This is a genomic window from Flavobacterium palustre (assembly GCF_014639535.1).
Lineage (GTDB): Bacteria > Bacteroidota > Bacteroidia > Flavobacteriales > Flavobacteriaceae > Flavobacterium > Flavobacterium palustre.
Genome location: NZ_BMGA01000010.1, coordinates 57672 through 115342 on the forward strand (window position 1 = coordinate 57672; position 57671 = coordinate 115342).

A 57671-nucleotide genomic window follows, 5' to 3' on the forward strand; every position below is an offset into this window, starting at 1 on the left:
TTATCGAAGGGCATAACCCATCCCGATAGCTATCGGGACTCATAACCCACAACCCACAACCCACAACCCACAACTCATAACTCATAACTCATAACTCATAACTCATAACTCACATGACCTACTACGACACCTACCATATCGCCAACAATACCAAAATTTTTGAACCACGAAAATGTTTTCAATTCCTGGAACAACAAGGAAAAGAAATGTTCAATTCCAATTTCAAAATCCATAGTTACGACTATCCAACTATTTACAAGCTACTGATTTATGCTATTAGAGACCAAAAGGTTGCTCTAGAGTTAGGAATTGACCTCAACAAAGGAATTATGCTTTCGGGACCAATTGGATGCGGAAAAACCTCATTAATGCACCTGATAAAACCTTTTATCCATCAAAAAAATGAATACAAAATCAAAACCACCAGACAAATTTCCTTCGAATTTGCTAAATCCGGTTACGAAATCCTTAGTCAGTACACCTATAAAAACCCGAACCAAAACCGTTTGACCGGCTATTGTTTTGACGACCTTGGTGCCGAACAACAAATCAAACATTTCGGTAATGACTGTAACGTTATGGCCGAAATCCTAATCACACGCTATGAAGAATTCATCGCCAATGGTTCGATTACTCACATAACAACCAATCTTTCTGCTTCTGAAATTGAAAAAGCTTATGGAAATCGGGTTCGTTCAAGATTGAGACAAATGTTTAATTTGATAGCTTTTGACAAAGAAGCAAAAGATAAACGATAAGGTTGAACATTTATGAACTCCGAAAAAAAACAATATAAAACAGTGAATAAATGTTCAATTTGAAACCTTCCATCTGATCACTGGAAAATGAGAATTTTAAAGCAGATGCCTTTTTATAAACATAAAGAGGCTTTTGATAAACTGTACAATATTCTATATTCAAACCAACAACTCTAACACTGACTTTAAGTGGGTGAATAATTTATCCGAAAAACAAATTATAATTATCAAAGCCATTCATGGTGACAGTAAAATAAAAAAATCTGTTTTAATGCAAATGACTGATTTCAGTGCAACTGCATTGGATAATAATTTGGAAATCCTTAAAAAAAAGAAGGGTTCTTGGAGCTTGAAGGAACTAAGGACAGTGTTTGGATTTTGCATTACATAAATCTAAAAGTGGGTAAATAATCCATTTTTTTAATTATCTGTCCCGTTCTAAAATAACAATCTTTTTAGCTATCATTATTTTAAAACGGGATATTTCTTTCTATACCAAAGGAACATTATAAAAATGCTTATTCATAAAAAAATCTCTTAAAATATGATTTAATTTTGTAGCGGCTTCTCTTTAGAATAAAACTCTTTCAGCACAAACCACGCTTTTTTCTTTTCTCCCTTATCAGAGAGTAACCCCTTACGATTCCATCCTTTTTGGAAAGTGGGATGCAAGCGAAGTGGCGATTGAAAATCGGCTAAAATCCACGGACAGGTACCACGTAAAAATGGAATGCGTTTCAGCATCGTAATCTGATCTTTATAAAATTGTTCCATGTATTCTTCACTCCACGAACTGGCCACATCTGCAGCACCATGATTTTCATACAAGGCTTCACAGCCAAATTCACTCATAATAACCGGTTTCTCGTATTTAGATACCCATTCAATTTCGGACGGTGATTTAAACCAAGGTTTGTACCAACCTATGTATTCATTGATACCAATCACATCTAGTGAATTAATCAGATCATCTTCAATGACAACTTTGTTTCCAACATATTTTATATTATTGAAAGCTGCCGAAATAAGACGAGTATTATCTATACTTCGACAAAGCATAGCCATATTAGAAATCGCCTGAGTACGATTTTTAGATCCTTGTGGAGTTTCGTTCGCCATACTCCAGGTTATTATTCCACAACGGTTTTTATCGCGTCTTAAAATTTCTTTCAGTTGCAAATTCATCAGCTGTTGTGTAGGTTCTTTGTCAAAACTAATTGACTGGAAAACGGGAACTTCTTCCCAAATCATAAAGCCCATACGTTCGGCCATGCGTACCATATTCTCGTTATGAGGATAATGAGAGGTTCGTATAAAGTTACACCCCAATTCTTTTGCCCAAGTGAGTAACATAAGTGCATCCTCCTCGGAATAAGCACGACCTTTACGTTGTGGCACTTCTTCGTGAATGTTTACCCCTTTTAAAAATACTGACTCTCCGTTTAGTAAAATGTCGGTTCCTTTAGTTTCAATGCTTCGAAATCCTATTGCTTCTGACACAGCATCACTTTCACAACTAATTTTTACCTGATACAATTTCGGATTTTTTGGATTCCAAAGCGATAATTTAGCGGGAAATTTTATTGCTGCATAGCCTTCAGCATTGGTTTTCAAAACCAAATTGATTTTTGCTTCTGGGATTTGTACTTTAACTTGCTGGGCTGATGTTACTCCTGCTAACTTTATATATCCTGACACTATGTTTTTCGAACCTTTCTCCAGTTGAATAAAATAATCATCAATATAAACCGAAGGCGTTTCTACTAACCTTACATCACGTGTGATTCCACCATAATTCAACCAATCGTAACCTGTAGCTGGCACACCATCTTTTTGTCGCTCATTGTTAACGCGTACAATAATCGAATTTTCACCGTCTTTTATCTTATCAGTAATTTCAAATTGAAAAGGAGTAAAACCTCCTTCATGACTACCAATTTTTTCCGAATTCAAAAAAACATCAGTGATATAGTTGGCAGCATCAAAATACAGGAACAAACGTTTACCAGCCTGTTTTTGAGCAACAAAAGTTTTCTTGTACCAAACTGTCGATTCGTAGTTTTTAAGTTCCGGCAATTGCGAATTGATATCTCCCGGCACATTAAAAACGGGTCCACCATCAAATGAATATTCATAAAAATCTGATTTTTCAACAGGCTTCTTGTCTTTATATAGAGCCTTCCATGATTTAATTCCAACGTCGTAAGGATCTATGATGACTTGCCATTTACCGTTAAGGCTTGTTTGCTTTCGAGCGGGAATATTAGTCATAAAATCCTGTGCAGAAAGAAACGTGCATTTAAATAAAATTAAAAGTAATAAAAGCCTACAGCTATATTTTTTCATGGGAAAATAGATTTATTATATTATAGATTTTATATAAGAAAAGACAGCAGTATGTTATTTAACGACTCACTATTAATTTATTTTTACTGTTGTCTCAGCTAACTTTAGAACAAATAAGAATCTTACAAATTAAGACTAATTTTCAAATAGATTTGATAGAACATATCACTATTTAGATGGATTATATTACTATAATCTCCAACTTCATAACAGCCAATAAAGTCCTTATTTTACCCAAAGTAGAAACCTTTAACACTAAAACTAAAAGAATCTCAGTTAAAAGGCTACGCTTTTAATTGAGTTTCTTTATCAAAACGAGTAACGTTTTTTTCAGAACCAGACAATCATTAATCCTTCCTTAAAATGCTTGTCTCTCCGGTTTTTACATTAATTTTCCATGGTTTCGGCTCTGGCAACCAAAGCTTCCCCCCTCCAATTTCCAAAGGCATCCACAGGTAACGTGAATCCCATTGTGTGTCCGGTTTCCAAATATCACCCGTAAATAGTACTGTAGTTTTCTTGGAGCCAACCACTTTTATCAGCATAGACGATTGTGAGTCGTAGGTCTTTGTTTCTACAGGAGCTATATCTTTAAATTCTGTCCAAGGTCCTTCAAGCGAAGTAGCAGTTGCATATTTATTTGGATTTGGTTTCCAACCAGTAAGACCTGAACCTAAGCAATAATACAAACCTTTGTAATTTACAATAGCTCCACCTTCTATTCGGGCTTTTATAAGTGACATGTTCTTTTCAACGTCCATATAATCATCTGAAAGTCGGGCTATACGAAAACCACCACTCGGACGATCTTCAAAAATGATATAGGCTGTGCCATCATCGTCAATAAATTGACCAATATCCCTGCTTTCAAATCCCAGTGGTCGAAAACGTCTCACATATTGAAACGGCCCGGTTGGTTTATCGCTTACCGCTATTCCCATATTTGCCAGTTTATAATTGACATCAATATGTAAGTACATCACATATTTCTTCGTCTTTTTGTTAAAATAAACCTTTGGTCTTTCCAACACCCAATTGGAAGAAAGCGAATCGGGAGCAGCCATTTTCAAGACATTACCTTTAAATTTCCAGTTAGTTAAGTCTTTAGATGAATAACAACTTACATAGCGATACTGAGGATCTAGATCTTTTGCCCTACTTTCACCATACCAATAATAAGTGTTTTTAATTTTGGTAATTCCACCACCATGAGCTTGTATGTGATTCCCATCGGTATCTGGCCAAATTTCACCAGGATGAATACTCTTTTGTTTTTGTGCCATTACACTTGTACAAAAAGTGACTATAAAAAGCGCAAGAAAGAAATGTGTGTTTTTTAATAAAATATTCTTCATGTTTTATTTTTTGTATAATTGCAAAATAATTTTTATTACTACTATTTTTATTTAGCTCGATATTAAAAAGATACTCATCAAAGAACGGATATATTATCCGACACATAATACCCTTTTCCCAAAACGGGAAAAATTAAATTTCGTTCTCGTAAAATTTTATAAGCTTTTCCAACAGTATCTTTAGATATAGAACAAGAGCTACTAAGTTCTGTAATGGAAGGTATTCGTTGCCCTTCTTTTATTTTTCCATTTATAATATCATTCGAAATACTTTGTTCAATCTGATTATATTTGGGAACACTAGAATCATTGTTAATATTAACAATAATATTTGTGACTCTTTTTGTCATTTTTTTTTTCATTATCTTTTTATTATTATTTACAAGACTATATTTATTACTTCTAAAAAATCAAATATCGCTGATAAAACAAAACGTCTACTTTATTCGCTGAACAATCAATACCTTATCCATGATTCCAGAAGGGACTAAACGATCTTTGGGCGAAGCAATTTCAGGATAAGCATAGGTAAATCGTTCCAATTGTAGTAGTGATGCGTCACCTATCATTCGGTTGGTCAATGAATTTGCCACCTGAATTTCAAGAGTGTTTTCGCCATTTTTTATGTAAGGCGTTATATCAGATTCCCACGGACTACACCATACAGTCGATACCTCTTTTCCGTTAATCAAAACCCGTGCAATGGAACCCAATTGTGGAAAACGAAGTAATAATTGTTTATCCAAAAGAGATTTATCCAATTGAATAGTCTTGCGATACACTGCTGTTCCGGAATAATACTTAATTCGCTTATCTTCATTTTCAGTCCAATCTTTTAAATTAGTAAAAGTAACTTCGCCTGGACCTCCCCTTTTTGGGTCAAAAAACACTTTCCAATCTCCATCAATCGATGTTACTTTTTCTTCGATGTTCATCGATTTTGTTGGGAGATTTGATGAATTTTGATTAGATGTAACAATAAATCCTGATTCATTAGGCTGTAAAACAACATCTAATAAAAGACCATCTTTACCCGAAGCTGTAACAGGAAGAACATATTGTTTTCCAGTTGTCGGATCCCAATATTCGGCGTTTGTTGCCGTGGTGCGTAAACGAATACTATCTTTAAAAACGTTTTTGCTGTGGTTGTTTAGAAAATAAACATCCGTGTCTCCTAAACTACGATGTGCAAAATAAACCTTGTCAGTAACGGTATTGCCGCTTTTAAAGGCAGCATCGGGTTTGATATTTTGCTTTGCCAATACTTCGTCAAGGGTCATCCCCCAATACACTTTTCCTTTACCAAATACTTTAGTTCCTGATGGTTTTGTATCCCACAATTGGTTAACCAAATCCTGATATTCTTTTGCGAAAGCAGCTTCTTTTAAAGAGCCTAAACTCGTTGGACGTGAGCCATAAATTGGCACTCCTTCTTTTACTAATTGTACAATTTGGCGCAATGCTTCCAGCGAAATATCTCCATTGTTTGGAAGTAATAATATTTGGTAACTAACACCGTCAGGAAGTACAATGCGTCCTTCTTTGGCAGACATTCTACTCACCAAAGCATCTTTGGTACAAACATCAAAATCATATCCTTCCGGAATTACTGGCAAGCGATTTGCTAATAGTTTTACAGGAGCATTTTCGCCCAAATAAATACATAAATCAGCCACCGATTTTCCATTACGCATCAATCCCGCACATCTTGCCTGATAATCCCAAAATGGACGACTGTAGTTCCAAAAAGTATTGTTTCTGTTCAATACATATTGCCTTCCTCCACCTGTACTTCCTGGTATTTTGTCTAACCAGGGTTGGTATGCCGAGGCACAAACCACAAATTCCTGCGCACCAAAAGCATAAGCATAATCGGCAACATTTTTGGCTTCCGCCAAGGATTGACTAAATTTTAAATCGGTAAAGGCTTCAGCTGAAGCAATTAGTTTTCCATAAACATGTGCAGCAGAAGAAGTTTCTTTCACATCGTAACTTCCATGAGTTTGGTACGCCCAAAATTCACCTTGAGGTTTTTCGACACGACCTTTGGCTTTAAAATTATCGGCTACCATAGTAAGTCCGTTACCTACTGCCTGTCCAGTAAAAACTACTCCTGCTTGTCGGCACAAACTGTCTAGCGTACCAAAATATTCGTCAGAAACGAGGTCGGAAAGCGTCAAGCGCATATCATAAAGAAATCCATCCGTTTCTTCTTTTGAACCCACAATATAACCTGCCAAAGCTGGGAGATATTTATGGATATCGTAGCCACGTAATTGTTTGAATTTATTCTCATATCCTGCTGTCCAGTTTTGGGAACCGGCTTCGTGGCTGTCCATGTGCAAACCCGTTAACGGAATCCCCATTTTTTTCAAGGAATCTGACATCACTTTAAAATAACTGTTCCATTGCAATTTGGTGGCTTCAGCCGAAAGCTTGTCACTCTCTAATCCCATCAAATTAGGACGTCCGTGTTTTGTTTTCACTCCAATAGGCACTCGCACAAAACGCATAATTACCCATTTGCCAGCAGGTACATTCCACACCAACTTGCCATTTTTGTCCATTTGAGTCGTTAAATCCACCATCTTTTTAGGGTCTATACAAGCAGATTTGGAATAATTAGGTGTTAAATCTTTTTCTATATATTCTGAATTTAACGCAGCTTTTTCTTCCCATTGATCCATTTTGGCTTGTGCTGAAAGTACCACATTGCCAAAAGGCATATCCTGTCCTGCATCTTTTGGATTGTTCCAGTCGTGCAAATTAAGACGGAAATATTTTCCTTTAACCGCTGGGAAAGAAATTGTTCTTTGGTTCCAAGTTGGCGATTCATACATTGGTTTTAAATCGCAAACTTTAGTATACGTTATCCCATCATTTGAAACTTCCAACTGCCCTAAATCTGGTTGTTTTACATAACCATAACCATAGAAATCTTCAGAAGAAGGACCAGGCATATTCATGGCGCCTGTTCTTGATTTACCTCTTGCACGAACACGGTACGTAATGCTGCGTGCCGTAAAAGAGTTGTTGAATTCCAAATTAATAAATACTGAAGCTCCTGGTTTTTGAGAAGGAATATTTATGAGTTTATTATCTTTTGGAAAAAGGATTAGACTAGCATTCAATTCGTTTATATTGCTAGATACTTTAGGCAATTGATTCAGACTTGTTTGCCAATTTCCTTCGGGAACCGGAAATGCTACAACAGCTACATCACGCACAATTCCCGATTTATTTTTTAGGATAGGAACAGGAAGTTTGGCATTAAAACGCTTCCCTCCATTTACCACTGTATCAGTGGCATCAAGGCGCTGCATACTCAACTCTTCCGTAATCCATGGGCCACCGGAAACATATCCATTAGACAAATGCGTTTCAAATGTTAGCCCCAGTCGTTTAGCTTCAGAAGCGGCAAAGCGAAACATATCCCACCAAGTAGGAGAAAAAGCAGCTAAAGCATTTTCTCCTTTTCCATGTTGTTGGTCGTAATAAACTACACCTCCAACTCCTTCGCGTTTGAATGCCTCTAAATCGGCAGTAATTCCTTCTTTAGTTGTTTCTGTTTCTCCGTGAAACCACCAGAGTTTTGTTCTAGCAGCATCCGAACCAATAGAAAATTCACTCCTGATTTTTTCCAGCGAAGTTTTGCTTGTTTGGGCAAAACTAGGTAAAGTATAAAAAGCAGTAATACAGCTTAACCCAATAGTATAAAATTGTTTTTTCATTTGTTTATTTTTTTAGGATCTGTGGGTCTATGTTGTAATTGCACCAAAACCTAAATTAATTTTCTTTAATACCTTTTCGAATTATAGTCTCGCCAGTAACATCCGTAATGATTAAGCCCGAAAGATCTACATTATTGGCATACCGAATATTGAATCCTTTTTTGGCTTTGATATTACAATTTTTAAATTGCACTCCCTGAATAGGACTGGCTTCCAATCCACTCATATTACCCACAACATCAGCTGTCCCCGAAACATTAATGATTTTAACATTACGAACTATGGGCAAAGCCCTAGTAGCCGGCTTGGAATCAATCATGCGCCAGGCCATATCAAATTCAAACGCTTTACGTGTATTATCCAATTTGATATTTCGGTAGGTGATATTTTCGACCACACCTCCACGGCTGGGTTGCGTTTTAAATCTGATGGGAGCCCAGTTTTGGGAGTCAACCAAACAGTCCCTGATTTCCACATTGCGAATGCCTCCCGACATTTCGCTACCGATGGCAACTCCACCATGACCATAAGCAAAATGACATTTTTCAATTAAAATATCTTCTGCTGGGCGGTTAACACGCCAACCATCCTCATCCCTGCCAGATTTGATAGAAATACAATCATCGTTTACATCTATAAATGTACCCATAACATGAATCTTGTTACTGGAGTCTATATCAATACCATCTGAACTTGGAATACCATGGTCTGCTGTAATCTTTAAATTGGCTATATCCACATCGGTACTGTACAATACAAAAAGCCCCCAAGAAGCTTGGTTGTTTAGACTTAAACCTTCAATTTTTATATCCTTGCAATTTTGAATACTCATTAAACGGGGTCTTGGTAAAAGTGCCGTTGGACTTATTCGATGTCCTCCTGTGGGTTGTTGCTTAACCAATTCCAGACCACGCTGTGTCCACACCATACCTGAACCATCAATAGTTCCCTCGCCGCTGATTTCAATATTTTGTAAATCAATAGCATTCACTAAGGCTGCTATCCATGTCCGTTCTACTCCTTCCCAACGTGTGGCAATATGGGGATAGTCGGCTGATATAGTAGATCCTTTTAACTTTCCATTCTTTTCAACAAGCAGGCTTACTCCTTTTTTCAAGAAAATAGCACCGCTACTAAATACACCTTCAGGAATTACGACAGTACCTCCACCATTGGCACTACATTGATCAATACAAGCCTGTATAGCCTTTGTATTTAGGCTAATGCTATCGCCTTTAGCTCCAAAATCGGTAATCAAATATTGTTTTCCATAAACTGGATTTTGGGCTGTTGCGGTTAAAGTGATAGCTATTACAGCTACTGACAATAGGGTCAGGATTTTTTTCATAGCAATTATAATCGGTGTTTTGTGTTTATAATCAATTCTAAATTTATGTTATTTTCTGTTCCTCATTCTAAAATTGTGTATTATTTATTGGTCAATAAATTAAGTTTAAAAGAATACGCTTTAGAACATTTCATTTTAGCTTCTAAAATTTGAACATGCAGACTTTAAGTTTAACAACCAAATCTATCGACTTTCAGTCCATAGATTTGGTTATTCATTCTAAATTATATATAAAATACTGATTTAATTATCTTTTGGAGCATCTTCTCTATTTACTAATCCTCCTGCTCCAGCTAAACCTGCTTTAAATTTAGGCCATATCTGATCCATGTCTACAGGACGGAATTCAACGATATCAAACCAAGCTTCACCGCCATCAAGATCTGAATGTAAAGTAAATTTATGCCTTCCTGTAGTTTCTACTTCAACTATACCCAGCAATCTAGAATTTATCGCTGTACTCGCAAAAGGATACATCGGGCGTTTATATCCTTGAGATTCTAATACTCTGTCTGGAACATAAGAAGTACCGCTAATAGGATTTGCAGCTTCTCTAAGATTGATTAATCGGGATAATTGAACCCCATTAAAAAATGCTTTTACTTGAGTCGAGGCACTTCCATTGGTACGATAAGAAACCCAAATTTTATAACGCCCCTTAATAATTACTGGAGTAGTAAAGGTAACATTTTGTAATCCACCTGATCCCGGACGAAGACGGAAAATAGACAATTGATCTCCATTCCAGCCTAAGGGTTGAGGCTGCCAGGACACATTATATGTTTGATTACCTGTCCATGTTATTTCACTAAAACCTGCTGCTCCATATCCGAATGCTACACCACCAGCTTTTCTATAATTACTTGTATTAGCAGCAAACTCTGGCTGATTACACAAATCCCAATATACTGGTAAAGGAACACGTTTTTTTATTGCAAAGTGACCATCTACATAATGTAATACTCCATTAGAGCAAGTTATATCACTAGCATCTCTCACTATGGAGACTCCTTCTTCAAGAACTCCTGCAAACACATCACGATTTAAATAAATCATTTGCCCAATTAATTTAGAACTAATAACTTCGAGAGGTGCTTGGGTTTCAAACACTGGTGTTGTTACTAAATCGGCTAAATAATTTAAATTAGGTAATACATGATATTGTACAAATAAATTTAATCCATTAGTTGGTTCCATAGGATCGCCTGATAAACTATATTTTGCTTTTAAATCATCTAATGTGGTAAAACCAGCTTGAGCAAATACTTCATTAGATTGTGCTAATACTGTTAAATAACTTCCTATATTATTTTCATCAAAAGTTATAGGTTGATTTAATTTTTCATACCATCCAGTAGCTTTCATAACTTCAGTGAATAAAGAAAGGTTGGGATCTGCTTCAATTGTTTGTGCCAAGGTTTTATCGGCAACACGCAAGACTTTATCAATAACATGAATAATACCATTTCCTACTTCTACATTAGAAGCCAGAATACTTGATGATTTATTAATTGTATTATAAGTAACACCATTGATATTAGCTGCTCCAGTTATCAAATATTGTCCCTGCATACTTGGTGTTACTATCTTACCATCAGTGAAATCGGTAGTATTTATTTTTTTATCTAAAATATGCAGTTTAGCTATATTTTGTAAATCTACTAACGGTACTTGACTTAATGAAGTAGCCCCTACATCTTTTAAATATTGTTTCACAGCTTCATTAGTTGGAAGAAACATGGTATACGTACCGTATGTATTCATGAATGAAGCATATTTAGTGATATTCAGAATTTCTAAAAACATAGAATAATCTGGATTTGCTCTTATATAATCGGTCATATTAAGCGTTTCATCAGTAGTTTGTTTAATATTTTCTTGGGCGCAATTTTGAAACACTAGAGCTGTTAAAACAGCTAAAGTAAGTCTCAAAAACTGAGGGAGTTTAAATAATTTCTTCATTGGTTAGTTAGTTTAATTTATATTGTTTTTTGTAGAAATAGTTAATTATTGTAAGCGAAGTAGCTTATTAATTCAGATTGCAGTGGTTTGAGATAGTCAATTTATTTCAATTAACTTTTTAAACTACAACTAGTGTTATCATTAACAGCAACACTGTTGTAGCCGCTAAAGCCGTTGTAGTTACTTTGTAATTTTTATTTTACTATGAATGTCTTACTAAGACCTTTCAGTCCTGTAGCTGAAACTTTCAGCTTTACAGTTCCTACTTTTTGTGCTGAACGCAAAATAGCCATTGCAAAACCGTTGTGAAATATCTTTTTATTGCCAGCAAACAAATCATCACTAGAATGATTTCCATTATCTACCGCGATTATAGTTGCAGGGCCGCTAACATCAAAAGTTACTTCTCCTGCAACAGTTGGCACTTTATTTCCATTACTATCCACGGCATATACTTTAACATATTGAAGATCCATACCATCTGCTTTCCAATTTGGATTTTCTGTTTCTAATTTTATAGCAACTGCTTTTCCAGTTGTTTGCATTTCGTGACGAGCAACTTCTTTTCCTCCTTTTCGGGCAATTGCAGTAATTTTACCTGCTGAATAAGGAACATCTTTCCAGTAAATAGTATTGCGTTTTGTTACCTCAGTACTATTTTTTTGTACACCAATAGATTTTCCATTCACTAATAATTCTACCTCATCGGCATTGGTATAGGTGTACAAATTGTATTTATTCCCTTCTACACGATTCCAATGCGCCGAAATCACTTTTTGTCCCACAACTTGATCGTTCCACATTTTCGATTCTCCTTCATTATCTACCACTCCGATATAAACTAGAGGTTCATCCGTAAAAATACTTTTGGTTAACCAAGCTTGTGGAAAAGGTTCCATTGAATGATTGAAAAACGAATAGTTCCAACCTTTTCTAGGCCAACCTTGGGATTCACCCCAATATTCGATTCCGCCCCAATAAGCCAGTCCTACCATTTTTTCTCTATCCATTCCAAAGTAAGGTGCCGCCAACTCATTGGTTACCGCCTCACTCTGATAAACAATCATATTGGGTGCATGTTTTAGATATTCCTGATAATCTTCCCAAGTGTAATTAAAGCTTGCGATATCTGTTACTGTTGACAATTCAGGTGGAACAATATTTTCTTTGATACGGAAATCCGGGTTGGCTCTAATAATCCCTCCAGCACGAGCGGGATACATGGCAACAGTAGTTTTACGGGTTGGATCGTAGCGTTTAGCCACTACATCCATAATTTTATAGGTAGTTACACCCCAATCGGTTGTTGGCCAATTCCAACGCTCTTCCTGAAACTGTAATTCATTTCCAAAACTCCACATGACAACCGAAGGATGATTGCGGTCACGTTTAATCCATTCCTTGATATTATCGTACCAGATGTCATTCCATTTCTCACTTCCAGCCCAAGCCTGAATACTTCCCCATTTATCGTATAATTCATCAACCACTAAAATTCCTTTTTCATCAGCAAGTCTAAAAAAGGACTCTGAATATGGGTTATGAGAAGTTCGAATGTGATTAAAACCAAAAGCTTTTAATTGATCCATCATTCTGGCAATGGCTGTTTCATGAGCAGCTGCACCTACTGCACCCAAATCATGATGATTAGCAACCCCTTTAAGAAAGACCTTTTTACCATTTAGTTTTAATCCAAATTCTTTCGAAAACTCAATGGTGCGGATTCCAAACTTTTCAGTCAGCTTATCAAGCACTTTACCATCTAATACCAATGATACTTCTGCTGAATACAAATTAGGTGTTTCGCAAGACCAAAGCTGTGGATTTGCGATGTTAACCTTTGGCAAAGCAACTTCTACTTCAACAAGATTTGATTTTTTAGGAGCGAAAGCTTTTGTTTCGGCTACTTGTTTTCCTTCTGGAGAGAATATTTTTGTAATAATTTCCAGTTGGTAATCTTTATTTTTAATTCCTGCTACTTCTACCTGTACGCTCACTTCGGCATTCTGATTAGTGATTTTTGGAGTAGTGATAAAAATACCATGACGAGCAATAGATACAGGATCTTTTACAACCAAATGCACATCGCGAAACAGTCCGCCACCGGTGTACCAACGGGATCCGCCCTCTGTAGAAGAACGAACAGCGACTACATTGTCAGCATCATATTTAATTAAATCAGACACATTAGATTCGAAACCAAGATAACCGTAACCAGTTCCCCCAATTTTCGTTCCGTTTAGCCAAACTTCACCATGCAGCATAATGCCTTCAAAATCAAGAAACACTTGTCTCCCAACCCAACTCGCATCGGCTTTGAATGTTTTTCGGTACCAACCTACACCCAAATCTTTAAATCCACGTCCACGGTTTGCTTCTTTGTTCCAAGGTTGTTCAAACTGAAAATCATGTGGTAAATCCAGCTTGCGCCAGTCACTATCATCGAAAATCAAATTTTGACCATTCGTGATTTCTCCAGTTTTGAATTTCCAACCAAAATTAAAAAGTTGGTTTATTCTAACATTCTCATTACTGTTCTGAGCAAAAAGAAATGTTGTGCAACAAAAGGCGATAATAATTGATAAAATTCTCCCGTTCTTCATGTTATAGTATTAAATAATTTAATAGAAAAAATTATTGATTATTCGATTCAATAATTCATTTACAAATCTATTTCCATGGGCTGTAAAAGGACTATTCAAAACAATTCAAAACAATTCATTTTGAAGCATAATACCAGTAATAATCACTGTTTCCCTACTCTAAGTCAAAAAATAGTTGCTGTCTGGGTTTCTCTAATAGCAACTTCTTCATAATGCTTCTAGAACTTTAGCTATAGTTTACAAATTGGTTTTAAAACTCCAAATCTGTCCGATAGTCTCACCTCCTTTATTGTCTTTTACAACAACTTTCCAATAGTAAGTTGTAGCGGGTAGTAAAGCACTTGTGTTTAGAGAAGTAGCCGTTATGTTGTTTCCAACTTTAGTTGTTGGCGAATTCACAGTCCCTAAAAAAACATCATAAGTAAGGGCATCATTAGTATCAACATCAGATGCTGTCCAACTCAAAGCCGCTGTCGTACCGCTAATGGTAGCATCGAATTCAGGCAAAACCAATTGTGGCATAAAAGGCAAATGATTAGTCACCGCTACAGCTTCAGTATAGAAGCTGTAGGTTGATGAATAATTGCTTGAAGCATTGTTACTATCAGTTGCTTTTACCCTCCAATAGTAGGCAATTCCTTTACTTAAGCTTGCTGTTTGGATAGGTAGCGAACTTTCGTCCGTTTTTACAATTTGTGTAAATTGATTGTCGGTAGCTATTTGTAACTGATAAGTTATTGGGTCTTTTTGAGCATCTGTTGAAGCATTCCATTCCAAACTAACCGTATTGTCAATACAAAGTTTGTTATTTATTGGAGCTACCAATGTGGGAACAGTTGGTGCTGTATTTTTAACTGTTTTTAAAGTATCATCACTTCCGCTACAAGAAAGCAACAAGAAACTTATAAAACCCGAGTATATATATTTTCTCATGTTTTTAATATTTTATAATCTTTACGCTTACAGGCGTTTCTAAATATACTTTTGCTAAATAGGCTCCTCTGGCTACTTTGTCTAAATTGAGTTGCACTTTCTGGTTGACAATAGTAAAATTGCCACTTGAAATTAATTGTCCTGCTACAGTATATAATTCAATGATTGCCTCTTTTTTAGTAGTTGGTACAGTAATTTCAACCCATCCATGAGTTGGATTTGGATAAACAGAAACATTTCCTCCCATACCTACAATGTTTTTTGCATAAATCCCTTCGCAGGCTTTGGCTGTTTTTACTTGCAATAAATCACCTTGTTTGACATCTACCGTAAATGAAGAAGCAGCTGTTTCGAATTGGGACACACCATTAACTAAAACTTCAAACGGTGCAGTTCCTTCGGTAATTTCTACAGCAACCTTATCAGAAGAAATAGTAGATTTTGCTGAAATAGTTCCTCCTTGAGCAATGACTGCTGTATAACATTGTTCAAAAGATTTGCCTGTAATAGTGATGCAAACTGAATACGTACCAGGTGTTAAATTTGAAACTGTAAGGCTGTTATTAACCAAAGGATAATTTGTACCATTTATTTTAGCTACGTAATTATAACTATTTAGTGCATTGATGATTATTTGTCCATTATTTTTATTAGCACAAGTTTCTGATTTAGATTCAATCGTGAAATTATTGTTGGCTAAAGTAAACTGTGCAATTGCAATATTAACAGTGACTACATTACTATTAGAAGTACCATCATTAGCTTTATAACTAAAACTGTCTGAGGTAGTATTAGAACCATTATGAACATAACTGAAAGTACCATTACTGTTTAAAGTTAAAGAACCATTAGTTACATTAGATACAAGAATAGCAGTAAGTACATTGTTTTCGGCATCGGTATCATTAGCCAAAACAGATGTACCATTACCAACAAGAGCTGCAGCGGTTCCTCCATTAGCTACCGAGACAGCATCAGCCAAGGCTATTGGTGCGTCATTAACAGGAGTAACTGTAATACTTACTGTAACTACATTACTATTAGAACTACCATCATTAGCTTTGTAAGTAAAACTGTCTGAAGTGGTTTCTGAACCATTATGAATATAACTGAAAGTACCGTTGCTGTTTAAGGTCAAAATACCATTAGTTACATTTGAAACAAGAGTAGCAGTAAGAGTATTGTTTTCGGCATCGCTATCATTAGCCAAAACAGTAGTACCATTTGCTGTCCCTCCTTCAGTCACTGTAATTGCATCTGCTACGGCTACTGGCGTATCGTTAACTGGAGTAACAGCAATACTTACAGTAACAATGTTACTATCCAAAGTACCGTCATTGACTTTATAGCTAAAACTGTCTGTAGTAGTTTCTGAACCATTATGAACATAACTAAAAGTTCCGTTTCCGTTAAAGGTCAGAGTACCATTGGTTACATTCGACACCAAAGTAGCGGTAAGTACATTGTTTTCTGCATCAGTATCGTTGGTAAGAACGCTTGTAGCTCCTCCAACTAAAGCACTTGAAGTGGCTCCCTCAGATAAAGAAATTTGATCTAAAACAGCTGTTGGTGCTGTGTTCATTGTAATAATTACCTGCTGTGTAGCTGTTTGAGAATTACCCGATTCATCGGTTACTGTCCAGATAACTGCAGTTGTTCCTTGAGAAAATGAAGAAGGAGCGTCATTACTTACCGTTAAATTATTAGTAGCACTACAATTGTCATCAACTGTTGGTGTACCCAGCTGAACTCCGGTAACAGGATCACTATTAGTTGTGCTAATTTGTATATTTTGTGGTGCAATTATAGTCGGCTTTGTAGAATCTGAAATGATAATATCAAAACTATGAATTGCATTCTCACAAGAATTAGTTGCTGTAATGGCTACCTGAGTTGTTCCTTTATTAAATTTACTACCAGAACCCGTCCCAGTTCCTGAGCCCGTTGTTGCTCCTGTAAAAATATAAGAATATGTTGGATTTTCAGAAGCTACTGCATTATAATTAACTACAGCATCACAGCTATTAGCAGCTGTAGTCCCGTTTGTGTTTGTTGGACTAGAAGTAAATGTTGGTTTCAAACAAACTGGTATATCAGCTTCAAGTCTTATATAATCATACATTACTTCTCCGCTAGTTGCACTACCTGTAACTCTTAGGGTAAAAGTAATTTGGTTGGCACCAGCTTTAAGATAACTGGCAGGAAAAGTAAAACGAGTGTCCGCAAAAGCACCATGAATCCCTTTACGAATCATGGCATTGCTATTATTACTTGGTGCAAAACCAGTTGCAGGCACGGTTACATTTGTACCATTTACGGTAAGAATTAATGCCGAACTAAAATTGGCAGCCAAGGCTACATATACTGATGCACTAGATCCTGTAACTGGTGCACTATCTAAATTGAAATTAACATTCCATTTAGGCGATTCGCTATGAATAGTTTTATTATAAGGATGTACAAAGTTCCAGTCGGTGGCAATATTGCTTTGTCCAATGGTAAAGTTCACTCCATTTGGAAATTCATCCGGGTAATTCATAAAGATTCCCCAACGTGCATCAGGATAGGTATTACTGGTCCACCAATCGTTACCATGTTTGAATTCCATGGCATTTCTATCAGATTTACCAATTTCCCAAACTGTTTTTGCTACTCGTGTAGGAGTCCAATTTACGTTCCCTAAAGCTGTTGTGCTACCAGCAGTTACAGTTGCATAATTAGACAACGAAAGCTGTCCATTGGCACCAGGACCAAAAGCAAACAAACTGTAAGTACCCGGTAAAACATCTGGAATACTAAAGTTACCATTCGCATCGGTTTTTACCCAGAACTGATAATTTTTACTCCAATCTTCAAAATCAGTTGAACTACTGCTTCCTGTAGGTGGAATTCCAAGTCCTACCCAGGTATCAGCAGCTGAAGCTGAAGCATTGCCTGAGTCATTTATCACTAACTTACCCGTTACTGTACCACGACCACTTTGTTTCACATAAGAAGGATTGTTGTGCCAGCTGTACGGCCATGCTGCCTGTTCGGTCTTGGCTTGTGTTTTAGCATTTTCCCATAAGGCTATTGGTGCATTAGCTGTACCAGCATCAACTTTGTTACAATAAATCAAGAATGGACCATAGTTTTTTTGCCATTCTTCACCAGCAGCAACGGAAGTTTCACTACCTTGTTCATAATGAGTTCCTCCAAGCATATTAAGTAAAACAGGATTAACATGTCCTGTAAGTTCACGCTTCATAGGTCCTCCTGGATAGTATTCTTTACTTGGTGCAGTAATCCACAAACCTACTTTATCGGTGGTACTACTCCACCCCCAGGTATCAATAGCTCCAAAATCGGCACTATAATCATATTTACATTCGTATTTATCTTTGTAAATACCTGTAGTTAAGCGGGTAATTTCTGGTGGTGCACCTGTTACCGCCGCAGCATTTAAAAGATCAGAACTACTTGGCATCAATCGGTTTCTCAAAGCATCTACACTCAACCAATCTAACCTTGGATTTGGATAACTGGCCATTCGCCATTCACCTCCAGGGAGAGCGGGATAAGTTGCCGGATGTGAAAGTGTTGCAGCGGCATACAATCCGGAAACATTTCTTTGAAGCGAATAATAAATATCTACATCCATCGCAGCTGAATTAGCCGTACCGTCCCAGGTCATGTGCATTTTGATTTCAGCTGAATCAAAATTGTTGGCACTTGGATCTGTAATTAAGGAATAGGTACAACCGGATGGATTTTGATAATTAGGCATGTTCCAACTCCAATAGATAGAGCCTCCACCATATCCCCCTTGAACCATTTCAAGTCCGTTGTAAATAAGACTCGTAACCGTTCCGCTGGTTTTGCTGATAGTAACTTTCACAATTCCGTTGTCCATAACAACAGTACTAGTATTATCTATAACTTTAACATCAGTTGGATCACCCGGATCAAAAAGACGAACTACAGGTGTAACTACGCCACTTCCATTTGTTTTGGCATAAACAATATATGGTTTAGAAGCATCACTTCCCAAAGCAATTGTAGCGTTTACAATTGATTTAGTTGCAGCTGTTGTAACATTTGGTCCTGCCGCATCAATACCAACTCCTGATTCCGAAGTTATTGGGTAATTTTGCACTTCAGTAAAAGTGGAAGTACCGCTTGCTTTTTTAAACACACGAACCGTAGCCGATGTTCCACTACCTATTAAGGCATCTTGGAATATAGTATATAAATTTCCTGCACTATCATTAATCAGCATATTACGGTTTGCATCTCTTGTGCTGATGTCTCCCAGCCAAGTCCATGTTTTAGCAACTTTATCAGTAAGACGGATGGCTGTACCTTTTGCACTTGTTGTATTAAAATAAGTTACAACAGGGCTATTAGTATCATCTATCGCAATACTGGTGTGACGAACAGAAGTCGTTGCACCTGTTGTAGTAGTTCCTGGAGCAACTGGGCTAACTGGCGAAATATCTTCCCAAATGTTATTTGTTAAACGAAAAACTTTAATCGCACCCGTACCTGAATTCGATGCTGATTGTTGGATATAAACTGCATAAGGGATATTGTTGGAATCAAAAGCAATGCCGTTTCCAGCAGCAAAAGTATCGGCAGAAACAGCAGCTCCTCCAACTGTTTCCCATGCTCCGTTGACAAAACGTTTTACATACGCATTACCTGAAGTGGTACCAACACGTTCTGAATACGCAATATAAGGCACATTATTATTGTCAAATGCTAAATCACCTCTCGCATCAGACGCAGCAAATGTAGCTGTACCTGCCGCAGTTGAAACAAAGTCATTTCCTATACTTAATGGTACCCATGCCCCTGATACAAGTTTTTTAACAGCTAATTTATAACTGTTATTTCTGTCTATGTAAGTAACATAGAGGTCCCCTATTTTGTCTTTATATAGTCTAGGAAAACCTGTAAGAGCAGATAAAGTTGTTCCCACTTGTTCCCATACACCAGTAGAAGGATTTTTCATTTTTACTTTACCCGGACCTGTAGCACCAGCACTATATGTGGCCTCAACATAGGCAACATAAGGTACGTTTCCTAACACAGCAATTGAGGTATAGCAAGAGTTTACCGAAGATATGTCGTTATCTTGGGCTATAACATTCCATTTCTGAGCAAAAGAAGTTTGTACAGTCAAAAAAGTAAGAACTGTAAAAGCAGTCATTCTGAAAGTCAACTTTCGAAAAAGAAACTGCACAAATTCAAAAAGTAGTTGTTTTTTCATGTAATAATTGGTTGGTTAGTGGTTAAATAATAATTCCAAATTTTATTATTTTGATAGTGTCAAAAATTATAATGGTTAGTCATATTTTTAATTCTTATCATGGTTTTAAACAATTAGAAAGAACGTAATGGTAAAATAAATTGGATTTCAAAATAATTTAGACCAGAGAACAAATTTAAATTTGAAGACAGTAAAAAGACTATTCAAAACAAATCAAAACCATTCATTTTGAAGCACAAAGTCATATATCACAGCTATTTCCCAAACTTTTAATCAAAAAAAAAGTTGCTACCCGAATTTCTCGAATAGCAACTTTTTTCATGTTGCAACAAACTATGTTGAATCTTTTATTTCTTAATTGACTCTAAATATTTGGATGGACTTACTCCAAAATGGCGGGTGAAAGTTCTGGTAAAATTACTGGACATACTATAGCCAACCTTATAGGCTGTTTCTGAAATATTATATTCACCACTTAACAAATACTCCAATGCTTTGTTCATACGAATTGTTGTAACAAAATCCAACAATGATTGATTAGTAAGTGCTTTTATCTTGCGATAGAACTGCGAACGACTCATATTAAGTAGTTCGGAAAGTGTATTAATATTAAATTCTTCGTCTTCCAAATTCTCATGTATATGTTGGACTACTTTATTAAGAAAAGCTTCGTCGGTAACGTTTATTGCAATTTTCTTAATTTCGATAGCAGAACCTTTCGAAAATAGTTCACGTAAACGTTGACGTTGCTCAAGAAGATTTCTTATTTGAACCTTAAGAACATTGGAATTGAAAGGTTTAGTAACATAAGCATCGGCACCAGTTTCGTAGCCTTCTAATTTCGACTCGTCTGACTGGCGTGCAGTAAGTAAAATTACCGGAATATGACTGGTACGTTCATCGGATTTCAATTTTCGACACAATTCTAATCCATTCATATCAGGCATCATCACATCACTTACCACAATATCCGGGATTGTCTCTATGGCTTGTAGTAAACCTTCCGAGCCATTGGTAGCTAAAATAATGCGATACTCGTTACTAAAGTTCAGGGCTATATAATTACGAATATCTGCATTATCATCGACAATTAAAAGTAATGGCAACTCATCAGAGGAATCCGTTGTTTGTACAGTATTGGCTAATAAACTTTCTTCTCCAATAATAAATTCTTGCTGAGAAAATTCCATTTTCGATTCTTCTTCTTCCTCTGAAATGGGAAGAAAAACCGAAAAAGTAGCACCTTGACCTAATTTACTTTCCAATACAATTTTCCCACCATGCAACTCTACCAATTCTTTAGTTAATGCTAATCCCACTCCGGAACCTTCTTGTTGTATATTCGAATTATCCGATTGATAAAAAATATCAAAAACTTTTTCCTGCTCTTCTTCTGATATCCCCTCCCCTGTATTGTGTACTTTTATCACAAGCATTCTATTTTCTTCATCTGGAACAGCAATATTTACAGAAACCTCACCTCCTTTAGGTGTAAATTTAAAAGCGTTGGATAACAAATTATTCAAGACCATATTCATTTTAGCAGCATCAAAATAGGTATTCAAATTGCTTACTGATGATTTTATTGAAAAATGTATTCCCTTGTCTTTTGCTCTTGATTCGAATGCAGCTGCTGCCGTTTTTACAAAAACAACAATATCCGACTGCTGCTTGTTTAAGGTCAAATGTCCAGATTCCAGTTTTCGAAAATCCAGTAATTGATTAATCAGTAAAAGTAACTGTTTAGCATTGCGGTACATCAAGCTATGATACTTGTTTACGGTTTCTTTATCCAGTTTTTCTGAAAGTATTTTTTCCAACGGATCAATAATCAGCGTAAGGGGCGTGCGGAATTCATGTGAAATCCCTGTGAAGAATTGAAGTTTAGATTGATGAATTTCTTCATTTTTGCTGATTTCAATTCGAGACATAATATATTTATGAATAAACACAATAATAGTACCTCCGATAATGGTATATATTACAAGTGCCCACCAGGAAAGCCACCATGGAGGGAGTATTTTTATTCTAAGAGAAGCCGGCGCATCACTCCAGATACCGTCACTATTGGATCCATAAACTTTGAATGTATAAGTTCCTGATGGAAGCTGTGAATAGGAAGCAGTTCGCATAGAAGCATCGGTAAAAGTCCATTCGTTATCTACACCTTCCAGTTTGTATTTGTATTTATTTCCTTCTGGGTTAGCATAATGTAAAGCAGCAAATTCTATACTGAATGTTTTATCCCACCATGTCAGTATAATTTCTTTAGTACAAAGAAGTGATTTTTCCAGTATAACTCGATCATTAACTTTTATTCCTGGCTGCACCACCTGATTCATCACATTTAACCGTGTGAAAACAACTTGGGGTTTGTATTTATTAATTTTTATATTTTCAGGAAAAAAAGAATTCAAACCATTTTGCCCACCAAAAAACATTTCACCTGATGTATTATCTCTAAAACAAGCATTTTGATTGAATTCATTACTTTGTAACCCATCGTTTACATTAAAGTTTTGGAGTTCAAATGTTTTGGTATTCATTCGGGTCAATCCTTTTTTATGACTTATCCAAATAGACTCTTTACCATCAAATAAAAGTCCCATTATGATTTCATCTGGCAGACCGTCTTTAATAAAAAAATTCTTAACCGTATTATCTTTTGGATTTAAGCGACTTAAGCCTAGATTTGTTGCAATCCATATCATCCCAGCATTATCTTCAGCTAGTGAATACAGTCTGTTAGAAATAAGAGAATCGTCCTTTCCCTCGATATGTACATATCTAATTGATTTAAAACTACCTAATTTATCAGATCTTCGAATTAACTTCGTCAACCCCTTATCTTCCGTAGCAATCCAAAGATTTTTTTTACGATCTTCCATGATAACTCGGATTTGTACACCTCCTGTAATCGATGGAGACAAATACACGAATTTATCATTTATCCTGTCGTATCTTGCTAATCCACTATAAGTACCAACCCAAAGCGTACCTTGACTGTCTTCCATGACCGAAAAAATAATCGGATTCGTGATACTTCCGGGTTTCTTTTTATCGGCTGCGTAATGTTTGAAAGTTTTGGTTCGAGGATCATATTTATCAAGACCTCCTTTAGTTCCTATCCAGACAAATCCGTACCTATCGCAATAAAGAGAGCGAACTCTTCTATTATCAATAAAATTTCTGTTATTAAAATAGGAGTATTTATTACCCTGAGGACTGGTTTCTATAATTGTTCCCCCCATTTCTTCTGTCCCTACCCAAAGTCTACCACTTTTATCTTTACAAATAGCTCTTACTTCATTACTAATTAGTCCTTTTCCCGGACTATCAGCATAATAATAATTAAAAGCTTTAATGTTTAGACTGGCATGATTTACCCCACCTCTTCGGGTACCTATCCACAAATTTTCAAAATTATCTATATAAGTGGTATAAATTGATGCGTCGTTAATTGAAAATGGATCATTATAATTTACTTTATAAGACTTTTCTTTTCCGGTAATTTTATTTAATTGCAGTAAACCAGATTCACTAGAAGTAAATTTATATTTATCGTTTTCCGCTACTTTAGGTTGAGCAATACGTTTTAGAATGTAAGGCGCTACATTTTTGGTAGGAAAGCGTTTAAAATTCTCATACTCGTAACTGTATTTATATAAATAATCTGGTTCTCCTGTTTTTATCCAGATGTTTTGTAATGAATCGTTAACTATAGCTTCTATCATATTATCTCCAAAAGCAGTAGAATCGTTATCATTCGCTCTAAAAACTTTAAATGAATATCCGTCGTATCGGCATGCACCACACCATGTTCCAAACCACATAAAACCATACTTATCTCTAGCTATAGTATGTATTGAGTTTTGAGGTAATCCATCATTTACTGTTAGATGATTAAATTTTAAAATATTAACCTGAGCTTCCAGTTGAAATACCGAAACTTGAAGTAATAAAAGGAATGCTGTTATAGTTTTGATTTTTTTATTTAAGATAGGCATTGGTTAGATGTTAATTCTTAATTCGATGGTTGGTAAATGCTAACACACAACAATATAATTGTATGAACAATAACAATTAATAAATTATCAATTTTTTATTATTGCAAACAAAGATACTAAACAAGGTTTAAAATTTTATTTTAAAAATTTGTCCGCTCTCTTTTAGTTTTTACTTAAAAAATGCTCCCTTACCATATTCATAATTCAATAAATATATCAATTCAAAATCACGGGCAATCAAGCGGTCTCTCTCCGGTCGTTCGCTTTGTTCCGTTCGGCTGTTCCAGTCGGTCGTACCTCCCTCCGTTCCACAGTACGGTCGTCAGCAACCATAAAGGCAGCTTGAAAATAAGCCGCCTTTATTTTTGCTTCCTCCCCCTCATCTTCACACGCTCTCTCCCTGCGTTCGTCGGGGCTACTGCAGCCACAATACAGCCTCATTTCGTTTCGCTTCCCTTGTCTGCGCAAGAAATATCTTTTCCATTTGAACTTCATTTTCATTAGTGCATAAAACCCGTCACCCTGAGCGCAGCCGAAGGATGCTCCACTACATTCCGGCAGTATTTGTGTCTGCCGCCCCTTGTTAATTGGGCGGTTGCTCTTTCGCCCAGCCATCGGGCTTGGCTCCGTTCGGTAAAAACCTCACTTTGCCCTAAATCAAGGTAACCGCCAAAAGGCGGTGTGCTTATTGTTAGCCCGCCGTTACACGCTGCTATCCCTACATTCCACTCCACTATCGTTACGTTTCATTCCCGGTCTAGCGTGGCTGCTCGATTGCCGCAACACCGCCACGGCGCTCCTCGTCCGCAAAAAAAAGTTCCTTGCCCCGAAAAAGGGGCACCACTTTTTTTGCTTCCTGCGGTGCTTGGGGGTGTTTAATTCACGTACCTTAAAAACACCGTTCACAAGTACGTACTGCATTTTCTCAAAAAGAAAAGAGAAAAAAGGCAGCAAGTTTAGCATCCATTCCTCACTTCCAGTCGGTCGTACCTCCCTCCGTTCTCGTTCGTCATTCCTGCTGTTTTCAGGGCTTTCTTTTTTTCCTTTTTCTTTTTGAAAAAATATTGTCGGATTTTTTAGTACTAATGAGCCATGCCAAACTTCATCATCAAAACCCACCAAAAACACACTGCCTACAGTGGAAACCGAATATTTATCCTCAACAAAGGAATGAATAGCGGAAAGCCATCCAAAGAACCATTTACCAACAGTTTTGTAATCATATTTGACTCTAACGAAGATTGTGAAAATATGTATTGGATAGCATACAGCTTGTGGAAATCGAAATTTTGGCATCAACATTTAGTAGGGTCTGTTATTTCGTTTTTACGCCTTCCTGATTTCAAAAAAGAGTTTTTCTCGAAATCAAAATTATTAATGCAAGAACACGAGGAACATCTAAAGTACGTGGCTGCTTTAAAACTCCTGGAATTAAAAGAAAAGCAATTTCACGAAAATATGGATCTCATAAACGATATGCGTAGAGTGATTTCACATCGCTACTGCAATAGATAATTTATTTACTAACCTTTAAAATTACTCCTATGAGCATTTTTTTATTATTCCAAACAGATAATTGGAAATCAAGAGCATCAAGAGTTTTTTTTGGTGCTTTTGACAGCAGAAACAAAGCAATTGATTTTGCTAAATACAACGATTTATACTGCCATAATTCCGAAGTAGTGGTCGTTGAGGTTTTACTCAATCAATTTGGTGAAATCTAAAAGCAAAAAGCCTGATCTCACGACCAGGCTTCCATATGTTTAACCCAAACCCCGAAGCTTCGGGGCACAACTAGGGCTAAACTTATTTTTTGTGCTTCTTATTTAGGCTTTTAAGTAGTAACGAAATCGTAAAACTGACAATTGCTCCAACAGTAGCTAAGACCGCTGTTTTTAGAATGTCCTCAGATTGAATGTTAGGTATCATACTTAAAAATGTGCCTCCGGCAGTTCCCATTAAAGTGTGGTTATTGGCTGTCATCAGTAGTACTAAGCTGACTTGAAGCAGACAAAACACCTCCGGCTACTGCAACATAACCTCCAATAGTCGTTACTATTACAGGTAGTGTAATCGGAGCAGCTAAAATTGTTCCGCCTATTGCAGCTAATGCCAGACCAACATTTCGAAGCACTTTAAAAAATTTTGGTGTGGGAGCTGATGCTCTTTTTATAATTTTTTTCATAAATCTATTATTAAGATTGAATCAATATTTCAACACTTTCTTTATTATCCAAAGCTTTATAAACAATGTCTTTTAACTTTGTAAAAGCTTTTCGGGACATCAAACCTAAACCAGATCCAGAAAGTTTAGTTACCGGAGCAATACAGCCTTGCAATTCCTTTTGAGCATTATTAGCTGGATGAAAAAGAATATATTTTCTATTGGGTACATCTACCAATTCCAAATGCCATTTGTATTTGGCACTGTATCGCTTTCTAATAAAATATTTCCCTTCCGGAACACAGGAAACCTTCGTTTCGTTCCTCTTCCACGGCAATTCAATGGTATTACAAATCAGTTTACCTTCGCATTCGAGTTTACCATTGGTTCCTTCAGGGAAATAAGTTCTAGTTAAAAACAAAACCATACTTCTAACTTCAGATTACACACCTCCGTCAACTTGGATAAGCGCTAAAGGGTTGTAAGCACCGTTTTTCAAGGAATACATACTTCCGTTTACCTCTTGGTAAAACTCCAGTCCTAAAGCCAAAAACAACGGTTTAGTACTGTTTGCAGTAACAGTATTTACTTGGTTGATTGCAGCTGTTGCCGTAACATCCCATGGCAAAATCGCTGTTTCTGCATGTTGTTCCACAAAAGTTTCATTTTCAAAATCAATTTCAACCCCGGCTGAAATAATTTTGAAATGAGTAGTTCCCCCAGGAGCCGCAATCATATTCGATGGAATAAACGATGGAATATCCACTGTGATTTCGCCACTCACCCTGTTAATACCTCCTGTATACGGAGCAAACAAACTAGTACCTAGCTTTCCTCGAATATTAAATTCGAATCCGGCTAACAATTCCGCTTCACCATCAATTACGTTTCTTAATCCACGTTCGTTAGTAGAATCAGCCTGAATCACCTTAACCATAGATTGCGTCAAACGACTCACCATTCGGCTATCTGCCGAGTTTAACAACAGTACACGCAGTGCAGTTCTTAAAACCTTACCCGCCTTCCCTGCTCTACCAAACTCAGAACCATTTTCACGGGTTCTTTGAAACGCAGGATCAGTCGCGATTCTGTTAGCGTCAATTCCGCCTTTTTCTCTCGCTAAATGCCCATCCTGCGTTTTATAAAAAGTAATATCCCCGATAGTACCTTTTAATTTAATTATGCCTTTTTGCCTTGCCATTTCATTTGATTTTTAAAAATTTAACTTTAATTATTTTAATCGTTGCTGCAACATTTAGATTGATTATGCAGCAAATTAAAACCATGAATTGAAGTGAAATTTTCTTCTGTATCCGATATGGCACAAACAAAACCAAATGGCAGCTTTTTATACTTTTGTCACCAAATTTTCAATTGAATATTTTAATAATTTTATAATTCTAATAGCTATCAATTACTAACTAAAGTCCTATCAAAGCCATATATAAAGTATGAAGAATCAAACCAAAAGGTTGTGTATCTATCCAAAGGACATACAACGCATTACAGGAAAGAGTTACCGTCAAAGCATAAGATTACATCACAAAATTAGAACAGCCCTATTCAAGCAAGAAAACGAGCTGCTGTCAATTACTGAATTCTGTGAATATACCAGTTTAGATTTCGAACAAGTTTTAGAACTAATTGTAGATTAATTTTAAACTTAATATAGTTCAAATATTATACTGGTTATGAGTGAAATAAAGAAACAAAATGGGGATATTACGACTATTATTTTGTAATTTTGCTAAACCGAAATTAATCACAAAATCATATAATTCTAAAGGGGTAGAATTAGGGGTACATAGAAAAACAACTATTGTAATTCATTGTAAAACAAACGAATAACAAAGCAAAACAAATCCCTCTTTCTCCGCTGGAAACGAAACCCCCTGTGTTTACAAGGGGTTTCAGCGTTTTTAGCACTTACTAAAAAGTATTTGAACCTATATTTTACCAAACAGATATTCTTTCCTAACCCCTATAAAACCTGAGATTATAAAATTTCACTTTTTTTAGATTTTCAATAGTAAGTACATTTAGTCAAAGTTTTGTGCACCTATTAGTACACCCATTTACTCGCCTTTTTCTACTCCTTAAGCAATCTTATCTTTTAATAAAAACAACCACAAAACACTAATTACCATCACTTTATAAATATGGAAATTCACAAATAAACTAGCAATTTAAAGCGCATAAAACAATCAAGAATAACTCAAGGGTTAACTATATCTCAATTTATAAAATAGTATTCAATTCTGCCGTTAAATCCGGTTTGATTGATAAAACCCCTTTTAATTTTTACAATAGAAGTCTGCGCAGAAAAAAGGCCTCTATTCAAACCTAAAAATATCAGAAGGCATTTTGTTCTTGTATTAGGAAATATTTCCTGCTGACCTCTACTACATCTGTAAAAATCTTCTTTTTTATCCCTGACCGTTCCTTTTTACGTATATAATAAAAAGGATAGGTCATGCTTAAAGTCTATTTTTATTTAAAATCCAGAAAAGATCAAGAAGAAAAAGAATCACTTATCTGCGCTCGTTTAAGTTATCAGCAGCAGACTACAGCACTATCGACCGGAAAATATATTTCAAAGGAAAGATGGAATTTTACTAATAAACTCAGAAATGTACTTAAACTGGAAAAAGAAAAAATAATCCGCCAAAGTTTAGACCTGCTTCATCTAAGCATTGACAAAAAATTTAATAAGATAATCTTAAGCGGTAATCCTGTCTCATTAAAAAATCTGAAAAAGGATTTAAAAGGTATAAAAACACCAACGGCAATTTCAATTATTGACATCATGGAAACTTATATAAACTACTTCAAAAAAAAAGTCTCTATTTCAGAAAGATCAAAACCATCACTTCAAAAGTATTCACGTTCTAGAGATTTGATAAGAGTGTTTATACAAAACGAATACAATAAGACCGATATTGCTTCCAGCAAAATTTCAAGCTCATTTATTTACAAATTAGAATCTTTCTTAAAATTTGAAAGCAGTTTTAAAAACAGAACAGGAATTAAAAACAATTCTGTAGTAAAATATATAAGGATGTACAAAACAGCCTGCAATTTCGCACTTAAAATGGATTTAATAAATAAAAATCCTTTCAATGTTTATGATGGAAAAATAATTGAGAAAGATGCAGTCTATCTTTCCCAGAGAGAATTAAACGCGATACAGTTAAAAAAAATCAAATTGAAACGGCTTCAAAAAATTAGAGACATCTTTATTTTCTGCTGCTATACAGGATATGCTCCTATCGATGCTTTATCTCTAACTGCTGACAATCTTATTACTGACAACAACAATTTTTCATGGATTATGACTACCAGAGCCAAGACATCAACCAGTTCAAATGTTCCCATCCTTCCTCCAGTACAGGAGATAATTGACAGATATAAAGGCATGCAGACTGGTCTGATACCAAGTATATCAAATCAAAAAATGAATCAATACCTTAAGGAACTTGCTCTAATGTGTAAAATCAATAAAAAACTAACCTGGTATACGGCCAGACATACATTTGCTACAACTGTTACATTAGGAAATGGAGTAAGAATAGAAAATGTATCTTCCATGATGGGACACAGTAACATTTTACAAACCCAGCATTATGCAAAAATATTAGATCGCAATGTAAAAAAAGACATGCTTAAATTGATAAAGAAATACAGAGATTTCTAAATTTCTTACTTTACATTTCTTTGCTTTTAATTATGCAAACTTTGTAATCAAATTTAACATTCCAAAGATTTGAACTTGATATTATTTCTGCCATAAAAAGTTCATGCAAATTTAAAAAACCAACAACTACTCTAAAATGAGATTTAATAAAAATCAATCACTTTTTAAGAATAGTTAACCAATTTCGAAATAATTCTGATAGAAATTGAAAGCCTGTTTTCCTAATCACATCTAACTTCGCTTTATCAAAATATTGAAAATAAACAAACTATAAACGTAAAGATGAAGATTATGAAAAAAACCTTTAGCTTATTTTTAGCTATCTCGGCCATTACTTTTAGCTCGTTTGCTCAACCCAATCAAAATGATGAATCATTTAAATGGTTTAAAAAAGCGTCTGAAGTAATTAATTACCAATTAAACCAAGCCACAAAGACATACCTTCCCGGTAAAAACCCGCGTTCAATAAATCCTGATGGAACGGTAAGACTAGCTGGACTGACGGATTGGACTACCGGATTTTTCCCCGGAAGTTTATGGTATGGGTACGAACTTACCGGTGATAAAAAATTAGCTCAGGAAGCTAAAAAATTTACACTTGCGCTGGACTCTATCCGAAATATAAAAACCACACATGACCTTGGTTTTATGCTCTTTTGCTCTTATGGTAATGCGTACAGAATTACAAATGACTCCATCTACCTTCCTGCATTGCGTGATGGAGCTCAAAATTTAGCCAATAGATTTAATTCAAAAATTGGTGTAATCAAATCCTGGGATTTCTCGTGGTGGCATTATCCTGTTATTATTGACAACATGATGAATCTGGAGTATCTGTATTGGGCAGCAAAGGAATTTAACCAGCCAGATTATGCCAATGCAGCCAATACACACGCATTAACTACAATGAAAAACCACTTTAGAAAAGATTACAGTTCCTATCATGTGGTTGATTATGATCCTTTAACCGGTAAGGTGTTACGAAAAGCTACTCATCAGGGATTAACTGATGAATCCTCCTGGGCTCGCGGACAAGGATGGGGTTTATATGGATATACCTTATGTTATAAAAACAGTAAAAATCCAAAATTCTTAAAGCAAGCCGAAAATATTGCTTCTTTTATAATGAATCATCCCCGAATGCCAAAAGACAAAGTTCCTGTTTGGGATTTTGATGTACACAATGCAATGGATACCGCTGAACGTGCGCCAAGAGATGCTTCGGCTGCCGCCGTTATAGCATCTGCCTTATTGGATTTGAGTACTCAAGTAAAAGATGGGAAAAAGTATGTTGACTATGCCGAAGACATCTTACAATCATTGTCTTCAGACGCTTATTTGGCTAAGCCTGATGAAAATAGTTATTTCCTGCTTAAACATAGTGTAGGTGCCTTTCTTTACAATTCTGAAATTGATACTCCATTGGATTATGCAGATTATTATTATCTGGAAGCATTAAATAGATATGCCGATATCAAAAAGATTGATTCATCAATAACCATCCGATAACAATCATTTACAGTTACCGAATGAAAATGTACTCCGGAATTACAATCTAAAAATTGTAACCATGCTGATTTTTATATGGTAAACCAAGATTTAAAGCAAACCACCATTAGTAAATACGGATACATTTCAAAATAATAATTGGCTAATCTAAGAGACAGACTTAAAAAACCCAACTCTAAAAATTAGCCTTATTTGATTAACCCTAAAACCAAACTATTATGAAAAAAAGTTTACTTGTCTTGATTTGTGTATTTGCCCTGTTAGGAGCAAAAGCACAAAACTCTGCCTGGCTGTATGACTTTGGTACTGCCGCAGCAGCTCCTTACACATCCACAACCTATAGTAGCAGTTATTTACCCACACCACTGGAAGGAGGCGGTAATGCTGCTGTAAGAGCTTCATCAACTACTGAAGGATCAATAGAATTAACTTCCTCCAATTGGGCAGGTGGTAACGGAGCCGAGCTAAAAATAACCGGAGGAACAACTGCTTCAGGAGCCAAATTTGGTTTAGCTCCATTTAGCGGTACAACAGTTGCTGCTTTTCAATGTAAAATAAATATCCAATCAGGAAGCAATGGACGGTTTTTGCTGTATTTTGGCAATGGAAGTAATTTTACCTCCGGAAGCAGCATCAGCGTAGCACAAACCTTCGCTTCATTGCGTTTCACTCTCAATGCAACAGCTGTCAATCTGGATTGGCTTTCATCATCTACCAGCCCTAACTATAATACAACAGGACTTTCTCAAACAACAATCAACAAAAATCAGTCCTACACTTTGAAGTTTTATATGAACAACAGTAATACCTCAGCATCATATATTACTGAAAATGGAAGTACTCCAACCACACACAATCTGGCTGCCGGAACTTTTGATATCTGGATTGATAATACGAAAGTACTAATCAATGCTGATCCCGGAACTGGTTTACTGCCACAGGGAACTACAATTAATGGAGTTAATTTATTAAATGTGGGTGCAGGTTCATCGGCTCCTGTAATGTATATTGATGATATCAGTTATTCCAATTTTTTAATACCTACACCTCCTGTACCACCAGCAACGGTTACCAATAGCCTTGTTAGTGTTGATTACGAAAGTGGAACCGAAAACTCTGGAATTTCAGATTTAAATACTACCAATGCCACTGCTGCTGATGCCGAATACATAGTGAGTCCTGGTCGTACCGGAAATTATGCTATAGCACATCGTGTAACCATTGGAGACTCTGGTTATTTTTCCGATAATCATTGGCGCAGTGAAGCTGCTACTGCTCAAATGTTTGATACCGGGAAGTATTATCCCGGAGATGAACGTCGTTTTGAAACGAGTCTTTTACTGAAAGACTGGGAGCCTTATACACCGGGTATGGCTCAAAATGGTGATATTATTTTTCAAGGTAAACAAAGCGGCGGTGAAAACCCTGCCTGGTATCTGAGTGCCAAGCGCAATAGTATTACTTTTCGTATTCCAAATGATAATATCGAGCCAACAATTATAGAGGATTTTCGTCCGTACATCAATCAATGGATTGATTTCAGAGTGGATGCTAAAATGACAACGGATGCCACTGGGTATTACAAGGTTTATTATAGATTACCGGGGCAAACTAAATATGCTTTGGCTTATGAGATTAGTAATCATAGAACTTTCAATCAGGATATTCCTGAAGAAAATCCTTCAGGATATCTAAAATGGGGATTGTACCGCCCAGGACAATCAATCACTACCGATCCACCCAACGTTGCAACGCGTATTATTTACCATGATGACATACGAATTTTTGAACTTAATAATAACAGTGCTCCGGTACAAATATGGGGAAATACACTCAACGGTACTATTGACTTTAGTTCCCCTGTTATCATAGGAAATATTTCTAATTCCAATATTGTAAATGACGGAAGCACAACTCCTAGTTTCTTTTATGCCACAGAAAGCGGGCTTAACACCGCCGGCGTATTTAGCAACAGAGTTTTACTAAATGGATGGACTAATAAAGTATTGGCATCAGACCCCGCTACTCCATTTAATCCTAGTCATTATTTTGAATTCAAATTGCAACCGGCAAATGGTTACAAAATCGATTTTTCTAATCTTAAATTCACAGCGAGAAAAGGAAACACCACTGACCCTAGTATGTTTGTAATGCGATCCAGTCTGGATGGTTTTACTAATGATATTACAACTCCTCAAAACTTTGCCGGAACAACTGCTACGGCACTTACCTACAACCTGTCTTCATTGTCTAACGTTCAAACACCTATCACTTTTCGTCTGTATTGGTATAGTTCTAACAGAACAGGCGGAACTCCTCTGGTAGGTATCGACGATTTTTCATTCAATGGTCGGGTTAAACCTGTTTTTAATATTCCTGAAAAATCGGATATAACTAAAAGCACAGACCCCGGTTATAGCACCTATACTGTAAAAGCTAATGAATTTGACGTAATTGCAGTAAACAACTGCAGTAAAACCACTTACAACTATACACTTAGCGGAGCTACTACAGGTAGCGGTAACGGCTCACTGGCTGATCAAATTTTTAACAAAGGAGAAACCCTCGTTAAGTGGGTAGCCACCGATGAATGCAGCAACAGTTCTTCTGTTTCATTTATAATAAAAATTAATGATACTGAAAAGCCTATTTTCACCGCACCTTCTGCAATAATCGTAAACAATGATGAAAATCAATGTAATGCAAGCATAATATTAGTTCAGTCTACTGTTACCGATAACTGTGCCGTGGCTACTATTACTAACGATGCGCCAGCCTTATTTCCTATTGGTATCACAACAATAACCTGGAAAGCAACCGACACCAGTGGTAACACAGCAACAACAACGCAAACAGTAACCGTAACTGATACACAGGCTCCGAAAATAAACGTCACTCCTATAATTAACCTTTGTTATGAAGCAAGCGGTAATTATACAATTCCCACAGCAGTATCTACCGATAATTGTACTGTAAACACTGTGACGTATCAAATTAACGGTGCTACTGTAAGAAATGGAAATGGCTTAGATGCCAGTGGGAATTTCAATGTAGGCATTTCAACAATAACATGGATTGTTACTGACAATGCCGGCAATAGCAGTACAGCTACAACTACCGTTACAATTAACAGCAAATTAACGGCAGACATTGCTGATATTTATGCAGTTAGTCCAGGAGGTCAGGCTAATACAATTTACTTGGGTTATGGTCCTTCTTCGCTAACCTTATCTGCAACACCTACTAATGGTACAGCACCTTATAGCTATTCGTGGAGTAATGGTGCTACAACTGAAAGTATTACAGTAAGTCCTTCAACGCCGGGAGTACACAGTTATACAGCTACAATTACAGATGCACTAGGTTGTTCTTTTGCTGTAACCAAAGAAATAACCGTAATCGATATTCTTTGTGCAGACGGTAAAGTAAAACTATGCCACAGCTGCAATCCTAACCATGATAAAAGTCTTTGCATCTCAACAATTGGTGTTGCTGATCATTTGGCGCACGGCTGTTACTTGGGAAATTGCAATACGCTGAGTAGTAAAAAAAATATTGAACTTGCAAAAGAAGTAACAAACGAGTTTTCTGTAATGGTTGCTCCTAATCCTACAGATACAGAATTTCACATTACTATTAGCAGTAATTCTGCAGAAACTGTTGCTATAAATGTGTTTGATATTTCAGGAAGAAGAATCAACTTATTAAAAGTAAATCCTAATCAATTCATAAGCTTTGGAAACAATTTAAAATCAGGAATATACCTGACCGAGATAACTCAAGGTAAGAATAAAAAAACAGTTAAGTTAATCAAACAATAATTTGTTTTTTTACTTAACTTAATAAGTAAATAAAATTATAAAAGGCTATTATTTTTTGATCAAAAACAACCAATTTATAGTAGCTTCTTATTGATTTTAAAAGAATTTAATTGACAATAATCAATTTACAACACGATGATAAATTTTAAAAAAACAATAGCCCTTAGCTTTTTATTTATAGCAATATCTTTTGTCAAAGCTCAGGAATTGCCAATATCTAAGGATAGTTTCGATAATATCAATCTGGCTTATCACGGCTTAGAAAAAGTGAACGCACTTTATACAGCAGCTAAATATGATGAAGCTGCCAAAGAACTTCTTTCCTATTATCGCAACCGAAAAAACATCAAACATCCCGATTTTAATATTGGCGATGAAACTCGATTTAGAGGAAAAGACATTGGTAAAGCCAATCAGTTAAAAGCAGATAATGCCTTGGTACACCAATTTCAACCTCAAAAAGGCTATGGCTATTATGATTATGGTAAAGATATTAACTGGGAATACTGGCCGGTTAAAGACAACGAAGTGCGCTGGCAATTACACCGTGTTACCTGGTGGCAACCTATGGGAATGGCATATCGCAGTAGTGGAGATGAAAAATATGCCAAAGAATGGATTTTTCAATTCAGAGATTGGGCTAAAAAAAATGCTTTAGGTTTATCTCCGGAAAACGATCGTTATGCCTGGCGACCTTTGGAAGTGTCGGATCGTACACAAAGTTTGCCCGGAACTTTTAATTTATTTATAAACTCCCCTCATTTCACAGCTAATTTTTTATTAAAGTTTTTAAACCTGTTTCACCAACAAGCCAATTATATTACTAAACATTATAGCGCAGAAGGCAATCATTTACTATTTGAAGCCCAAAGAGTTTTAGGAGCAGGCAGTATCTTCCCGGAACTTAAAGATGCCGAAGCTTGGCGCAAAAGCGGTATTGAGATATTAAACCGTGAAATAAAATTACAGGTTTTAAATGATGGAATGCAATGGGAACTTTCGCCAACGTATCATGTAGCCAGTATTGAAATTTTCCTGAAAGCCTATAACTCGGCTAAAATGGCCGGTGTGGCACAGGAATTTCCAGAAAGCTATGTAAAAACAATCGAAAATATGGCCGTGGCAACAGCAAAAATTTCCTTTCCTGATTATAACAATCCTATGTTTGGAGATTCTTGGCTTACTACTAAAGATGTCCGAATGAAACAATTTCAATCTTGGTCAAAACTATTTCCCAAAAATAATTTGCTACAATACTTTGCTACCGACGGCAAAGAAGGTACTATCGATTTTCTATCATCAGCATTAGAAAATTCCGGATTTTATACCTTCAGAAACGGTTGGAATAACAAATCGACAGTAATGATTGTAAAGGCTGGTCCTGAAGGAAAATTTCATGCACAACCTGACAATGGAACTTTCGAACTTTGGGTAAAAGGGCGCAATTTCACACCTGATGCAGGTTGTTATATCTACAGCGGAGATGCTGAAATCACAAAAATGAGAAACTGGTATCGTCAAACAAGAGTACACTCGACCCTTACACTCGACAACCAAAACATGGTAATTACAAAGGCGGAACAAAACAAATGGGAAACGAGTAAAAAGCTGGACATCTTAACCTACACCAACCCTAGTTACACCGATTTGAATCATCAACGCAGTATCCTTTTTATAGACCAAAAGTATTTTTTAATTATTGATAAAGCCATTGGTAATGCTACTGGAAATTTAGGAGTTCATTTCCAATTAAAAGAAGATAGTAATCCTGTTTTTGATAAAATAAAAAATAACGTTACTACTACTTATTCTGATGGAAATAACCTTTTAATTCAATCATTAAATCTGGATAAAGTTACGCTTAACGAAGAAGAAGGAAAAGTTTCGTATGCCTATGCAAAAGAAATTACAAGACCTGCTTTTGCTTTCGAAAAAACTAAAAATGATGATAAAACAGCATATTTTATAACTATAGTTTATCCCTACGACGGTACTAAAACTCCTGAAATTGAAATTAAGGAAAATAAAGGAAATGATTTTGAAAAAGGAAACATTAATCTTTCTTTAAATATCAATGGAAAGAAAACCAATTTAAACGCTAAGATTCACTAGCAAAAAAATACCATCACTATTTTCCAAACAGTACTAATCTAATTTTAGAAAAATTATTTTAAAATGCTTTTGCAAACTAATTAAATTCAGCAAATACAGGTTTTTAATGAGTTTTTTACTGAGTTTTAAGGATTTAAAAGTAGTATTCATCAAATTCAATAGTATTTTGGACATTTTCAAAACTAAACTGAACAACTGATTTATAACTTTACAAATGTTAATTAACTGTAACAAATTAAAAATCAATACATAATTGATTAATCCATTTTAAAAACATCATAACTAAACAAATCCTAAAACCAAACTTTATGAAAAAATCAATTTGGGAGTATCCTTGATACGATACAAAAAGTAAACTGATATTTAAAGAAAAGAAAATCTCGAGAAAATAAATTAACAAATATCAAAACTATAATTTTAACTAACTCATTACCAATTTTAGAAAAGGTTTTATCCCTTATTCTATATTAATAACAAAATTATGAAAAGGACTCTATTTTTATTTTTGTTGCTTACAAATTGCATCCTCGTATTTGGGCAAGATAATGTTACCGTAAATGGTATGGTAAGCGACGGGCAAAATATGCCAATGCCAGGGGCTACTGTTATAGAAAAAGGAACAAAAAACAGTACTGTAACCTCAATAGATGGTTTCTATCAAATCAAAGTAAAAGCAAATGCTACATTAGTATTCTCTTTTATAGGGACAAAAACAGTTGAAGAAAAACTTAACGGTCGAACAACCATAAACACAAAATTAGCCGATGAAACAAACAGTCTTAATGAGGTTGTAGTTGTAGGTTACGGAACCAAATCAAGAAAAGATCTTACCGGAGCTATTTCTTCTGTTAAAGGAGAAGAGCTAGCTAAAGTACCGGTACAAAACGTAGCTCAGGCATTGCAAGGACGCATTGCTGGTATGGAAGTTACTATGAGTGACGGAACACCAGGATCTGATCCTTCTATTAAAATACGCGGCGGAATGTCCATTACTCAAAGTAATGAACCTTTGTATGTAATTGATGGTGTGCCTCAAACTGGAGGATTAGGTTTTTTAGACCCTATGGATATTGAATCAATAGATATACTAAAAGATGCTTCATCAACTTCAATTTATGGAGCACAAGGTGGAAACGGAGTAATTTTAGTAACCACCAAACAAACAAAATCCGGAAAAATAACAGTTAATTACGATACCTACGCAGGTATAAAACAGGTAACTTCTGAAATTCCTGTAATGAACCCATATCAATTTGCTCTATTAACTTATGAAAGAGTAGTAACTGACCCTATAAAACTGACCGCATTTACAAATAATTATGGTGCTTTTGATCAACTGGAATCACTTTATGCAAACAGAGCTGGTAAAAACTGGCAAAAAGAAATCTTTGGAAGCCCGGTAATGAGTCAATATCATAAATTGAGCATCAGCGGCGGACAAAACGAAACTAAATTCAATATTTTCTATTCTCTAAATGATGATGAAGGTGTAATGAGAGAAAGTGCTTCGAGAAAAAATATTGCTAAAATATCGATAAATCATAATGTAAGTAAAAAGTTTTCGATTAATGGTATTGTGAATTATTCCAATCAAAAAATTACTGGATTAGGTACCGGCGAAGGTGGAAATCCAAGATTAAGTATGTTGCAAAATGTATTGCGGTACCGTCCTGTAAATGGACTATTAGGCACAGATGATGAACTTGAAGATTTATTGTTAGATCCATTAGATACCAGTCTTGCATTACAAAGCCCACTGGTTTCCATAGCCAGCCAACAAAGAGAATCAGTTAAGAAAGGATTAAATGCAAGTGTACAATTACAATACAACCTTACTCCTAACTTAGTTTACAGAGGATTAGCGAGTTTAACTGATAACAATACTACAAGCAAGTATTTCAATGACAGTTCAGGTATTCTGGCTATCAGAAGTGGTGGTGCCTTTGGTGGAATTTCCGAATTTCATTCAAGCCGTTTTAATTATAATAACACCCTTACATACAGTAAAACATTTGCTAAGAGTCATAAGTTTGATATTACTGCCGGTCAGGAATATATTTATAATTATTCTGAAGCCTTTTCTGTAAGTGCTTCTGCCTTTCCGGAAGTAAATTCAGGCTGGGATAGATTAGATCTGGGAACTGTTCCCGGAATTCCAACATCACTTACTGAAGATGATAAAATAATGTCTTTTTTCGCCAGATCAAATTACTCATACAAAAACAGATACTTATTATCGGCAAGTTTACGAACTGATGGTTCTTCTAAATTTGGAGCAAACAACCGATGGGGATATTTTCCAGCAGTCTCTGCCGCATGGAGAGTTATTAACGAAGATTTCATGAAAAACGCAACTGCTATTTCTGATTTAAAACTTCGCGCAAGTTACGGTCAGGCTGGAAATAACAGAATAGCTAATTATGCAGCATTGGGAATTTTTGATTCAGGATCTTATCCTTTAAACAACACAACCGTTACTACTGCATTCCAGAAAAATCTTCCGAACCCAAATTTGAAATGGGAATCAACTCAATCTACTAACTTGGGGTTAGATTTAGGTTTTTTCAACCAAAGAATCACTCTTACAACTGAATTGTACGATAATCGCTCTAAAGATTTACTGTATAACACTCGTATTCCTGCCAATGCTGGTTTTACAAATCAGTTTCAAAATATTGGATCTACCTCTAGCCGTGGTCTTGAGTTTACTTTAAATACAGCAAATATTAAAAAGACTGATTTCTCTTGGAATACCAGTTTTAACATCGCTTTCAACAAAACCAAAGTACTTAGTTTGAGTGAAGGTGAAACCTCATTGTTAACCAGTAGTTATTTTCCTAATGTAAACGACTACATATTAGAAGTAGGAAAGCCGGTAGGTATCATGTACGGTTATGTTAGAGATGGTTTGTACCAAGTAGGTGATTTTGATTACAATACAACAAATGGAACTTATGCTTTAAAATCAGACGTAGTCAAGGACAATGGTGCAGCAGCACAACCGGGATTCATTAAATTTAAGGATGTCAATGGAGATGGAGTAATAAACGATTTGGACCGAACTGCAATAGGAAATGCTAACCCTAAATTTTCTGGAGGTTTGAATAATACCTTTAGTTATAAAGGAATCGATTTGAGTATATTTTTAAACTTTACTGTAGGTAATGATATTTTTAATGCCAATGTATTAAACAACGCAAGTCTTAATACAGAGAACTTAAATTCATTAGCAGTATTTGCAGACAGATGGACAACTATTAATGCCGTCGGACAACGAGTAACTGATCCTACCGAGTTAGCAGCTTTAAATGCAGGAAAAACAAATCCTGTTTACAACGGAAATGCTACAGGTCGTTTGTATAGCGATATTATCGAAGATGGTTCTTTCTTGCGTATCAACAACATCAGCTTAGGATATACTTTACCTAAAAAATGGTTGAATTCAATGAGAATTTCAAGTATGAGATTTTATGTAACTGCTTATAATTTGTATGTATTTACCAAATATTCAGGTTATGATCCTGAAGTTAGTGTAATTAATAATGCCTTAACTCCTGGTGTTGATTTTAGTGCTTATCCAAAATCAAAATCTTTTATTACAGGTTTAAATATTTCACTATAATTTAAAATTTAAAGAAAATGAAAAATAAAATATTTTCCCTAAAAACAATTTTAGTAGCTGGTGCAGCTTCTTTATTACTGCCCCTTACTTCTTGTGATAATCAGATAGAAACCACTCCATACTCTTATTTCACATCTGATAATTTTTTCTCCAATGAAAACGAAGCCTATATGGCAACATTAGGAGTATATGAAATCATGTCATCTCAAGAGACCTACGGTTGGAATATTCCTCAAGTTTTTGATACGGATACTGATCTTATCCAAATTAGTGGAGACACCGATGTTGACTGGAGAACAATACCACACTACAAAGGCATTTCAAAAACAGTAACTTTTTATACTGTATGGAGTAAATTGTACAATGGTATAGACCGAGCAAACGTGGTAATTGAAAAAATACCCGAAATGGATTTATATAAAAACGGTACTGAAAGTCAAAAAACGCAATTGAACCGCATGTTAGGTGAAGCTAAATTTTTACGTGGTTTTTATTATTCTGAGTTAGTACGCCTTTGGGGAGATGTTCCTTTTAAAACCAAAAGCTCGCAAACAGGAGATAACTTTAGAGCAGGTCTTGTGGATCGTTATGAAATCTATACGCAAATTATAAAAGACATGCAGGAAGCTGCTGCCGTATTGCCTGAAGCAACACCTACAGATGAACGTATTAATAAATGGGGAGCCAAAGCTATGCTTGCCAGAGTGGCATTATTTGCCGGAGGATATTCATTAAGAGCAGATGGAACTATCAAACGTCCAGACAATTATAAGGATTATTACCGATTGGCACAACAAGAAATTAATGATATTATGGCTAACAATCCCTATAAGTTAAATCCATCTTATTCTAAAGTATTTAAAAACCAGTGCCAACATGTTTTAGAACCTACTGAAAACATTTTTCAGGTTGCTTTTTACAATCCTGCAATAGGAACTATATTAGCCAATACTTCTTGGTCAGGTTATTTCAATGCTCCAGCTGCACCTACTGCTACTAACAGTTTTTATGGCGGTACAGCAGCCAGATGTTTAGTACCTAAACCATTCTATACTAGTTTTGCAGCAGGAGATCAACGCAGAGATTTTTCAATTGCTACTTATATCTTTGATGCTCTTGGAAACAAGCTCGCTCGTATAACTACTAACCAAGATCAATCATGGACAACAGCCAAATGGAGCAGAGAATATCAAACTAACGCTCCTCAGGAAAGAATTAGTACTTATATCAACTGGGTAATTATGCGTTATTCTGATTTGTTATTAATGCGTGCTGAAGTTGAAAATGAATTAAATGAAGGCCCTAATGCAATTGCGTATGAAGCCATCAATGAAGTGAGAAGAAGAGGTTTTGGTTTGGATGTGCCAGGAAGCAGAATTAGTGTTGCTTTAGGAAGCCAAGGTACAGGATACACATCAGCAGCTACTGTAGTAATTAATATCACAGGAGGAGGCGGTACTGATGCAGCCGCAGCCGCAGTAACAATGGCCAGTGGAGGTCGTATTGCTACAATTACAACACTACGTTCTGGTGACGGTTATACTTCTGCTCCAACAGTAACAATTACTAGTACTGATGGAAAAGGTACCGGAGCAACTGCCACAGCTACACTTTTAACAAAACCAACAGCTGCACAAATTAATCTTGCTGGCTTAGACAAAGCTAATTTTCTTAAAGCAATACAACAAGAAAGAGCCTGGGAACTTTCTGGTGAAGGAATGCGTAGAGCCGATTTAATCCGTTGGGGAATTTTAGCTGAAAAAATAGCCGAAACAAAAACAGCTGTTCAGGCAATCAGAGCTACTTATCCATACCCAGCATTTGACAACTTTACAAAATTCAAACACGAATTGTATCCTTTTCCAACTAATGAAACGGATGTAAACAAAAGTATTACTCGCCAAAATCCTAATTATTAATATCATATAAACTGCAATCATGAAGAAGATAATTCTATTATTCAGTTTAATATTAATGAGCAGCTTATCTTTTGGACAAAACAAACCAAAAAGCATGAAAGATCGAAGAGACTCTTTTTTTACAGTAATGAAATTAAGCGATACCAATAGATTAAAAATGCACGATTTAATTGCAGAAAACGGCAAAACCCAAAAAGCGATTAAAGAAGATCCAACACTTAGTGAAGCTCAAAAAAAAGAAAAATTGCAAGCCTGGAAACAAGAGGTTTCTATGAAACAGAAATCAATTCTCAGTCCTGAAGAATTTCAAATTTGGAGGGATTTTGGAAAATCCTCAAAACAAAAATAATAAACATTAATCCAATGCAGAGCCTCAAAAGCTCTGCATTTCTTTTTTAAATAAATACCACTCCTGAATATTTTGCCATTTAATACCAACTTATAATTAATTAAGAAATGTCCCCATATAGTATAAAATCATAAGTAATTACAACTATAATTACACATAAAATACAGGCTTTAACTAAATTTAATAGCATTTTGAACAAAATCAAAACCGCTTTCAGATGCAGATAGCTAAATTCGTAATATCATTTAAAAGTTATTCAATAAAATTAGCATAGATTATGAAAATCAAAAAACACCTATTGTTTCTATGTCTGCTAGGCTTAAATATGCCTTGGGTTAGTGTTGCTCAAACAAGCAATCGTCCCAATATTCTCATCATTATGACTGACCAACAAAAAGCCGATGCGATGAGTATAGCCGGAAACAAAAATTTACATACTCCGGCAATGGATAAACTGGCTCAAAACGGAGTTCGTTTTACTAAAGCTTATTGCGCTCAACCTTTATGCAGTCCGTCCCGTGCGGCAATAATGAGTGGAAAAATGCCTTTTGAAAATGGTTTTATAGGGAATGCCCCTGAAAAAGATGGACAATGGCCTGAAGATTTATTAATGATGGGTAAAATTTTTCAAAATGGAAATTACAAAACGGGCTATGTAGGGAAATGGCATTTACCTGTACCAACCACTAAAAAAAACCAACATGGTTTTGAATACATTGAGAACACAAACTTTTTAGATTATAATGATGCGGCAACACCTTCTTTTTGTGCTCGTTTTATCAAAGAAAATAAGAACAATCCTTTCTTACTCGTGGCTTCTTTTTTGAACCCTCATGATATTTGTGAATGGGCAAGAGATGAAGATTTAAAAATGGATGTTTTAGAAGATGCTCCTCCGGCTGATCAGTGTCCGCCATTACCGGCAAACTGGCAAATACCTGCTCACGAACCCAAAATTGTTCGTGATCAACAAAAAATAGTCGGTTTACGCACCTACCCTTCTGTCAATTATACACCCGAAAAATGGCGTCAATACCGATGGGCTTACAACCGATTAGTCGAAAAAGTTGATAATTATATCGAAATGGTATTAGCATCGTTAAAAAAATATGGTGTCGAAAAAAATACCATTATCATTTTCACCGCCGATCATGGCGATGGCAATGCAGGACACAGTTGGAACCAAAAACAAATTTTATATGAAGAAGCGGCTAAAATTCCTTTTATCATCTCCAAAATGGATGGTTCGATAACTCCCCGAACGGATGATATGTTAGTTTGCAACGGTATCGATATTATCCCAACAATATGTGGTTTCACAGGAGTGCCGAAACCAACTTACTTAAAAGGAATAGACTTAAGCAAAAAAATAGCCAATCCCGAACTACAACTACGCGATACACTGGTTATTGAAACTGATTTTGCCGATAATGAAGATTTATTAGGCATTAGTGGCCGAGCTGTGATTACTAAAGATTTTAAATACATTGTTTACAACAAAGGAGAAATTAAAGAACAATTATTTGATTTAACCAACGATCCCGGAGAAATCAACAATTTAGCGGTAAATAAAACATACAAAAAACAGCTTATTGCCATGCGAAACTATTTAAAGCAATGGTGCAAAAAAAACGGAGACACATTTGATTCAGGATTATAAATCCGATTAAAAAAATAAAGATATGATACCTAAAAAAATAGCTGTAGTAGCACTATCAATATTTGCAATCCATGTTTTCGGTCAACAAAAGTCCGCATTCATTAAACTAACAGCAGAAAAATTGCATTCCAGAGTTCGCGAATGGCCTTATCCGGTCAATGGGATAACGGTGCCAACCAATGCACCTGCTCTGCTGTGGCCTGGAACAAATGGAAAAGAAATGGTCAAACCCATGGAAAGCGGCAGTACTGTTACTGAAGATCCAAACATTGGGAATGTGCGTTACAAAGTAATGTTAGCCAGCGATAAAAATTTCAACAACGATTTACTTAGCAGTTCTGAGCAACGTTGGGCGGTTTATCCGCTACATCAGGCTTTAAAACCGGGAAAATGGTACTGGAAATACGGTTATGCTTTAAAAGGCAGCAATCAATGGGCCTGGTCTGCTGTTTATGATTTTGTGGTGGATGCCAAATATGCTAATGAAAAAGTATCTCCTCCAATTAGTGAAGTATTGAAAAGAAATGAAGGCTCCCACCCTCTTTTATGGGGTATGAACCGCATTGGAGAAGATTTTTATCGCAATAATCTGGACAATCCAGAAGCTAAAAAATTCATTGTATTTGCAGAAAAACTAATGTTGGCTCCGCTTCCTACTGAGAAACCACAAAGAATCATAGATACTACTGGAAAAACTCCATTGGAGAAAAAAATTATTATCGAAAGAATGTATCACGGTTTTGGTGATGCCGTGGGAAATCCGGTTCGTAATTTGTGTATTGCTTATCAACTGACAAAAGACAAACGCTTTATTCTGGATGCCAAACGCAGAGCATTAAATATTGCCAATATGAATCCTGATGGCCTGGCTACAGGAGATGATTTTACCAGTGGTGCTGTTTTAGAAGCCTTAGGTTGGTTCTATGATGCCGGATATGATTTTTTAACTCTTCAAGAAAAAGAACAATTCAAAAATAGTATTACAATTAGAGCAAAAAGAATTTATAATCATTTGCCTAATCGTTTTGAGTTGCATGTAAGCGACAATCACGTTTGGCAAATTACCCTGCGCAACCTAGCTATTGCAACAGTAGCGGTAATCAATGATGTTCCGGAAGCCAAAGAATGGCTTACTTACATGTATGAAGTCTGGTCGGCACGTTTTCCTGTGTTAGGTACAACCGATGGAGGCTGGCATGAAGGCAATGGTTATTTCAGGGTAAATTTTAAATCTATCATTTATTTATCACAAATGTTTGGTGACTTTAGCGGAGTCGATTATTTTAAATTGCCATGGATGCAAAACCTGCCTTATTATATGTTGTACACCCATCCTAACGGTGCTGCTACTACCGCTATAGGCGATATGTGGGAAAACGTTCCCTACATTGTAAAAGGTGAAGCCTGGTTTGCAGATGCGCTAACTTACCGAATGAATAATCCTTACTTAAATGACTATGTCAATGGAATAAAAAGAGATCACCCTGATTATTTTCATGGTACAGATGATTACCTTTTCTTTCGATTATTGAATTATAAACCTAAAAGAGAACTACCCGTTTCCTCGCCTAATCAATTGCCTAAAACCAGAAAATTTGCAGATGTGGGTGTGGTAGCTATACACGAAAATTTGGCGGAAGCCAATAAAAGTATAAGCAGTTATCTGTTCAGTAGTCCGTTTGGATCTTCGGGGCACGGTCACGCTTCACAAAACGCTTTTACAATTAATTTTAAAGGCGAAGTTCTCTTTGGTGGAACGGGTTATTACAGTAATTTTAGTGATAAACATAACCTCTTATATTACCGAACTTCTAAGGCTTACAACACCATTTTAGCCGATAGTCTTAACCAAAAAATTGGAGAAGAAGGTTACGGTTGGATTCCAAGAGCTATTTCAGGACAACGTATTCAATATGCTTTGGGCGATGCCAGCAATGCTTACGGCGAAATTAAAAGCGACTTTTGGTTAAACCGATTCCAACAAATCAATCTAACACCTAATAAAGCGAATGGTTACGGCGAATCGGGTGTTACTTTATACCGCAGACATCTATTGCAGCTGGATGGTGGTTATATTATTCTTTATGATGAATTAGAAGCCAATAAGCCTGTAAAATGGACCACACAATTTCATTGTCCGTATTATACCATCGAAGGAACAAACGCTGCAAACGCCAACCAACAAAATTTTACGGTAAAAACTGATTTAGGGAATGTGAAAGCAAGTGTTTTTGCGAATACTTCTTTGAAAATGAATATTCACAACAAATTTTTTGAACCAGCAGTCAATTGGAATAAAGTGACCAATGACGAAGGTCAGATTAAAGATTTTAAAGATCAATGGCATGCAGGCATTACTTCGGAAGCCAAACAAAAATTCCGATATTTAACCATTATCCAAGTCAAAAATGGAAAAACCGAAGTGATTAAAACGCTATCAAATAAAAAAGGGTTAACTCATATACAAGTTGGCGATTGGGATATTCAGGCACAATTAGATGGTGAAAAAACGGCTGCATTACAGGTTTTGGGTAAAGAGGCAAAATCCCTGTTTAACTATGGAAATCTGCCTATTCTATTTCAAGGCAAAGCCTATAAATCTAAAATTGCAGGAAGTTCTCTATTATTAGAAATGGAAGGAAGTAAATTGAACAAACAAGAAGCCATAGATGAATTACCGGATGTTGCCAAATATGACCAAAATTAAAATAGCCCTATTCTTTTAAATTATAACAACATTACTTTTTTGCCCCAAATTGCCTAACTTGTTGTTCTCTTTTAACGAGAAAAATAAATATTATTTAAAAGAAAATAAGCGTAGAAAAACAACTATAATCCACACTGTCATGAGAAAAAAGATTGCTTGTATCGCACTGTTTTGCATTACTCTTTTAGCCACTAAGAGTCATGCTCAAATGCAGGATCGCTATTTTCGTAATATTTCGGTCGATAAAGGCTTGTCGCAAAGTACTGTTTTTGCCATTAGACAAGACGCTCTGGGTTTTATCTGGATTGGTACACAGGATGGCTTAAACCGTTATGACAGTAAGGGATTTAAAGTATATCGACCAATAAAAAACGTTAAAAACAGCTTACAGTCGTACTATATTCGAAGCTTATTTACGGATCACAAAGGACAATTATGGATTGGAGGGAATAAAGGAATCAGTGTTTATAACTATGACACCGACAGTTTTACAAACTATCAGCTGCCTCGTAGTCTGGGCGAATGGTATATTTCTTCAATTACAGAAGACAATGCCCATCAAATTTGGGCAACCTCCATTGCTGGTGATGTTTTTGTGCTTTCACCAAAAGCCGATCATTTTATCCCAGTTAAATTCAATGCTTCATCCCATGAGATTAAAAAAATCGCTTATATCGGACTTTGGCAAAAACAAATAATTTTAGGTACAGATGTTGGTCTTTTCAAATTAAATCCTAAGAGTTCTCAATTGAAAAAAATTAATATTGGTGTTAAAAAAACTTATATCAATGATGTCTATATCGAAAATAAAAACATATGGGTAGCAACCGAAGGTAACGGAATTATTAATTACGACACAAAAAATAATAAGCTTACTGTATTACTGCATAAAACAACCACAAACAGTATTGCTGATAACAACATCCGATGTGTAGGAAAAGATACTGAAGGAAATCTTTGGATTGGCACATTCAAAGGCCTTTCCATCTTTAATCCAAAAGAAAATTCGTTTACTAACTATTACCATCAAATAGCACAACCTTATACTATCAGTCAAAATTCAGTGCGTTGCTTTTTTAAAGACAAACAGAACGGAATTTGGTTAGGCACTTATTATGGAGGTATTAATTATTACCATAAAAATGATATTAAGTTCAATTTATTGAGCCAAAACTCAGGTAAACCTTCGTTAAATGACGAAGTTATTGGTGTAATAAAACAAGATGCAAAAGGTAATTTTTGGATAGGAAGTAATGATAAGGGTTTAAATTATTGGAACAAAAACGCCAATACCATTAGCTATTATTCGAATAGCGAAAATAATCCAAACAGTATAAGTTCTAACAACATCAAAGCCATTGAATTTGATAACAATGCTAATATCCTGATTGGAACTCACAACGGAGGACTTAATTTACTAAATCCTAACAATGGCGTAGTACAGCGGTTTCTTCATGATGATAATAATCCAAGTTCCATAGCCGGAAACCTGGTTTATAGTATCTTAAAAGATTCCAAAAACCGTATTTGGGTGGGCACAAGATCCGGTTTAGATCAGTTTCATCCGGAAACCAAATCGTTCACTCATGTGCATTTAGACAAGGCCGGAAAACGTCCTTCTTCTGATGATATTACCTATCTTTTTGAGGATAGCAAACATCGTATCTGGATTGGGACAACTAACGGTGTAACCTTATTTTATCCTGATAATCTTTTGTTTGGAGACATCGGACACGGAAAACGAAGCGATGATATTGTAAATTGTATTACCGAAGATCAAAAACATCGCATTTGGATTGGAACCCGAGAAGGACTACGCCTGTATGATGAAACTCAGGAAACATTTATTAGTTTTAAAGAAACCATCGATTTTGTCAAAGAAACGATTTATGGTATCATCCCTGACGAAGATGGAAACCTATGGATTTCAACCAACAGAGGTTTGATAAAATTCAATCCGGATAAAGGTTCGGTTCAAACATTTGACGAAAGCGACGGTTTGCAAAACAATCAATTTAACGAATACTCATTTTATAAAGCTAAAGATGGAATGTTGCTTTTTGGAGGAATCAAAGGACTCTCCTATTTCTATCCGTCTATGATAAAACAGCAGGCACTTCCGTTAAAATTAAATTTTACAGCACTCGAAGCATTAAACAAAACCGTTGCTGTTAATGACGAAACCAACATTCTGGAACAGCATATTGACCAGACAGAAAGCATCGAAATTGGACCTGAATACAAACAGTTTAGTATCTTTTTTAATACCTTCAATTATATATCCTCTAATCGTACCCACTATTATTACAAACTGGACGGAATTGACAAAGATTGGCAACTTACAGATGAACTAAAGATTAGTTACAGCAATTTACCGGTTGGAAAATACAATTTGCAGATTAAAGCAATGGGACCAAATGGTGAAATGAGTGCCATTAGAAATTTAGAAATTAAAATCCTGCCGCCTTGGTACAAAACTAGCTGGTTTATTCTACTGTTACTCATAGTAATCGGTACGGCTACCTATATTGGTTTCCGAATGATTACCGAACGAATTAAAGCCTTACAACAGCTCAAACAAGAACGCATCGATAAAGAAAGAGTACGCGATATCAATCAGGTAAAAATGGATTTCTTTACCAATGTTTCGCACGAACTTCGAACTCCGTTGACGTTAATTTTAGCTCCTCTAGAAGAATTATTGAAATTACCTTTTACAGATAGAGCAACCAAAAAGAAACATGAGCTGATGTTTCTTAATGCTAAAAGACTGTATAACCTGGTGGATCAATTATTTGAATTCAGAAAAACCGAAATGGGAACACAACAGCTCAAAGTGAGTAAAAATGATATTGTGCGTTTTGTTCAGGAAGTTTACGAATCTTTCAAACCACTTTCAGATAAAAAACAAATCCATTTTACAAACCATTCGTCAGAAACAGCGCTTTCGTTTTATTTTGATAAGGATGCTATGGAAAAAATACTATTCAACCTGCTTTCCAATGCCTTTAAATACACCGAAGCAGGACATAATATCAGTATTGAATTATTGAAAAAAGAAAATGAAATCGTTATAAAAGTTAGCGATACGGGTGTTGGAATCAGCGAAGAAGATTTAGCCAAAGTTTTTGATCGTTTTTATCAGGTAAGCAATAAAGAAATGAATTTAGGTTCAGGTGTCGGACTGGCATTTACCAAGCGTTTGGTCGAATTGCATCATGGAACTATTACTGCCGAAAGTACTAAAGAAGAAGGCAGTACTTTTACGGTGACCCTTCCTATTTCAGACGAAATTTATAAAAATGATTTACACCTTGAAAATACCATTCAGGAAGTTGCTATAGTAACTGAAAAAGAAATTGATGAAGAAAATTATTTGCAATTAGATCAAAATGAAGCGATAATCAATGAAATTACCGAAGGTGTACAAGCTATGAAATTGCTTATTGTTGATGATAACAAAGAAATTTTAGCTTATCTACAGGATTATTTCTCTAAAATGTATGAAGTAACGGTGGCCTATGATGGTCAAATGGCTTTGGATTTATTAGAAGTACAGCCTTTTGATATTATTATCAGCGATGTAATGATGCCTGAACTCGACGGTTTGCATTTTTGCAAACGGGTAAAACAAAACATCAATACTTCCCACATTCCTTTTATGCTGTTAACTGCCAAAACAGAAACAAGCCAACAAATAAAAGGACTGGAAATGGGAGCTGACGATTATATTACCAAGCCTTTTTCTACTCAATTGTTAGCACTTAAAATTTCAAACCTGTTGCGCTCCCGTAAACGCCTTAAAGAATATTATTCTGCATCACAAGAACTAATACCCGAAAATATTGCTTTTAATACTCTTGATGAAGAATTTTTAAAAGAGGCTATTAACATTGTTGAAGAACACTTGGCTGATTCTGAATTTACAGTAGATGTTTTCAGTAAAAAAATCGGGATGAGTCGTTCCAATCTTTATTTGAAATTAAAAGCAATTACTGGCGAATCAGCAATGGATTTTATAAAAAGAATCCGATTTAAAAAAGCCGTTGAACTGATGCAAAGCAAACGCTACACGATTGCACAAATCACCTATATGTGTGGATTTAATTCGCCTTCTTATTTTTCAACGGCATTTAAACAACATTATGGTTGTATGCCAAGCGAATATTTAGATAAAACCGACAACTCTAAAGAAGAATCATAATCTTAATTTTAAAAGACTAAAAAAAAACTCACTCATGAAATTTATGAAATTATTTTCGGGAATTGCTTTTATATTGCCTTTGGCTCTTTTAGCACAAACAAAAGCGATTGTAAGCATCCAAAACAATTCAGCTTTAAATTACAAAGACGCTGTGGTAGCCATAAAATGGGACGCCGTTTTACTACAATATCCCCAAATTGACACTGCTAACTTTGTAGTTCTTAATTCGGTTACTAAAAAGCAAATTCCCTATCAATTAGAACACAAAGGACACTCGGCTATTCAAAATGTATTGGTACAAACGGATGTCAAACCCAAATCGTCGCTTACTCTTTTGATACAAAAAGGAAAACCGGAAATTTTTATTGCCAAAACTTATGCTCGTTATGTACCGGAACGCAAAGATGATTTTGCCTGGGAAAACGACCAAATAGCTTTTCGCACCTACGGTAAAGCACTGGAAAAAGAAAAAGACAATGCCTATGGTTTTGATGTTTGGGTAAAACGCACTAACCGAATGATTCTTAACGAACGCTATAAAAGGGCTGATTATCATACTGACCATGGCGATGGTTTAGACTATTACCATGTAGGCTTTACATTAGGCGCCGGTAATATGGCTCCCTTTGTAAATGACACCATCCGTTATTCAGGAAATTATCAGCAATGGAAAATTCTGGACAACGGTCCTTTACGCACTACATTTCAACTCATTTATGATAGTTGGAATGCTGGCGGAATAAAAGTGAGTGCTACAAAAACCATTTCTATCGATGCGGGTTCCCAACTCAATCGCATCGAAAACGTCTATACTTTTAACAGTGATAGTACCTTGCCAGTTGTAGTGGGAATCATTCGAAGACCCGAAGCCGGATACATTTCACTGAACGAACAACAAGGAATTATGGGATATTGGGAACCTACCATGAATGAAAATGGTACAACCGGAGTAGGTTCGATAATTACAACTCCTATTACAAAAATGTGGGTCAATAACGAACAATTATTAGCTAAAACTACCGTTAAAAACAACGAAACTTTTATTTACTACACAGGAGCCGCCTGGGATAAAGCAGAAAAAATTACCGATGCTAAAAAATGGTTAGACTACCTGAATGATTTTAATCAAAAACTAAAAAAACCTTTAGTTGTGAGTATCAAATAACTCTTATCCCATTTCATTAAAAGGCGATTAAATCAAAAGATTTAGTCGCCTTTTTCAATTTAATTTTACTGCTATTTGTTTGAAACATAAAAGTTTTTAAACCATTAAGTTCATGAAGAAAATTAAGATTTACAGTATTCTTAAACCTCATAATTTTCTTCATAGTTTTCAAAAAAGAATCTTCACAACATTTCCAACTGAACCTTTAATTATAATCAGCTAAAAAAACAACCAACTAGAACTTACTCAGAAACCTGTTATTCATGGATTTACAGCTATAAAACAAGCTGTTTACACAAATTCGAAAGTTAATTGGTAAATATTGAAATAGCCTTTTTGATTTCAAATATAACTTCGCAATATGAAATGGATAAAAGCCAAACTCAATTTTTAGTTTCAGCATCCAAATTTCAGGATAAACTTAAAAAGTAGCAATTTCTAAAACAAAATAAATACTAACTAAAACAATTAAAACAATGTCAATTAACTTATTTGATTTAACAGGGAAAACAGCTTTAATAACTGGAGGAGTTCATGGTTTAGGAATGGCTATGGCTAAGGGATTAGGACATGCGGGAGCAAAAATTGTAATAAACGATCTTTCGCAGGAAGCAATTGACAAAGCTGTTGCCGAATACCAGTCGGTAGGAATTGAAGCTTATGGCTATGTATTTAATGTAACCGACGAGAAAGCGGTAATTGCAGCGATAAATAAAATAGAAACAGAAGTTGCACCAATTGATATTCTAATAAACAATGCAGGAATTATCAAAAGAACTCCAATTATTGAAATGGAAGTCGAAGATTTTACGGCAGTAATAAATGTAGATTTAATTAGTCCGTTTATTGTTTCTAAAAATGTAGTCAAAGGTATGATTGCACGTGGTGGTGGAAAAATCATCAATATCTGCTCTATGATGAGCGAATTAGGAAGAGATTCTGTAAGTGCTTATGCTGCTGCAAAAGGAGGGTTGAAAATGCTGACTAAAAACATGGCGACGGAATGGGCAAAATTCAATATTCAAACAAACGGAATTGGTCCGGGTTATTTTGCAACAAGTCAAACGGCTCCAATTAGAGTAAACGGACATCCTTTTAATGAATTTATCATCAGCAGAACACCGGCAAATCGTTGGGGAGATCCGGAAGATTTACAAGGAGCAGCCATCTTTTTAAGTTCTAAGGCAAGTGATTTTGTAAACGGACATATTGTTTATGTTGACGGAGGAATATTAGCTACTATAGGAAAACCATCTAATGAATAGTACTGCTACTCTCCTATTACAAACCATTTTATTTAAAAACTATGTCAAAAATTGAAGATACAATAACTTTGAATCAAGGGAGTACTGTAATCCCAATGGTTATTTTAACCAGCTTATTTTTCATATTAGGATTCGTAACCTGGTTGAACGGACCGCTAATTCCATTCTTTGAATTGGCTTGTGAATTAACATCCTCACAGGCTTATTTTGTGACATTTGCTTTTTACATCGCCTATTTTGTTATGGCTATTCCCTCATCACGGATAATTGAAAATATAGGTTATAAAAATGGAATTTCATTTGGCTTGATTACTATTGCCTTTGGTGCTTTCATGTTTTATCCAGCTGCAGAGAGCCGTACCTTCTACTTATTCTTAATAGCACTTTTTATCATGGGAACAGGTTTGGCCATTTTACAAACTGCAGCAAATCCTTATGTGGTAGTTATTGGACCACGAGAAAGTGCCGCTGCCAGAATCAGCGTACTAGGAATTGCAAATAAATTAGCAGGCTTTATAGCTCCTCTTGTATTAACTGCTTTAGTATTATCAAATATGCAGGATTACACTGCCGAAAAAATTGCAGCTCTTGACAGTGTAGCGAAATCAGCAGCTTTGGATACACTCGCACTACAATTACAAACTCCTTATATTTATATGGGAGTTATCATCCTTATTCTGGCTGTACTTGTAAAATTCTCTCCTCTACCTGAAATTGATTTGGACAAAGATGGAAATGTGGCACACATGAGTATTTTCAAACAAATCCTAAATACGTTCCAATTTCCTCAATTGGTTTTAGGAGTAATCACTTTAATGTTATACCTATCTGCCGAAGTTTTGGCGGGAGATTCCATTGGTGGATTTGGTAAACAATTAGGCGTTTACGGTGAAGATGGCAATTTTTATTTAAAACTGACTTCATTTACCATGACCGCAATGGTAGTAGGATACATTCTGGGCATTACTCTTATTCCAAAATACATTTCTCAGGTTCAGGCATTAAAAGCTTCCGGTATTTTAGGTTTGATTCTGGTGCTGCTAATTGTAATAATTTCTCCAAGTATAATAATTCAATTGCCTGGAATTCCTACTTTACCACTGGTGATTATTTTAGTGGCTCTTATGGGACTTTCTAATGCGCTATGTTGGCCAGCCATTTGGCCTATGGCTTTACAGGATTTAGGCGGATATACTAAAATTGCCAGTGCTATATTGATTATGGGAATCATTGGAGGAGCTATTTTTCCATTAGTTTATGGTTCTTTAGTAGAAACAATCAATACAGCTAACGAAGCAAATGGTGTTGCAACAACAGCTAAGAGTGGTAATCAAATTGCCTATTTAATGTTGTTACCCACCTACCTGATGATTATTTTTTATGCCTTTAAAGGACATAAATACAGAAGCTGGTCAAGAAAATAATTCAAATTAAGAGTAAAGATTATAAAATAAAAAACAATGAAAAGTACAATAGACAAAGCGACAGGATTTGAAAAACGATTTGAAAATATCAATACGGTTGTTTTCCAAAATTCAACTGAGGCATCTAAAGCTGTGGCTCAAGAAATTGCAGCACTTATCAAATCAAAACAAGAAAATAACCAATCCTGTATATTAGGTTTAGCAACAGGTTCTTCTCCAAAAGGATTATATGCTGAATTAGTACGTCTTCACAAAGAAGAAGGATTGAGCTTTAAAAATGTAATCACTTTCAATTTAGATGAATATTATCCAATGGAACCGGATTCTATCAATAGCTATGTGCGATTTATGAAGGAATTGCTATTGGATCAGGTAGATATTTTACCTGAAAATTATCATATTCCTGATGGAACTTTGTCTAAAGAAGAAATTGCATATTATTGTGCGGATTATGAAGCCAAAATCGAAGCTTTAGGTGGAATTGATTTGCAAATTCTTGGAATTGGAGGAAACGGTCACATCGGATTTAATGAATCCGGTTCTTTGCAAAATTCAAAAACAAGATTAGTGGCGCTAGACCACATTACCAGAGTGGCCGCAAGTGGCGATTTCTCTGGATTGAGCAATACCCCAAGAACGGCTATTACCTTAGGAGTAAAAAAAATAATGGAAGCCAAACAAGTTATCCTGATGGCTTGGGGTGAAGGAAAATCAAACATCATTCAAAAATCGGTTGAAGGCGAAGTGACCAATCAAATTCCAGCTTCCTTTTTGCAAGAGCATAACAATGCTGTTTTTGTTTTAGACAAAGAAGCTTCTTCTAAACTAACCAGAATCAACAAACCATGGTTAGTTGAAAAAATTGTTTGGACGGATAAATTAATTAGAAAAGCCGTTTTAGGCTTAGCATTGGATTTAAAAAAACCAATTTTAATGCTTACCGATGCAGATTATATTGAAAATGGGATGAGTGATTTATTGGCTGATTCAGGCCCTGCTTATGACATCAATATTAAAATTTTTAATAAACTGCAAAACACCATCACAGGTTGGCCGGGCGGAAAACCTAATTCAGATGATGAAAACCGACCTGAAAGAGCCGAACCGGCTAGAAAAAGAGTGTTGCTTTTTAGTCCGCATCCTGATGATGACATTATTAGTATGGGAGGTACTTTCATGCGTTTGCAGGAACAAGGTCATGAAGTACACGTAGCCTATCAAACTTCAGGAAATATTGCCGTTGCTGATGATGAAGCTTTACGTTTTGCCAGTTTTGTAGTGGATTACAATGAAAAATTTGGAATAAAAAATAGTGAAGCCGAAGACATTTACAAAAAGGCTTCTGTCTTTTTAAAGAACAAAAAAGCCAGTGAAATTGATATTCCGGAAGTTCGTTACATCAAAGGATTGATTAGAAAAGGAGAAGCGCGTGCAACAAGCCATTTTGTTGGATTGCCGGACAGTCAAATTCATTTTATGGAACTTCCTTTCTATGAAACAGGAACTATTGAGAAGAAACCTATTGGAAAAGAAGATATCCAAATTACGATGGATTTGATTGAAAAAGTACAGCCACACCAAATCTATGCTGCCGGTGATTTAGCCGATCCACACGGAACACACAAAGTATGTCTGGATGCTATTTTTGAAGCAGTAAAAAATCTCAAGTCAAAAGATTTCATGAAAAATTGTTGGGTTTGGTTATACCGAGGAGCCTGGCAAGAATGGGGAATTGACGAAATCGAAATGGCCGTACCAATGA

The 57671-nt window shown here is 35.7% G+C and carries 30 protein-coding genes and 1 pseudogene (1 of these 31 only partly in view); 18 read left to right on the plus strand and 13 right to left on the minus strand.

What is annotated here, in order from left to right:
• The first annotated feature begins 113 nt into the window (after window positions 1–113).
• Window positions 114–758 (plus strand): P-loop NTPase family protein, encoded by a 645-nt coding sequence (locus IEV84_RS15390; protein ID WP_188495526.1) that lies wholly within the window; start codon window positions 114–116, stop codon window positions 756–758.
• Window positions 759–1307: 549 nt separating this feature from the next.
• Here IEV84_RS15390 and IEV84_RS15395 read toward each other — a convergent pair.
• The 10 genes from IEV84_RS15395 to IEV84_RS15440 form a co-directional block, all read right to left on the minus strand.
• Window positions 1308–3029, minus strand: coding sequence for a glycoside hydrolase family 2 protein (locus tag IEV84_RS15395; RefSeq protein ID WP_188495527.1), 1722 nt, complete (start codon window positions 3027–3029; stop codon window positions 1308–1310).
• A 422-nt stretch (window positions 3030–3451) separates the two neighbouring features.
• Window positions 3452–4459, minus strand: coding sequence for a family 43 glycosylhydrolase (locus IEV84_RS15400; protein WP_188495528.1), 1008 nt, complete (start codon window positions 4457–4459; stop codon window positions 3452–3454).
• A gap of 77 nt (window positions 4460–4536) precedes the next feature.
• A complete protein-coding gene (locus IEV84_RS15405) occupies window positions 4537–4821 on the minus strand; it encodes a GntR family transcriptional regulator (RefSeq protein WP_229732713.1) in 285 nt (94 codons plus the stop codon).
• A 75-nt stretch (window positions 4822–4896) separates the two neighbouring features.
• A complete protein-coding gene (locus IEV84_RS15410; RefSeq protein WP_188495529.1) occupies window positions 4897–8190 on the minus strand; it encodes a glycosyl hydrolase in 3294 nt (1097 codons plus the stop codon).
• Window positions 8191–8245: 55 nt separating this feature from the next.
• Entirely contained in the window at window positions 8246–9538 is a 1293-nt protein-coding gene (locus IEV84_RS15415) for a glycoside hydrolase family 28 protein (protein ID WP_188495531.1), read from the minus strand.
• Window positions 9539–9781: 243 nt separating this feature from the next.
• A complete protein-coding gene (locus IEV84_RS15420) occupies window positions 9782–11500 on the minus strand; it encodes a fasciclin domain-containing protein (protein ID WP_188495533.1) in 1719 nt (572 codons plus the stop codon).
• Between the two features lie 194 nt (window positions 11501–11694).
• Entirely contained in the window at window positions 11695–14103 is a 2409-nt protein-coding gene (locus IEV84_RS15425) for a glycoside hydrolase family 2 TIM barrel-domain containing protein (RefSeq protein WP_188495535.1), read from the minus strand.
• A 237-nt stretch (window positions 14104–14340) separates the two neighbouring features.
• Window positions 14341–15036, minus strand: a complete 696-nt coding sequence (locus IEV84_RS15430; protein ID WP_188495537.1) for a glycoside hydrolase family 78 protein — start codon at window positions 15034–15036, stop codon at window positions 14341–14343.
• Between the two features lie 4 nt (window positions 15037–15040).
• Window positions 15041–20287 (minus strand): cadherin-like domain-containing protein, encoded by a 5247-nt coding sequence (locus IEV84_RS15435; protein ID WP_188495539.1) that lies wholly within the window; start codon window positions 20285–20287, stop codon window positions 15041–15043.
• Between the two features lie 347 nt (window positions 20288–20634).
• The gene (locus IEV84_RS15440; protein ID WP_188495541.1) at window positions 20635–24294 is read right to left on the minus strand and encodes a hybrid sensor histidine kinase/response regulator transcription factor; all 3660 of its coding nucleotides are present in this window, start codon (window positions 24292–24294) and stop codon (window positions 20635–20637) included.
• A gap of 1092 nt (window positions 24295–25386) precedes the next feature.
• On the opposite strand from IEV84_RS15440, the gene IEV84_RS16620 reads away from it, so the two are divergent.
• Together IEV84_RS16620 and IEV84_RS15450 are read left to right on the plus strand one after the other, a co-directional pair.
• Complete coding sequence (locus tag IEV84_RS16620) at window positions 25387–25809, plus strand: DUF6943 family protein (protein WP_373282927.1); 423 nt, start codon at window positions 25387–25389, stop codon at window positions 25807–25809.
• 29 nt (window positions 25810–25838) lie between these two features.
• Entirely contained in the window at window positions 25839–26018 is a 180-nt protein-coding gene (locus tag IEV84_RS15450; protein ID WP_188495545.1) for a hypothetical protein, read from the plus strand.
• Between the two features lie 245 nt (window positions 26019–26263).
• Here IEV84_RS15450 and IEV84_RS15455 read toward each other — a convergent pair whose 3' ends face one another.
• Genes IEV84_RS15455 through IEV84_RS15465 form a run of 3 tightly spaced genes read right to left on the minus strand, consistent with a single transcriptional unit; the run spans window position 26264 to window position 27659 of the window.
• Window positions 26264–26479: a hypothetical protein gene (locus tag IEV84_RS15455; protein ID WP_188495547.1), complete on the minus strand. Its 216-nt coding sequence runs from the start codon at window positions 26477–26479 to the stop codon at window positions 26264–26266.
• Window positions 26480–26489: 10 nt separating this feature from the next.
• Window positions 26490–26885, minus strand: a complete 396-nt coding sequence (locus tag IEV84_RS15460) for a DUF5675 family protein (protein WP_188495548.1) — start codon at window positions 26883–26885, stop codon at window positions 26490–26492.
• 15 nt (window positions 26886–26900) lie between these two features.
• A complete protein-coding gene (locus tag IEV84_RS15465) occupies window positions 26901–27659 on the minus strand; it encodes a hypothetical protein (RefSeq protein ID WP_188495550.1) in 759 nt (252 codons plus the stop codon).
• 999 nt (window positions 27660–28658) lie between these two features.
• On the opposite strand from IEV84_RS15465, the pseudogene IEV84_RS16625 reads away from it, so the two are divergent.
• The 15 genes and pseudogenes from IEV84_RS16625 to nagB form a co-directional block, all read left to right on the plus strand.
• Window positions 28659–28805 (plus strand): annotated as a pseudogene (locus tag IEV84_RS16625) (site-specific integrase); the annotation flags it as partial.
• Window positions 28806–28931: 126 nt separating this feature from the next.
• Window positions 28932–30152, plus strand: a complete 1221-nt coding sequence (locus IEV84_RS15475; RefSeq protein ID WP_188495558.1) for a site-specific integrase — start codon at window positions 28932–28934, stop codon at window positions 30150–30152.
• A gap of 291 nt (window positions 30153–30443) precedes the next feature.
• Window positions 30444–31661 carry a glycoside hydrolase family 88 protein gene (locus IEV84_RS15480; RefSeq protein WP_188495565.1) on the plus strand — a complete coding sequence of 406 codons (1218 nt, stop codon included), beginning with the start codon at window positions 30444–30446 and terminating at the stop codon, window positions 31659–31661.
• A gap of 218 nt (window positions 31662–31879) precedes the next feature.
• Entirely contained in the window at window positions 31880–35482 is a 3603-nt protein-coding gene (locus IEV84_RS15485) for a heparin lyase I family protein (protein WP_188495573.1), read from the plus strand.
• A gap of 135 nt (window positions 35483–35617) precedes the next feature.
• Window positions 35618–37594 carry a heparin-sulfate lyase HepC gene (gene hepC, locus IEV84_RS15490; protein ID WP_188495575.1) on the plus strand — a complete coding sequence of 659 codons (1977 nt, stop codon included), beginning with the start codon at window positions 35618–35620 and terminating at the stop codon, window positions 37592–37594.
• 481 nt (window positions 37595–38075) lie between these two features.
• Window positions 38076–41216: a SusC/RagA family TonB-linked outer membrane protein gene (locus IEV84_RS15495; protein WP_188495578.1), complete on the plus strand. Its 3141-nt coding sequence runs from the start codon at window positions 38076–38078 to the stop codon at window positions 41214–41216.
• Between the two features lie 17 nt (window positions 41217–41233).
• Complete coding sequence (locus IEV84_RS15500; RefSeq protein ID WP_188495580.1) at window positions 41234–43135, plus strand: RagB/SusD family nutrient uptake outer membrane protein; 1902 nt, start codon at window positions 41234–41236, stop codon at window positions 43133–43135.
• A 19-nt stretch (window positions 43136–43154) separates the two neighbouring features.
• Window positions 43155–43484, plus strand: coding sequence for a hypothetical protein (locus IEV84_RS15505; RefSeq protein ID WP_188495582.1), 330 nt, complete (start codon window positions 43155–43157; stop codon window positions 43482–43484).
• A gap of 277 nt (window positions 43485–43761) precedes the next feature.
• Window positions 43762–45144, plus strand: a complete 1383-nt coding sequence (locus IEV84_RS15510; protein WP_188495584.1) for a sulfatase family protein — start codon at window positions 43762–43764, stop codon at window positions 45142–45144.
• A gap of 22 nt (window positions 45145–45166) precedes the next feature.
• Window positions 45167–47851 (plus strand): DUF4962 domain-containing protein, encoded by a 2685-nt coding sequence (locus tag IEV84_RS15515; RefSeq protein ID WP_188495586.1) that lies wholly within the window; start codon window positions 45167–45169, stop codon window positions 47849–47851.
• A 139-nt stretch (window positions 47852–47990) separates the two neighbouring features.
• Window positions 47991–52055, plus strand: a complete 4065-nt coding sequence (locus IEV84_RS15520; protein ID WP_188495588.1) for a hybrid sensor histidine kinase/response regulator transcription factor — start codon at window positions 47991–47993, stop codon at window positions 52053–52055.
• A gap of 34 nt (window positions 52056–52089) precedes the next feature.
• Window positions 52090–53220 (plus strand): BT3233 family polysaccharide utilization protein, encoded by a 1131-nt coding sequence (locus tag IEV84_RS15525; protein WP_229732714.1) that lies wholly within the window; start codon window positions 52090–52092, stop codon window positions 53218–53220.
• Between the two features lie 476 nt (window positions 53221–53696).
• A complete protein-coding gene (locus tag IEV84_RS15530) occupies window positions 53697–54485 on the plus strand; it encodes a gluconate 5-dehydrogenase (RefSeq protein WP_188495590.1) in 789 nt (262 codons plus the stop codon).
• A 41-nt stretch (window positions 54486–54526) separates the two neighbouring features.
• The gene (locus IEV84_RS15535) at window positions 54527–55909 is read left to right on the plus strand and encodes a sugar MFS transporter (protein WP_229732715.1); all 1383 of its coding nucleotides are present in this window, start codon (window positions 54527–54529) and stop codon (window positions 55907–55909) included.
• Window positions 55910–55945: 36 nt separating this feature from the next.
• Window positions 55946–57671, plus strand: the 5' portion of a protein-coding gene (nagB, locus tag IEV84_RS15540; RefSeq protein WP_188495592.1) for a glucosamine-6-phosphate deaminase. Its footprint extends 200 nt past the window's final position; the window shows 1726 of its 1926 coding nt (coding positions 1–1726); it begins with the start codon at window positions 55946–55948; its stop codon lies beyond the right edge, outside the window.

Excerpts from the sequence above, each read along its gene's own strand:
- IEV84_RS15390 (WP_188495526.1), top strand. The coding sequence starts at position 114 with ATGACCTACTACGACACCTACCATATCGCCAACAATACCAAAATTTTT.
- IEV84_RS15395 (WP_188495527.1), bottom strand. The coding sequence starts at position 3,029 with ATGACTAATATTCCCGCTCGAAAGCAAACAAGCCTTAACGGTAAATGG.
- IEV84_RS15400 (WP_188495528.1), bottom strand. The coding sequence starts at position 4,459 with ATGAAGAATATTTTATTAAAAAACACACATTTCTTTCTTGCGCTTTTT.
- IEV84_RS15405 (WP_229732713.1), bottom strand. The coding sequence starts at position 4,821 with ATGAAAAAAAAAATGACAAAAAGAGTCACAAATATTATTGTTAATATT.
- IEV84_RS15410 (WP_188495529.1), bottom strand. The coding sequence starts at position 8,190 with ATGAAAAAACAATTTTATACTATTGGGTTAAGCTGTATTACTGCTTTT.
- IEV84_RS15415 (WP_188495531.1), bottom strand. The coding sequence starts at position 9,538 with ATGAAAAAAATCCTGACCCTATTGTCAGTAGCTGTAATAGCTATCACT.
- IEV84_RS15420 (WP_188495533.1), bottom strand. The coding sequence starts at position 11,500 with ATGAAGAAATTATTTAAACTCCCTCAGTTTTTGAGACTTACTTTAGCT.
- IEV84_RS15425 (WP_188495535.1), bottom strand. The coding sequence starts at position 14,103 with ATGAAGAACGGGAGAATTTTATCAATTATTATCGCCTTTTGTTGCACA.
- IEV84_RS15430 (WP_188495537.1), bottom strand. The coding sequence starts at position 15,036 with ATGAGAAAATATATATACTCGGGTTTTATAAGTTTCTTGTTGCTTTCT.
- IEV84_RS15435 (WP_188495539.1), bottom strand. The coding sequence starts at position 20,287 with ATGAAAAAACAACTACTTTTTGAATTTGTGCAGTTTCTTTTTCGAAAG.
- IEV84_RS15440 (WP_188495541.1), bottom strand. The coding sequence starts at position 24,294 with ATGCCTATCTTAAATAAAAAAATCAAAACTATAACAGCATTCCTTTTA.
- IEV84_RS16620 (WP_373282927.1), top strand. The coding sequence starts at position 25,387 with ATGCCAAACTTCATCATCAAAACCCACCAAAAACACACTGCCTACAGT.
- IEV84_RS15450 (WP_188495545.1), top strand. The coding sequence starts at position 25,839 with ATGAGCATTTTTTTATTATTCCAAACAGATAATTGGAAATCAAGAGCA.
- IEV84_RS15455 (WP_188495547.1), bottom strand. The coding sequence starts at position 26,479 with ATGAAAAAAATTATAAAAAGAGCATCAGCTCCCACACCAAAATTTTTT.
- IEV84_RS15460 (WP_188495548.1), bottom strand. The coding sequence starts at position 26,885 with ATGGTTTTGTTTTTAACTAGAACTTATTTCCCTGAAGGAACCAATGGT.
- IEV84_RS15465 (WP_188495550.1), bottom strand. The coding sequence starts at position 27,659 with ATGGCAAGGCAAAAAGGCATAATTAAATTAAAAGGTACTATCGGGGAT.
- IEV84_RS15475 (WP_188495558.1), top strand. The coding sequence starts at position 28,932 with ATGCTTAAAGTCTATTTTTATTTAAAATCCAGAAAAGATCAAGAAGAA.
- IEV84_RS15480 (WP_188495565.1), top strand. The coding sequence starts at position 30,444 with ATGAAAAAAACCTTTAGCTTATTTTTAGCTATCTCGGCCATTACTTTT.
- IEV84_RS15485 (WP_188495573.1), top strand. The coding sequence starts at position 31,880 with ATGAAAAAAAGTTTACTTGTCTTGATTTGTGTATTTGCCCTGTTAGGA.
- hepC (WP_188495575.1), top strand. The coding sequence starts at position 35,618 with ATGATAAATTTTAAAAAAACAATAGCCCTTAGCTTTTTATTTATAGCA.
- IEV84_RS15495 (WP_188495578.1), top strand. The coding sequence starts at position 38,076 with ATGAAAAGGACTCTATTTTTATTTTTGTTGCTTACAAATTGCATCCTC.
- IEV84_RS15500 (WP_188495580.1), top strand. The coding sequence starts at position 41,234 with ATGAAAAATAAAATATTTTCCCTAAAAACAATTTTAGTAGCTGGTGCA.
- IEV84_RS15505 (WP_188495582.1), top strand. The coding sequence starts at position 43,155 with ATGAAGAAGATAATTCTATTATTCAGTTTAATATTAATGAGCAGCTTA.
- IEV84_RS15510 (WP_188495584.1), top strand. The coding sequence starts at position 43,762 with ATGAAAATCAAAAAACACCTATTGTTTCTATGTCTGCTAGGCTTAAAT.
- IEV84_RS15515 (WP_188495586.1), top strand. The coding sequence starts at position 45,167 with ATGATACCTAAAAAAATAGCTGTAGTAGCACTATCAATATTTGCAATC.
- IEV84_RS15520 (WP_188495588.1), top strand. The coding sequence starts at position 47,991 with ATGAGAAAAAAGATTGCTTGTATCGCACTGTTTTGCATTACTCTTTTA.
- IEV84_RS15525 (WP_229732714.1), top strand. The coding sequence starts at position 52,090 with ATGAAATTTATGAAATTATTTTCGGGAATTGCTTTTATATTGCCTTTG.
- IEV84_RS15530 (WP_188495590.1), top strand. The coding sequence starts at position 53,697 with ATGTCAATTAACTTATTTGATTTAACAGGGAAAACAGCTTTAATAACT.
- IEV84_RS15535 (WP_229732715.1), top strand. The coding sequence starts at position 54,527 with ATGTCAAAAATTGAAGATACAATAACTTTGAATCAAGGGAGTACTGTA.